Annotated in this window: 50 protein-coding genes, 1 tRNA gene and 1 pseudogene (1 of these 52 cut by a window edge); 30 read left to right on the forward strand and 22 right to left on the reverse strand. The window is 65.5% G+C overall.

Annotation, left to right across the window (positions count from 1 at the left end):
- The 3 genes and pseudogenes from VEA80_RS14740 to VEA80_RS14750 form a co-directional block, all read right to left on the reverse strand.
- Positions 1-208, reverse strand: a pseudogene (locus tag VEA80_RS14740) (hypothetical protein); the annotation flags it as partial.
- 211 nt (positions 209-419) lie between these two features.
- Positions 420-1,037 carry a VUT family protein gene (locus VEA80_RS14745; RefSeq protein ID WP_325061524.1) on the reverse strand — a complete coding sequence of 206 codons (618 nt, stop codon included), beginning with the start codon at positions 1,035-1,037 and terminating at the stop codon, positions 420-422.
- Positions 1,038-1,311: 274 nt separating this feature from the next.
- Positions 1,312-2,139: a 23S rRNA (adenine(2030)-N(6))-methyltransferase RlmJ gene (locus VEA80_RS14750; protein WP_325061525.1), complete on the reverse strand. Its 828-nt coding sequence runs from the start codon at positions 2,137-2,139 to the stop codon at positions 1,312-1,314.
- 44 nt (positions 2,140-2,183) lie between these two features.
- Between VEA80_RS14750 and VEA80_RS14755 the strand changes: the two genes are divergently transcribed.
- Positions 2,184-2,456, forward strand: coding sequence for a GNAT family N-acetyltransferase (locus VEA80_RS14755; RefSeq protein WP_325061526.1), 273 nt, complete (start codon positions 2,184-2,186; stop codon positions 2,454-2,456).
- A 13-nt stretch (positions 2,457-2,469) separates the two neighbouring features.
- Here the strand turns inward: VEA80_RS14755 and VEA80_RS14760 are convergent, their stop codons facing one another.
- Together VEA80_RS14760 and VEA80_RS14765 are read right to left on the reverse strand one after the other, a co-directional pair.
- Positions 2,470-3,501: an MBL fold metallo-hydrolase gene (locus tag VEA80_RS14760; RefSeq protein ID WP_325061527.1), complete on the reverse strand. Its 1,032-nt coding sequence runs from the start codon at positions 3,499-3,501 to the stop codon at positions 2,470-2,472.
- A gap of 119 nt (positions 3,502-3,620) precedes the next feature.
- Positions 3,621-4,283 carry a peroxiredoxin gene (locus VEA80_RS14765; RefSeq protein ID WP_325061528.1) on the reverse strand — a complete coding sequence of 221 codons (663 nt, stop codon included), beginning with the start codon at positions 4,281-4,283 and terminating at the stop codon, positions 3,621-3,623.
- A gap of 124 nt (positions 4,284-4,407) precedes the next feature.
- On the opposite strand from VEA80_RS14765, the gene VEA80_RS14770 reads away from it, so the two are divergent.
- Positions 4,408-5,259 carry a DUF4105 domain-containing protein gene (locus VEA80_RS14770; protein WP_325061529.1) on the forward strand — a complete coding sequence of 284 codons (852 nt, stop codon included), beginning with the start codon at positions 4,408-4,410 and terminating at the stop codon, positions 5,257-5,259.
- Here the strand turns inward: VEA80_RS14770 and VEA80_RS14775 are convergent, their stop codons facing one another.
- From VEA80_RS14775 to VEA80_RS14785, 3 genes are read right to left on the reverse strand one after another with little or no spacing between them, the layout of a single operon-like run.
- Positions 5,260-6,018, reverse strand: coding sequence for a pseudouridine synthase (locus VEA80_RS14775; RefSeq protein WP_325061530.1), 759 nt, complete (start codon positions 6,016-6,018; stop codon positions 5,260-5,262).
- Between the two features lie 32 nt (positions 6,019-6,050).
- Positions 6,051-6,620, reverse strand: coding sequence for a superoxide dismutase [Cu-Zn] SodC (gene sodC / locus VEA80_RS14780; RefSeq protein ID WP_325061531.1), 570 nt, complete (start codon positions 6,618-6,620; stop codon positions 6,051-6,053).
- Positions 6,621-6,676: 56 nt separating this feature from the next.
- On the reverse strand, positions 6,677-8,104 hold the full coding sequence (locus tag VEA80_RS14785) for a tetratricopeptide repeat protein (protein ID WP_325061532.1): 1,428 nt from the start codon (positions 8,102-8,104) through the stop codon (positions 6,677-6,679).
- 175 nt (positions 8,105-8,279) lie between these two features.
- On the opposite strand from VEA80_RS14785, the gene VEA80_RS14790 reads away from it, so the two are divergent.
- The 6 genes from VEA80_RS14790 to VEA80_RS14815 all read left to right on the forward strand — a co-directional run bounded on the left by VEA80_RS14790 (position 8,280) and on the right by VEA80_RS14815 (position 14,744).
- Complete coding sequence (locus tag VEA80_RS14790; RefSeq protein ID WP_349257265.1) at positions 8,280-8,651, forward strand: YciI family protein; 372 nt, start codon at positions 8,280-8,282, stop codon at positions 8,649-8,651.
- A gap of 3 nt (positions 8,652-8,654) precedes the next feature.
- Complete coding sequence (locus tag VEA80_RS14795; protein ID WP_325061534.1) at positions 8,655-9,905, forward strand: RNA polymerase sigma factor; 1,251 nt, start codon at positions 8,655-8,657, stop codon at positions 9,903-9,905.
- Positions 9,906-9,977: 72 nt separating this feature from the next.
- The gene (locus VEA80_RS14800) at positions 9,978-10,445 is read left to right on the forward strand and encodes an SRPBCC family protein (protein WP_325061535.1); all 468 of its coding nucleotides are present in this window, start codon (positions 9,978-9,980) and stop codon (positions 10,443-10,445) included.
- A 149-nt stretch (positions 10,446-10,594) separates the two neighbouring features.
- Entirely contained in the window at positions 10,595-12,466 is a 1,872-nt protein-coding gene (locus tag VEA80_RS14805; RefSeq protein WP_325061536.1) for a sulfotransferase, read from the forward strand.
- Positions 12,467-12,523: 57 nt separating this feature from the next.
- Positions 12,524-14,467, forward strand: coding sequence for a tetratricopeptide repeat-containing sulfotransferase family protein (locus VEA80_RS14810; RefSeq protein WP_325061537.1), 1,944 nt, complete (start codon positions 12,524-12,526; stop codon positions 14,465-14,467).
- Between the two features lie 64 nt (positions 14,468-14,531).
- Positions 14,532-14,744: a hypothetical protein gene (locus VEA80_RS14815; RefSeq protein WP_325061538.1), complete on the forward strand. Its 213-nt coding sequence runs from the start codon at positions 14,532-14,534 to the stop codon at positions 14,742-14,744.
- Positions 14,745-15,551: 807 nt separating this feature from the next.
- On the opposite strand, the gene VEA80_RS14820 is transcribed toward VEA80_RS14815, so the two are convergent.
- Positions 15,552-16,121: a carboxymuconolactone decarboxylase family protein gene (locus tag VEA80_RS14820; protein ID WP_325061539.1), complete on the reverse strand. Its 570-nt coding sequence runs from the start codon at positions 16,119-16,121 to the stop codon at positions 15,552-15,554.
- 261 nt (positions 16,122-16,382) lie between these two features.
- On the opposite strand from VEA80_RS14820, the gene VEA80_RS14825 reads away from it, so the two are divergent.
- Complete coding sequence (locus VEA80_RS14825; protein ID WP_325061540.1) at positions 16,383-16,661, forward strand: type II toxin-antitoxin system ParD family antitoxin; 279 nt, start codon at positions 16,383-16,385, stop codon at positions 16,659-16,661.
- Positions 16,658-16,879 (forward strand): type II toxin-antitoxin system RelE/ParE family toxin, encoded by a 222-nt coding sequence (locus VEA80_RS14830; RefSeq protein WP_325061541.1) that lies wholly within the window; start codon positions 16,658-16,660, stop codon positions 16,877-16,879. Before VEA80_RS14825 ends, VEA80_RS14830 begins: the two co-directional genes overlap by 4 nt.
- Before the next feature lie 130 nt (positions 16,880-17,009).
- Here the strand turns inward: VEA80_RS14830 and VEA80_RS14835 are convergent, their stop codons facing one another.
- The 4 genes from VEA80_RS14835 to uvrB form a co-directional block, all read right to left on the reverse strand.
- Positions 17,010-17,564 carry a demethoxyubiquinone hydroxylase family protein gene (locus VEA80_RS14835; protein WP_325061542.1) on the reverse strand — a complete coding sequence of 185 codons (555 nt, stop codon included), beginning with the start codon at positions 17,562-17,564 and terminating at the stop codon, positions 17,010-17,012.
- A gap of 44 nt (positions 17,565-17,608) precedes the next feature.
- Positions 17,609-18,112, reverse strand: coding sequence for a hypothetical protein (locus VEA80_RS14840; RefSeq protein ID WP_325061543.1), 504 nt, complete (start codon positions 18,110-18,112; stop codon positions 17,609-17,611).
- 171 nt (positions 18,113-18,283) lie between these two features.
- Positions 18,284-19,876 carry a hypothetical protein gene (locus VEA80_RS14845; protein ID WP_325061544.1) on the reverse strand — a complete coding sequence of 531 codons (1,593 nt, stop codon included), beginning with the start codon at positions 19,874-19,876 and terminating at the stop codon, positions 18,284-18,286.
- Between the two features lie 84 nt (positions 19,877-19,960).
- Complete coding sequence (gene uvrB / locus VEA80_RS14850; protein ID WP_349257264.1) at positions 19,961-22,270, reverse strand: excinuclease ABC subunit UvrB; 2,310 nt, start codon at positions 22,268-22,270, stop codon at positions 19,961-19,963.
- Between the two features lie 178 nt (positions 22,271-22,448).
- Between uvrB and VEA80_RS14855 the strand changes: the two genes are divergently transcribed.
- The 9 genes from VEA80_RS14855 to VEA80_RS14895 all read left to right on the forward strand — a co-directional run bounded on the left by VEA80_RS14855 (position 22,449) and on the right by VEA80_RS14895 (position 36,087).
- Positions 22,449-25,472, forward strand: coding sequence for a TonB-dependent receptor plug domain-containing protein (locus VEA80_RS14855; protein WP_325061545.1), 3,024 nt, complete (start codon positions 22,449-22,451; stop codon positions 25,470-25,472).
- 609 nt (positions 25,473-26,081) lie between these two features.
- Entirely contained in the window at positions 26,082-29,099 is a 3,018-nt protein-coding gene (locus VEA80_RS14860) for a TonB-dependent receptor domain-containing protein (RefSeq protein WP_325061546.1), read from the forward strand.
- Positions 29,100-29,280: 181 nt separating this feature from the next.
- Positions 29,281-29,958: a 2OG-Fe(II) oxygenase gene (locus tag VEA80_RS14865; protein ID WP_325061547.1), complete on the forward strand. Its 678-nt coding sequence runs from the start codon at positions 29,281-29,283 to the stop codon at positions 29,956-29,958.
- A 299-nt stretch (positions 29,959-30,257) separates the two neighbouring features.
- A complete protein-coding gene (gene rpsL, locus VEA80_RS14870; protein WP_325061548.1) occupies positions 30,258-30,629 on the forward strand; it encodes a 30S ribosomal protein S12 in 372 nt (123 codons plus the stop codon).
- A 12-nt stretch (positions 30,630-30,641) separates the two neighbouring features.
- On the forward strand, positions 30,642-31,112 hold the full coding sequence (gene rpsG, locus VEA80_RS14875; RefSeq protein ID WP_325061549.1) for a 30S ribosomal protein S7: 471 nt from the start codon (positions 30,642-30,644) through the stop codon (positions 31,110-31,112).
- Positions 31,113-31,199: 87 nt separating this feature from the next.
- A complete protein-coding gene (gene fusA / locus VEA80_RS14880; RefSeq protein WP_325061550.1) occupies positions 31,200-33,281 on the forward strand; it encodes an elongation factor G in 2,082 nt (693 codons plus the stop codon).
- 140 nt (positions 33,282-33,421) lie between these two features.
- Positions 33,422-33,643 carry a hypothetical protein gene (locus tag VEA80_RS14885; RefSeq protein ID WP_325061551.1) on the forward strand — a complete coding sequence of 74 codons (222 nt, stop codon included), beginning with the start codon at positions 33,422-33,424 and terminating at the stop codon, positions 33,641-33,643.
- A 16-nt stretch (positions 33,644-33,659) separates the two neighbouring features.
- On the forward strand, positions 33,660-35,003 hold the full coding sequence (locus tag VEA80_RS14890) for a tetratricopeptide repeat-containing sulfotransferase family protein (RefSeq protein WP_325061552.1): 1,344 nt from the start codon (positions 33,660-33,662) through the stop codon (positions 35,001-35,003).
- A 58-nt stretch (positions 35,004-35,061) separates the two neighbouring features.
- Complete coding sequence (locus tag VEA80_RS14895; protein ID WP_325061553.1) at positions 35,062-36,087, forward strand: GIN domain-containing protein; 1,026 nt, start codon at positions 35,062-35,064, stop codon at positions 36,085-36,087.
- 74 nt (positions 36,088-36,161) lie between these two features.
- Here the strand turns inward: VEA80_RS14895 and VEA80_RS14900 are convergent, their stop codons facing one another.
- From VEA80_RS14900 to VEA80_RS14915, 4 genes are all read right to left on the reverse strand, one after another.
- On the reverse strand, positions 36,162-36,905 hold the full coding sequence (locus tag VEA80_RS14900; RefSeq protein WP_325061554.1) for a hypothetical protein: 744 nt from the start codon (positions 36,903-36,905) through the stop codon (positions 36,162-36,164).
- A gap of 193 nt (positions 36,906-37,098) precedes the next feature.
- A complete protein-coding gene (locus VEA80_RS14905) occupies positions 37,099-37,842 on the reverse strand; it encodes a hypothetical protein (RefSeq protein ID WP_325061555.1) in 744 nt (247 codons plus the stop codon).
- Positions 37,843-38,083: 241 nt separating this feature from the next.
- Positions 38,084-38,848 (reverse strand): hypothetical protein, encoded by a 765-nt coding sequence (locus VEA80_RS14910; protein ID WP_325061556.1) that lies wholly within the window; start codon positions 38,846-38,848, stop codon positions 38,084-38,086.
- A gap of 233 nt (positions 38,849-39,081) precedes the next feature.
- A complete protein-coding gene (locus VEA80_RS14915; protein ID WP_325061557.1) occupies positions 39,082-39,813 on the reverse strand; it encodes a DUF481 domain-containing protein in 732 nt (243 codons plus the stop codon).
- A 374-nt stretch (positions 39,814-40,187) separates the two neighbouring features.
- Between VEA80_RS14915 and VEA80_RS14920 the strand changes: the two genes are divergently transcribed.
- Both VEA80_RS14920 and VEA80_RS14925 read left to right on the forward strand, forming a co-directional pair.
- The gene (locus tag VEA80_RS14920) at positions 40,188-40,577 is read left to right on the forward strand and encodes a VOC family protein (protein ID WP_325061558.1); all 390 of its coding nucleotides are present in this window, start codon (positions 40,188-40,190) and stop codon (positions 40,575-40,577) included.
- 96 nt (positions 40,578-40,673) lie between these two features.
- Positions 40,674-41,597: a hypothetical protein gene (locus VEA80_RS14925; protein WP_325061559.1), complete on the forward strand. Its 924-nt coding sequence runs from the start codon at positions 40,674-40,676 to the stop codon at positions 41,595-41,597.
- Positions 41,598-41,611: 14 nt separating this feature from the next.
- Here VEA80_RS14925 and VEA80_RS14930 read toward each other — a convergent pair whose 3' ends face one another.
- The 3 genes from VEA80_RS14930 to VEA80_RS14940 all read right to left on the reverse strand — a co-directional run bounded on the left by VEA80_RS14930 (position 41,612) and on the right by VEA80_RS14940 (position 45,232).
- The gene (locus VEA80_RS14930) at positions 41,612-42,988 is read right to left on the reverse strand and encodes an FAD-binding oxidoreductase (protein WP_325061560.1); all 1,377 of its coding nucleotides are present in this window, start codon (positions 42,986-42,988) and stop codon (positions 41,612-41,614) included.
- On the reverse strand, positions 42,985-44,523 hold the full coding sequence (locus VEA80_RS14935) for an acetolactate synthase large subunit (RefSeq protein ID WP_325061561.1): 1,539 nt from the start codon (positions 44,521-44,523) through the stop codon (positions 42,985-42,987). Before VEA80_RS14935 ends, VEA80_RS14930 begins: the two co-directional genes overlap by 4 nt.
- Before the next feature lie 202 nt (positions 44,524-44,725).
- Complete coding sequence (locus VEA80_RS14940) at positions 44,726-45,232, reverse strand: hypothetical protein (protein WP_325061562.1); 507 nt, start codon at positions 45,230-45,232, stop codon at positions 44,726-44,728.
- Positions 45,233-45,611: 379 nt separating this feature from the next.
- Between VEA80_RS14940 and VEA80_RS14945 the strand changes: the two genes are divergently transcribed.
- From VEA80_RS14945 to nusG, 3 genes are all read left to right on the forward strand, one after another.
- Positions 45,612-45,687, forward strand: a tRNA-Trp gene (locus VEA80_RS14945).
- A 64-nt stretch (positions 45,688-45,751) separates the two neighbouring features.
- Complete coding sequence (gene secE, locus VEA80_RS14950; RefSeq protein ID WP_325061563.1) at positions 45,752-45,985, forward strand: preprotein translocase subunit SecE; 234 nt, start codon at positions 45,752-45,754, stop codon at positions 45,983-45,985.
- Between the two features lie 5 nt (positions 45,986-45,990).
- Positions 45,991-46,575 (forward strand): transcription termination/antitermination protein NusG, encoded by a 585-nt coding sequence (gene nusG / locus VEA80_RS14955; RefSeq protein ID WP_325061564.1) that lies wholly within the window; start codon positions 45,991-45,993, stop codon positions 46,573-46,575.
- A gap of 60 nt (positions 46,576-46,635) precedes the next feature.
- Here the strand turns inward: nusG and VEA80_RS14960 are convergent, their stop codons facing one another.
- A complete protein-coding gene (locus tag VEA80_RS14960) occupies positions 46,636-47,214 on the reverse strand; it encodes a TetR/AcrR family transcriptional regulator (protein ID WP_325061565.1) in 579 nt (192 codons plus the stop codon).
- A gap of 188 nt (positions 47,215-47,402) precedes the next feature.
- Between VEA80_RS14960 and VEA80_RS14965 the strand changes: the two genes are divergently transcribed.
- The 5 genes from VEA80_RS14965 (at position 47,403) to VEA80_RS14985 (ending at position 56,028) form a co-directional block, all read left to right on the forward strand.
- On the forward strand, positions 47,403-49,712 hold the full coding sequence (locus tag VEA80_RS14965) for a TonB-dependent receptor (protein ID WP_325061566.1): 2,310 nt from the start codon (positions 47,403-47,405) through the stop codon (positions 49,710-49,712).
- A gap of 171 nt (positions 49,713-49,883) precedes the next feature.
- A complete protein-coding gene (locus VEA80_RS14970; protein WP_325061567.1) occupies positions 49,884-52,040 on the forward strand; it encodes a TonB-dependent receptor in 2,157 nt (718 codons plus the stop codon).
- 23 nt (positions 52,041-52,063) lie between these two features.
- Positions 52,064-52,471 carry a DUF1810 domain-containing protein gene (locus VEA80_RS14975; RefSeq protein ID WP_325061568.1) on the forward strand — a complete coding sequence of 136 codons (408 nt, stop codon included), beginning with the start codon at positions 52,064-52,066 and terminating at the stop codon, positions 52,469-52,471.
- A gap of 267 nt (positions 52,472-52,738) precedes the next feature.
- Positions 52,739-55,018 carry a TonB-dependent receptor gene (locus VEA80_RS14980; RefSeq protein ID WP_325061569.1) on the forward strand — a complete coding sequence of 760 codons (2,280 nt, stop codon included), beginning with the start codon at positions 52,739-52,741 and terminating at the stop codon, positions 55,016-55,018.
- 113 nt (positions 55,019-55,131) lie between these two features.
- A complete protein-coding gene (locus VEA80_RS14985; RefSeq protein ID WP_414731515.1) occupies positions 55,132-56,028 on the forward strand; it encodes an EamA family transporter in 897 nt (298 codons plus the stop codon).
- A 27-nt stretch (positions 56,029-56,055) separates the two neighbouring features.
- Here VEA80_RS14985 and VEA80_RS14990 read toward each other — a convergent pair whose 3' ends face one another.
- Positions 56,056-56,583 carry a hypothetical protein gene (locus VEA80_RS14990; protein WP_325061571.1) on the reverse strand — a complete coding sequence of 176 codons (528 nt, stop codon included), beginning with the start codon at positions 56,581-56,583 and terminating at the stop codon, positions 56,056-56,058.
- Positions 56,584-56,898: 315 nt separating this feature from the next.
- On the opposite strand from VEA80_RS14990, the gene rplK reads away from it, so the two are divergent.
- Positions 56,899-56,995, forward strand: partial view of a 50S ribosomal protein L11 gene (gene rplK / locus VEA80_RS14995; RefSeq protein ID WP_325061572.1) — the 5' end (the start) only. 350 nt of this gene lie beyond the right edge of the window; 97 of the gene's 447 nt are visible here — the first part of the coding sequence; the start codon lies at positions 56,899-56,901; its stop codon lies beyond the right edge, outside the window.

A 56,995-nucleotide genomic window follows, 5' to 3' on the forward strand; every position in this document is an offset into this window, starting at 1 on the left:
TGCCGCCCCCGCCGCCGCGATCACCGCCGCCGCCCCGATAGCCGCCGCCTCCGCCGCCGCCATAACCGCCGCCGCCGCCGCCGAAGCCGCCGCCGCTCTCACCGCCAAATTCAGGGGCGGCATTGTCTCTTTCCCGGCCGCGTCCGCCGCGCTTTTCTTTCTTCCGATCGTTGTCGTTGTCGTCGCCGAAATCGTCGTCGAAGCTCATTTCCACTTTTCCTGCTTGAGGCCGAGGCGCACGCCATCGGCCGCGCATACGCAAAGGCGTACGCACGTCACCGCGAATTCCTGCTTTGTTGGGGAAAGAAAACTCTGCCGCACTCTGCGGAACTTCGCACCTTCACCGGCCGCCACGGCCGGCGCTACACAACCGAGTTATGGGGGAGAGGGTTCCGCTGCGCAAGCGCCAAAGGGCTGCTTTACGCGGGATTCATCTCGTTTGCTTGCGCCCGCTTCTCCTGCGCCGCCACGATTTGGGACACCACGAGCGCGCCCGCCAGCTTCGAGGCGATGCCGGTCACAATTGTGCCCCAAGCGAAGATGCCGGGCACGACCAGCGATGCAAGGCCGATGAAGACGACTTGGTCGAGCGGCGCCGAAGCGAGGCTCGAGATCATGATGCGCTGCGAAAGCGGGCGTTTGGTGAAGGTGTAGACGGCCCAGTCCACCGTCTCGCTGATCAGGAACGCCAACCCGCTTGCGATCACGACCTGGATCCACGAGGTGAGGGTCGAGAGCGCAAGCCCCGTGATCATCGCCGCCCAAACCCAGTGTTTCATCTCGCGCTGGGCGAAGTCGCGGACGACGAGTACGAGGCCTGTCACGATCGCCAGCGGCTGAAACTGCCCACCGCCCAGCCAGTCGGGGATCGGCGTCGTCGGAACGGCCGCGAACGACCAATTGATGAACGGCATCAGCCCCACATAAAGCGCGGCCCAGCGATGCCCGGCGAAGAAGAACGCAGCCATCACCGCCAGCACGATCGGCAGCGCGACCTGCCATTGCTGCAGGAATGCGAAAACTTGTTCGAAGGTCATGCCTCTCCCCGCCCGCATCGTCGGCCCGTTCGCGCGGCGTGACAAGCGTCACAGCATCCCTGGCCGCCAGTGAGTAGCTTCCTCTCATCGCACTGACGCGATTGACAGCCACTCCAGCCAGGGAGCACGACATGACCAAGTTTTATTGCCTGATCGCCGCAGCCGCCGTGTTCTTCCCGCTGGCGATGGCGACTTTGAACCAAGCCGCGATGATCGTCGCCTGAGTTGCGACACTCGTGGCGAGGGGGAAGGGCGCGGAGCAATCCGCGCCCTTTTAGCTGGGCGCGAGCCGCCAGCCGCTTTGGCCCTTCGTCAATGCGTCCGCCAGGAACGGCAGCGCTTCGAGCAATTCGTCTGCGAGCCCGAACGGCGGGTTGATGAGAAACACGCTCGAGCCGACGAGCCGCCCTTCGGGCGAAGGCGCCGCCGTCCAGAGATCGGCGCGCAGCGTTTCCTTTGCGCCCTGCGCGCGCGCTTCGGCGTCGGCCGCCGCGAGCGCGCTTTCGCTCTTCAGCGGCCGCCACCATAGATAGCTGCCGTGCCCGAACCGCCTCAGGGCGCCGCCGATCGCACGTGCGGAAAGCGTGAGTTCGTCCGGCGCTTCATATGGCGGATCGATCAGCACCAGCCCGCGCCGTTGCGGCGGCGGCAACAGCGCGCCTAGCGCCTCCCAGCCGTCGCGCGCATGCACCTGCACGTTCGGCTGGCGTGGCAGCGAGCGCCGCAGCGCGGCGTGTTCTTCCGGGTGCAGCTCGCAGGCCATCAGCACGTCGTCCAGCCGCAATTGGGTCGTCGCCAGAGCCGGGGAGCCGGGATAGACGCGCAAGTTTCCGTCCTGGTTGAAGCCGCGGACCGCCTCGAGATAGCGCGCCACCAGCGGCGGCGGTTCAGGCCAGCTCCACAGCCGGCCGACCCCGTCGCGCCACTCCGGGCTGCGTTCCGCTTCCTCCCCCGCCAGGTCGTAAAGCCCGCGTCCCGCATGCGTATCAAGCACCGCGAAGGGCGCCGGTTTGCGCTTCAGCGCGTTAAGGCAGAACAGAAGCACGGCGTGCTTGAGAACGTCGGCATGATTGCCCACGTGGAAGGCGTGGCGATAGTTCACGGGTTGGACGTAGCTTCTGGCCCGAGCTCAGGAAAGAGGCGCTGATGGAAGGCTTCCGCGATAATCTGTCCGCTCACCGCTATGAACTGGATGCGCCCGAGGGGATGTCGTTCGCGAACTATCGCGACATTGCCAACACCCGCGTGATCCTGCACGTGGAGACGCCGGTGGAGGCGCGCGGCCGCGGCTATGCGCAGAAGCTGATGGATGCGATCGTGGCCGAAGCGCGCGAGCGCGGCCATCTGCTTCGGGCGAGCTGCTCTTACGCCGTCGCCTATTTCCGCCGTCACCCCGCCACGCAGGACGTGCAGGCCTAGGCAAGAGCGTTCCTTAAGACGGCTCGACCGGAAAGCCTTTCTCGCGCCACGCCTTCATGCCGCCGTCGAGCGCCACCGCGCGCGTGAAGCCCAGTTTGCGCAAGGTCGCCGCCGCGAGCGTCGAGATTTTGCCGTACTCGCAATAGGTGACGATGCGCGCCGTCGGATCGGGCAGCGCTTCGTTGACCTTGAGCTCCAGCACGCCGCGCGGCAGATGCCTGGCGTTCGGGATATGGCCCGCCTCGAACGCATCCTTCTCGCGCACGTCGAGGACGATGAGATCGTTGGCGCCGGCTTCGGCGCGCGCCTTCACTTCGTCCATCGACATGAACGGCACTTCGGCCGCCGCCTCGCTTAGCATTTGCGCCACGCTGACGGCGCCGCTCATGTTTACACGGAGCGCTTCGGTCAAGTGTTCCGGCATCGACAGCGAGAGTGTGCGCATCATTTCGACGAACTCGGCGCGGTCGGTCTTCTGCAGCCGCGGGTTCGACCGCCGCTCTTCCTCGATCGTCGAGCAGCTGTGGCCCTTGTAGACGTGTGCGGGATAGATTTTCATCTGCGGATCGAGCTTCAACAGCTTGTTGAACAAGCTGTCGTAGAGCTGTTCCGGATCGCCCGTCGGCAGATCGGTGCGGCCGGTCGCGCCGATCAGCAGCGTGTCGCCGGTGAAGACACGGTCGCTCGCGACGAGGCACATCGCATCGCGCGTATGACCTGGCGTGTGCAGCACGGCGAGACGAATGTTGCCGACCTTGATCACATCGCCTTCGTCCACGCGCAAATCCGGATAGGGCGCGGGCGAGAGTCGGTGCGCCACCGCGGGCGCGCCGAGTTGCTCACTCAATTGTTTGGCGGCGCTGAAATGGTCCGCGTGCGTGTGCGTGTCGATGACGTAGCGGATGCGCACGCCATGATGCGCCGCCAGCGCTTTGTAGCGCTCGATCTGGCGCACCTCCGGATCGATCACAGCGGCGGCGCAAGTGTCGCTGCAGCCGATCAGGTACGATTGGCAGCCGCCGGTCGCGACCTGTTCGAAAATCATGGATCTCTCCTTCGGCTGGAGAGTCCTACGTCCCGCGCCCGACCGCAAGAGATGCGGCGCCCGTCCTTTCGGATCGGGCAATTGGCCGAGCTACCACGATAGCTGCGTGTGAGGCCGGGTCAGCCCCGCGGCTGGGGCACGACGCGGAGGTAGGGCTTCACCGTGGTCCAGCCGCTCGGAAAGCGCGTCTTCGCCTCGTCATCGGAAACCGACGGCACGATGATCACGTCCTCACCGTGCTTCCAGTTCACCGGCGTCGCCACTTTGTGGCTGGCGGTGAGTTGGATCGAGTCGACGAGACGCAGCACTTCATCGAAGTTGCGGCCGGACGACATCGGATAGATCAGCATCGCTTTGATCAGCTTGTCCGGGCCGATGATGTAAACGGTGCGCACGGTTGCGTTCGTCGCCGCGGTGCGGCCCTCGGACGTGCCCGCCGTCTCCGCCGGCAGCATCTCGTAGAGCTTCGCGACGTGGAGATCGTGGTCGCCGATCATCGGGAACTGAACGTCGCCGCCGGTGACTTCGCGGATGTCGGCGCGCCAGCGTTCGTGCGCGTCCACCGGATCGACTGAGAGCCCCATGACCCTTACGTTGCGCCGCTTGAACTCGGGCTCCAGCTTGGCGAGGTAGCCGAGTTCGGTGGTGCAGACGGGCGTGAAGTCTTTCGGGTGCGAAAACAGGATGCCGTAGCCGTCGCCCAGCCAATCGTGGAATCTGATCCGGCCATGCGTAGTCTCGGCTTCGAAGTCGGGGGCTTTATCGCCAATGCGCAGCGCCATGCGAGAACTCCTTCCATGCCTATCGCCCGATAGCACGGCGCACGGATCGCCGCCAGAAAAAGGGATTCAGTAACGAGCGTTTCCGCAAAATGGCGCCGATCGGCGCGGAAGGAGGGAGCAAGAGGTGAAGCGAGTGTTAGCTTGGTTCGGCGCGCACCCGCTGCGGCCGGCGCTTGCCAGCATTGCGGCCATCCTTGCGCTCGGCGCGGCCGCCAAGATCAGCGGTCCGCCGCAATTGGCGCGCGATTGGTATCCGTATCTCGGACGCACGGCGCGCGTGAACATGGTCGGCGACGGTTTCGCCGTCTCGCCCGTGACCGACTGGAGCTATTCGCGCGAAGGCGTGACGAACGAGCGCTACATCGAAGCGTCGTACAATCTCGCGGAACTACGGAACGTGTGGTTCATGCTGGAGCCCCAGCCCGGCTCGCAGCTCGCCGCACACACGTTGCTCTTGTTCGAATTCGAAGGCGATCGCCTGCTTGGACTCACGATCGAAGCCCGTCGCGAGGCGAGCGAGGACTATTCCGCGCTCAACGGCGTCTTCAACGCGTTCGAACTCGCCTATGTCTGGGGCACGGCGCGTGATCTTCTAGTCCGCCGCGCGGTGATGCTGGATCACGAGGTGTTCCTTTATCCCGTCAGCATCACCGACGATCAGAAGCGCACGTTACTGTCGCGCCTCCTGCACCGCACCGATGCGCTGGAAACGCGTGCGCGGTACTACAATACGATCACGTCGAACTGCACCAACGAATTGGCCAAAGCGGCCGGCTTCCACTGGGCGCCGGCCTACGTTCTCACCGGACGCTCGGACGAATACCTGTTCGAGCGCGGCATCATCCCGGGCGAAACCTTCGCGGCGGCGCACGCGCGGTCCGATATCACCGCGTTCGTGCGAGCGCTGAACCAGGCGCCGCCGGCGTCGTTCGACGGCGAGCTGCTGCGGGAGCTCCGCCGGCGCCACGGCCGCTGATCACTTGCTGGCGGCGATGAGAGTCTCCCGCTCGTCCATGGACAGGGCCCGCCATTTGCCTTCGGGCAGATCGCCAACCTCCAGCGGGCCGATGCGGATCCGAAAAAGGTCGGTCACGTCGAGATCGACCAGCTCGCACATGCGCCGGATTTGCCGGTTGCGGCCTTCCGTCAGCACGAAGCGCAGCCGCTGGGGCTCGACCAGCTCTATTTTGGCGGGCCTCAGCTGGCGCCCATCGAGCGAGAGCCCATGCCGGAGCAGGGCGAGCTTCTTGCCCGTGACCTGGCCGGCGACACGCACGAGATATTCCTTGTCGAGCTTTGACTCCGGCCCGATGACCGCTTTCGCCAGCACGCCGTCTTCGCTGAGCAGAAGCAGCCCGCGCGAGTCCTGGTCGAGTCGGCCGAGCGGGGCGAGGCGCGTGCGCTTGTTCGGCAGGTTGCGCGGCGGGCCGATCAGGTTTGCGCGCGTGAGCAGCCGCGCCGCCGGAATCTGATCCCCCTCCGGCTGCGCCGAGACAACGCCCACCGGCTTGTTCAGCGCCACGCTGATCTGCGGCCTCCCGCCGGCTTCGCCGAGTTCGAGGCTTTGGCCGGGCAGGATCTTGCGGCCGGGGTCGTCGACGCGTTCGCCGTCGATGCGCACCAATCCCTTCGCGATCAGCTCTTCCGCTTCTCGGCGCGAGCACACGCCTTCGCTAGCCAACCATTTGTTGACACGTTGCGGCTCGGCGCCCTCGTAGCGCTTGTTCCATGGCATGGCGCTTCTCTACGCCATGCCGCGGCGCTGCGTCAGTCTATCACGCCGCACGCGATGCGGTCGCCGCCACCGCCGAGCGGCGCCGGCTCGTCGCTGTAATTGTCGCCGCCCGAGTGGATCATCAGCGCATGACCGCGCAACTGGGTGATGTCGTCGATCCGCGGCGCGGTGACGGAGAGCATGGCGCGGCCATCCTGGCCGACTTCGATGCGCGGCAGATCGCCGAGGTGGCCGTCGCCGGTGGGGCCGGCGTGGCGGCCGGTGTTTCCGGGATCCCAATGCCCGCCTGCGGCGCCGGCCGGCGTGATCCTGCCGCTCTCGGGCGCGGGGCCGCAGTCCGCGTTCGCGTGCACATGGAAGCCATGCGTGCCAGGCGGTAGTCCGGTCAGGTTCAAATCGAATACGGCGCCTTCGCCGCCGCCCCGGATTTGCACCGTGCCGACGCTAGCTCCCGGTCCAGTTTCGGTCGCTTGCATCAGCTCGACACTCAGAGTCTCGGCTTCCGGTTGCGCCTCCGAGACGGGAGCCGGCGCTTCTGTGGTAGTTTGTTGATTGCAGGCGGCGAGCAGGGCGAGGCTTACGGTGATGCTGAGCAATCTCATGCGAACTCCTTCTGCACGGCAGAACTAGATCGCCTCGCCACGGCGGCGAGCCCGCTTCACTGGCAGAGCGCTGGCTCCCCCATCGCCCGCAGCCGGCGCTGCGCCATCGGCTGGATCTGTTGCTCGTCGCGCAGGCAAACCAGAGCCTTGTAGAGCTGGATTGCGCGCGCCCGATCCTGCGCTGAGCCGCCGCGCAGCATGTCGGCGAGATTGAACATCGAGGGCGGATAGTTCTGCCGCGCCGCGCGGTCGTACAAAGCCCGCGCCCGCGCCAGATCGCGGGCGACGCCGCGTCCATCGCGGTAGAGCGTCGCCAGCAGGTGCAGCGCATCGACCTGATCGGATCGCGCCGCGCGCTCGAGAAACGGCAGCGCCGCCGCCGGATCGCGCGGACCGGCCGGGCTGTCGCGCAGCCAGCGTGCGTAATGGAATTGCCCGCGCGGCTCGCCGCGCTCGGCCGCGGCAAGCCAGAAACGGCCGGCCTCCGCTTGCGCCTCCATCGAGCGCCGCTCGGAAAGCATTTCGGCGTATTCGATCTGCGCCGGCAGCCAACCGAGCCGCGCCGCCTGCGCCAGCCGCTCGCGCGCCGTGATTGCGTCGATCCCGGCATGCGGCGCCGAGCGCTGCAGAACCCAGGAGAGATAAAGCCCGGCCGCCTCGTTCTGATCGGCGCTGAGATCGCAATACTCCCGCGCCGCCGTGGGGCTGGGTAGGAAACCGTCGGCGCCGGCCAAGTGCCCTAAGCACGCCAGCGCCTGCGCCCGCGCGTCGCCGGCGATCGCCCGCCGCTTGATCCGGTCGCCGTCTTGCAGTTGCCGGGCCGCCTCGCGCCAGTCCTTCCGCTCGAGATCTTGCCAGCTGATCGGCAGGGCAGGCGCATCGAGCGGAGCCGACGTCGGCGCAGCGTCGGCTTGCGTTGTCGTCGCCAGCATTTCGCCGGAACGCACCGCCTGCACTACGCGCCCAGCGCCGAAGCCGACTGCGAAAAGCGCGGCGACGCCCGCGGTCATCAACATCGCCGTGGATACGATCCGCCGCCGCGGCGAGGGCGGGCGCGCCAGCAGCGCGGCGCGCGCCTTGATCAACGCGTCCGGCAGGACCGCCGCCTTGCCTTCGGTGGGGGCCAGCTTGTTGATCGCGGCCACGAGCGCCGTGAAGCTCGCTTTGAAGGCGGTGCGGTCGCGCGGCTTCAGGCTGATTGCGGGCGCGGCGCGGAACGGGGCCGGAGCAGCCGTCGCCCGCGTGCTGGCGCAGATCAGCTTGCCCTGCTGCAGCGCCATCGCCGCCAGCACCGCCATCCAGGTCGGCGGCTCCGCGCCGGACCAGAGCGCGACGACGGCTTTCGCCTTCTCCAGCAGCGGCCCGATCTCGGCGTCGGTCGGCGTCGCGGCCGCAGCCTCGAAGCCGAGCGCTGTCAGCGCCTCCGCCAATCCGCGCGCCTGCGCCTGCTCTCCCGCGGGCGCGGCTATGAAGACCTCCGCCATGCTCTCCCTCGCCTCCTATTTTGAACCGAAGGCGGCGCGGGCGCGTCAAGCGCAGCCGAACAACATGGACGCGTCTTAAGGCCAGCGGCTTTGATGACCGCGATGTGAGGAAATTCTCGACGCGATGTCGGCGAAGGCCGTAAGCGTTCGTCCTTAACTCATGAGGCCGTACCCGATGCTCTACACCGTGCTTTGCTACAACGACGAAGCTGCCGTCTTCTCCTGGACCAAGGAGGAGGACGATGCGGTGATGGCCCGGCTCGACGTTGTGCATAAGAAGTGGGAGGGGCAGGGCAAGCTGAAGCCGGCGATCCGCCTGTTGCCGACCTCCGCCGCGACGACGCTGCGGAAGAAGGACAACGAAGTGCTCGACGGCCCCTACGCCGAGACCAAGGAGCAATTGCTCGGCTTCTACGTGATCGAGGTGGATAATCTCGAGGAAGGGCTGCAGTTCGCCCGCGAACTCGCCGTCGCCAATCCGGGCGGCGCCTATGAGCTGCGCCCGATCATGATCTATCAGCCCGGCGCGCCGGTGGAGCCGCGCTGAGCCATGACCGGACTCGCCTGGATAGATGCGGCGCTGGTCTCCGCGCGCCCCCAGGCTGTGGCGGCGCTGCTGCGCTATTTCCGTGACCTCGACTTAGCCGAGGAGGCGTATCAGGACGCCTGCCTGCGCGCGCTCAAGAATTGGCCGACCAACGGTCCGCCACGCGATCCGGCCGCGTGGCTGATCATGGTCGGCCGCAACGCGGCTATCGACGTGACGCGCCGCCGCGCCAAGCAGACCGCCTTGCCGGATGAGGAGCACCTCTCCGATCTGAGCGATGTCGAAGCCGACGCCGTGCAGCGCTTGGACGAAGCCGACTATCGCGACGACGTGCTGCGGCTCTTGTTCATCTGCTGCCATCCCGATTTGCCGGCGACGCAGCAGGTCGCGCTCGCTCTGCGCATCGTCTCCGGCCTCACCGTGCCGCAGATCGCGCGCGCGTTTCTGGTGGGCGAAAGCGCCATGGAGCAGCGCATCACGCGCGCGAAGGCGAAAGTCGCTGGCGCCGGCGTGCCGTTCGAAGCGCCGGACGCGGTGGAGCGGTCGCAGCGTTTGGACTCGGTTGCGGCGATGATCTATCTCGTCTTCAACGAGGGCTATTCGGCCGCCGATCCGGCGAGCGACCGCGCCTCGCTGTGCGACGAAGCCATCCGACTCGCGCGGCTCTTGCTGCGCATGTATCCGTCCGAGCCGGAGATCATGGGTTTGCTAGCGCTGATGCTGCTGCAGCATTCGCGCATCGCCGCGCGCTTCGGCGCGGACGGCGGCGCGATCTTGCTCGAGGATCAGGACCGCACCAAGTGGAAGGCGCCGCTGATCCAGGAAGGGCTCGCGCTGATCGAGAAAGCGATGCGCAGCCGCAAGCCCGGTCCCTACCAGATTCAGGCCGCCATCGCCGGCCTGCACGCGCGCGCCGAAACGCCGGATGAAACCGACTGGGCCGAGATCGATGCGCTCTACCAAGCACTCGAACGCCACACGCCATCGCCCGTGGTGACGCTCAATCGCGCCGTTGCAGTGGCGAAGCTCAACGGCCCGCAGGCTGCGCTCGATCTGATCGCGCCGCTGGGCGATCGTCTCGACGGCTATTTCTATTTCCACGGCGTACGCGGCGCGTACTTGAAGCAGCTCGGCCGCAACAAAGACGCGCGCGAAGCCTTCAATCGCGCCATCGCGCTGGCGAACACGCCAGCCGAAGCGGCGCACATCCGCCAGCATCTCGACAGCCTCGAAGCGGAAGCTGTGAAAAAATAGAAGGCGGTGTAGGGACACGTCGCCGCCGTTCGTCCTAGCAGCAGCAACCACGCAGACCGAAGGACTACGAAAATGACCGACCAAGCCAAACACGAACTGGTGCTCGATCTCGTGCTCGATGCGCCGGCGGAAAAGCTGTTCCGCTGCTATTCCGATCCCAAGCTGTTGCAGCAATGGTTCGCGCCGAAGCCGTGGACGATCAAGAGCACCGACATCGACTTCCGCCCCGGCGGTCGCATGGCGTTCGTGATGGCCTCGCCCGAAGGCGAGGAATATCCGAACGCCGGCATCTATATCGACATCGTGCCGAACAAGAAGATCGTCACCACCGACGCGATCACGCCGGACACGTTCGAGCCGTCGGGCCCGTTCATGATCGCGGAGATCACGTTCGAAGACCTCGGCAACGGCAAGACCAAGTACCGCGCCGTCGCCCGTCACTGGACCGAAGAAACCAAGCAGCAGCACGAGCAGATGGGCTTCCACGAAGGCTGGGGCCAAACCGCCCGCCAGCTCGAAGCGCTCGCCAAGACGATCTGAGCCAAGCCCAACCGCGGCGAAGCGCGCTCTCGCGAAAGGCGAGGGCGCGCTTTCCATTCTGGCGCGCCCTGCGTCAGTACGGCTCCCAACAGGCATTCGACCTTGCGGCTCCAAACCGCCGCAGGGTAATCCGGGGCCTGAGGATTTCGATGAAACTGAACGCCCGCTTCATTCAGCTGCCGGTAGCCTACGACGTTGAACGGCTGCGCGAGGAGATCGCGGCGCTGGGCGTGGAGGCATGGCGCCCGCATCCTGAGGGCTTTCAGGGCAACGACTTCATTCCGCTGATCGCGGCCAATGGCGAGCCGGCCGACGAGAGTTTCGAAGGGCCGATGCGGCCAACCGAGCATTTGAAGGCGTGCCCGTACCTCATCGATGTGCTGGCCAGCCTCGGCGCCGCCTGGGGACGCACGCGGCTGATGCGGCTTGGGCCCCACGCTGACGTCAATCCCCACGTCGATGTGAACTATTATTGGCGTGACCGCATGCGCGTGCATGTGCCGATCGTGACCCAGCCGACGGTGCGCTTTTACTGCGGCGACCAGGACATCCATATGGCCGCCGGCGAATGCTGGATCTTCGACACCTGGAGTCTGCACCGGGTCGAAAACAACGACGAGCGCTTCCGCATCCATCTGGTTGCCGACACTGTCGGCGGCGAAGGCTTCTGGGACTTGGCCGCGCGCGGGCGCGCTGTCGGCTTCCCGTCGCCGCCGAACTGGACGCCGGAGAAGATCGAGCCGCGCGATACTCCGGTCGGGGCGCTCGATCTGGAGAGCGTCAACGCGCCATCGGTGATGAGCCCCTGGGAAGCCGCCGATCACATCAACTTCCTGCTCGGCGAAGCGCAGCCGCACCAGCCTGCGATCCCCGGAGTTCGGCAAGTAGTCGTTCACTTCCTGCACAAGTGGCGCGCGTTGTGGTCGATCTATGGTGAGTCGCGCGAAGGCTGGCCGCGCTATCGCGCTGCGCTCAACGCCTTCACCGAGGATCTCAAAACGGCGCAGGCGCACACCATCCGCTTGCGCAACCGCGCTTCGTTCATGACGGCGCTGTCCTATCTCGTGCTGTCGCCCGGCCTCGCAGACACATCGCGCAATTTCGCCATCGGCGAAGTGCGTGAGAACCCCGATGCAGCGCCGCAGGCGCAGCGCGCGCCATCCGTTTCGCGCCTGCCTACCGAGCCCGATCCGGAATTCGATCGGCCGATCTTCATCGTCAACCCGCCGCGCTCGGGCTCGTCGCTGTTGTTCGAGACATTGGCCCAGGCGCCCGGCCTCTACACGATCGGCGGCGAAAGCCACAATTTGATCGAGGGCATCCCGGCGTTCAATCTCGCCTCGCAGAAATTCGAGTCCAACCGGCTCGGGCGCGAACACGCTTTGCCGGGGCCGGTGCACACGCTGCGCCAACGCTTCTTGCAGTCGCTGAAGAACCGCGAAGGCCATGCGCCGGAAGGCGACCGTGTGCGCATGCTGGAGAAGACGCCGAAGAATGCGCTGCGCATCCCGCTGCTGCACGCAGCGTTTCCGGAAGCGCGCTTCATTTATCTCTATCGCGATCCGCGCGAGGTGCTGGCCTCGATGATGGAGGCCTGGGAGAGCGGCCGCTTCCGCACCTATCCGACGCTCCCCGGTTGGACCGGCAAGCGCGCCTGGTCGCTGCTGCTGACGCCGGGCTGGCGCGATCTCGGGCCGCTGCCGCTGAACGAAGTGGTCGCCGGCCAGTGGGCGGCGGCGACACAGGTGCTGCTCGACGATCTGGACGAGATCGCGTCCGATCGGGTCGCCGTGGCGCGTTACGATGCGCTGATCGCGGACCCGGACGCCGAAGTGCGCCGGCTCTGCGCGGCGGTCGATCTGGACTGGGACCGCAAGCTCGAAGGCGGCTTACCGCTCGCGCGCCACACGGTGTCCAAACCGGAGGACGGCAAGTGGCGGGCGCGCGAGGCGGACATCATGGCGGTTCTGCCTCGGCTCGAGCCGCTGATGCAGCGCGCCGCCGCATTCGCGCAGCGATGAAGCGTTGACCCTATGAGCACGGCCGCGCACGCGCTTGTGTCGCAAGCATTGAAGGTTATGAACGCCAGTCCGGCGCAGGCCGAGGCGCTGCTGCGGGCGGCGCTCGACGCAGAGCCGAACAACAACGACGCGCAGCTGCTGCTGAGCGAAGCGTTGCGGCGTAAGGGCGATCTCGCCGGCGCGCTGCACTTTGCGCAGATGCAGGCCCGCGCGCGGCCGCAATGGTTCGGCGCGCAGCGCCAGCTCGGCGTCGTGCTGGCAGGGCAAGGCGAGCCGCTGCCGGCCGCGCTGGCGTTCAAGCGGGCGGCTGAACTCAATCCCGCGCATCCGACGATCTGGCGCGAGCTGGCCGAGCAGAGCGCGCTCGCCGGCGACGGGCAAACGGCACGCGCGGCCTATGCGCGTCATGGAGCGATGCCGCCGGAGCCGGCGCTCAAGCCCGTCGCCGAAGCGCTGGCGGCGAACGACGCCGCAGCGGCGGAGGCAAGGCTTGCCGAACACCTGCGTCGCTTGCCGGACGATGTCGCGGCCTTGCGCATGCTCTCCGAAGCGCAGGCGCGCGCCGGCAGGACCGACGACGCCGAAGCGACGCTGCGGCGCATTTTGGAGCTCGCGCCGGACTTCATGTTCGCGCGCCACAGCCTGGGGCAGTTGCTGATGGGGCTCGGTCGGCTCGAAGCGGCCGATGCCGAGGCCAATTATTTGCTGCGACTCGACCCCGACAATGAAGGCAGCCGGCGTCTCAAGGCGGCGATCCTGAATGCGCTCGGCGAGTTCGACGCTGCGCTCGCGGTTTACGAAAAGCTCTTGAAGGACACGCCGAAGCACGCCGGCACGTGGATGAGCTACGGCCACGTTTTGAAGACGGTGGGCCGCACCGGGGAGGGGATCGAGGCGTATCGCAAGAGCATCGCGCTCGAGCCCCGGATGGGCGTTTCCTACTTCAGCCTCGCCAACCTGAAGACGTTCAGGTTCACCGGCCCCGAACTCAAGCAGATGGAGGCGCAGCTCGAGCGCGCGGACCTGACCACCAACGATCGCGTGCATCTGCTCTATGCGCTCGGCAAGGCGCATGAGGATGCGAAAGAGATCGAGCCGGCGTTCCGGCGCTACGCCGAAGGGGCGAAGCTCTATCGCAGTACGATCGACTACGATCCGGCCCGGCTCACCGCCCTGGTCGAGGCGAGCGAGCGGATGTTCACGCCGGAGTTTTTCGCCGAGCGGGCGGGCGGGTGCGAGGCGCGGGACGCCATCTTTATCGTCGGCCTGCCGCGGGCGGGATCGACGCTGCTGGAGCAGATCCTGGCGTCGCACTCGATGGTTGAGGGCACCATGGAGCTGGGCGATTTGAACGCGATCGCGTTCGAGCTGGGCGGCGGCGGCGCGGAGGCGGTTTACATCGACAAGCTGCCGGGGCTCACGCAGGCCGAGCGCAAAGAGCTAGGCGAAACCTATCTGCGGACGACGCGAATCCAGCGCAAGGAAGGCAAGCCGCTCTTCATCAACAAGATGCCGAACGACTTCCGCCATGTCGGCCTGATCCAGCTGATCTTGCCGAACGCGAAGATCATCGACGCGCGCCGGCACCCGATGGCGTGCGGCTGGTCGTGCTTCAAGCAGCACTTCGCGATGGGCCAGCACTACACCTACGATCTCGCCGAATTGGGCCGCTATTATCGCGACTACGTTCGGCTGATGGCGCATTACGACGCGGTGCTGCCCGGACGCGTGCATCGGGTGATCCACGAGGCGCTGGTCGCCGATCCCGAACCGCACATTCGCGAGCTGCTCGACTATTGCGGGCTGCCGTTCGAGGAGGCGTGCCTCAAGCCGCACGAGACCGAGCGGGCGGTGCGGACGGCGAGTTCCGAACAGGTGCGCCAGCCGATCAGCGCCAGGGGGCTCGACTCCTGGCGCGCGTTCGAGCCGTACCTTGACGAGCTGAAAGCGGCGCTCGGCGACGTTCTGGCCGCGTACCCGGCCGTTCCGCGAGGGAACTAAGGCGCGCGGCCGGCGTTGATGCGCCGTGCAACGGCTCCGCACCCCGATTTTTCAAGGATAGTCCATGACGACGGCGACGAAATTCAGCGCCGGCGAACGCGTGTCCATCACCCGCATCACCGCGTTCACGGCTCCGAGCGGGATCTACGAGGTGATCGGCGCCCTGCCGCGCGACTCCGGCCCGCAACGCTACCGCGTGCGCAATCCCAGCGAGAACTTCGACCGCATCATGGACGAAGCGCGGCTGGAAGCGCTGGGACAGCCGCAAGAGCATTGAGAGCGCGCGCTGCGCGCGCGAGGCAGTGGGCAGTCGGCAGTCGGCAATAGGCAATAGGCGCGTTGATGCGCCGGCGGACGCCGGTGCGCGAATTTCTACTGCCTACTGCCAACTGCCTACTGCCTCGCCTCCCGCAGGGAGGCCGGGGCGCGTCGGACGCGCAGGGGTAGTTCCTGGTTTGCGCTGATCATCGCTGAGCAGCGCCGCGCGTCGAACGCGCCCCGTGATCGGCCGTTATTCCCGGATTGGCGAGCCAGGAGTTTTTGACTCATCTGCATGGTTTCGCACCCAGAGGTCTTAGCTCCTTATGACCATGAGCCGGTTCAACGCGTCGGCAGCTCCCGAAAGCTGCCGGACCCTTCGGTTTCATGCCCCGAAGGCAATGCAGGCGCCGTTCGCTTCGCCCAATGGACACGACTCTCTGCCGAGCCTTCGAGTCCGCGGACTTTCTCAACGATGTTGGAGTCGTTCGTTCGCACGTTCTTCTCCTTCATCGAAGCGACGCCTGCCGCGCCGGTCGACGCCCTGACATTTCAAAGGTTCGGTGCACTTCGAAATCCTCCCGTGTCAGAGCAAGCGCATTGTACACCCGTTCGGGCGCGGTCGGATTGATTTCCGCGCCGGTGTTGATCGCGCTCGCTTTTCTCCTCCAAAAAGCGGGGATAGCGGCGCGCTCTATCCTCGTTTTCGCGCGTTAAGATTCGTGACAAGTTGTTCAAGCGCGAGCGTGCAGCTAGGCTGAGCCGAGGGGCAAGGACCGAGGAGCTTTGCCATGCCGTTCGAAGGCGATCCCGCACGTTTTCGTCTTTAGCCGCGCGCGTCCAGATCCGGGTCGAGCGCCTTGCCGTCCTCCAGCTGCACGCCGAACGTGTTCAGCATCATCGACACTTGCGTGTACTGGCCGGCGGTGAAGACGACGTCCATGCATTGGCGCTCGTTGAAGTGGGCTTTGAGCGCGGCCCAGTTGTCGGCGGCGACAAATTGGCGGGCGTGGAGATCGTCGCAGGCGCGCAGGAGCGCGGCGTCGGCGGGCGACCAGACGGGCGCGTCGGCGCCGGTTTTGATGGCGTCGATCTCGGCTTCGCTCATGCCGCGGCGGGCGATGGCGACATGCTGCGTCCATTCATAGCCGGCGCGGCAGAGATATCCGATGCGCAGAATGACGATCTCGCGCTCGCGCGGCGGCAGCGAATTGTTGCGCAGGATGTAGAGGCCCCAGGCGAGGAAGGCGCTGAGCGCCTCGGGCGCGCGCGCGAGCGTTCGGAAAATGTTGAGCGGCGGCGTGTTGGCGTAGGACGCGGGCGCCAGCGCTTCGCGTTGGGCGGGGGTGAGTTGCTCGTCGGTGAGCGGCGGGATGCGGGGTTCATCTAGATGCATTGCGCACCGCTACACCCTCTCCCCCGAGAGGGGGAGGGGGCAGGGAGGGGGTGGCGCTGTGCGTTGCGCCCAGTCGCGCCGCTTGCGCTTCGCGTGCAGGCGTTCGCGCTCCACCCTCACTCTGCCGTTCGGCGCTGCGATTGCAGTGCAATCGCTCCCTTCGCGGGACCACGCCGAACCCCTTCCAAAGGAGGGAGAGGGTTCATAGTGCGCATTGATTTTCGCCGTTGATAGGATTAAATCCTACTGCGAGGATTTGCCATGCGCTCCACCAAACAACTCAGCGTGACTTTGCCCAACGAGATGGCCGCCGAGGTCGAGGCGCGGGTGGCGTCGGGCGAGTACGCCAGCGAGAGCGAAGTGATCCGCGACGGTTTGCGCGCGCTCAAGGCGCGCGACAAGGCCATCGAAAGCTGGCTGCGCCAGGATGTGGTCGCCGCCTACGATGCGATGAAGGCCAAGCCCGCGCGCGCCCGCTCGCCAGCTCAGGTGCGCGGCGCGCTGACGGCCGCGCACAAAAAGGCGAGCCGGAAAAAGTGAGCGCGCGCTACGGCGTCGTATTCGCGCCGGAAGCCGAAGCGCAGCTTGTGGCGATCTACGAGCGGATCGCGGCGGCGGCCTCGCCGGCGATCGCGCTGCGTTTCACCGAAGCGATCGTGGCGCGCTGCGAAAGCCTCGACCGCATGCCGTGTCGCGGCAAGCCACGCGACGACCTGCGGCCCGGGCTGCGCACGCTGTCGTTCGGCGGCGCGTGGTGATTGCGAATGCGGCGGCGGAGAAGACGGTGACGATCCTGGGCGTGTTCTACGGCGGCCTGGATTGGGAGGCGGTGGTGGCGGAGGAGTGAAGGGATTGAGCGCGTGTCACGCTTCTAGGGAGGGAGAGGGCTTAGGTGCGAGCCATCGCGCGGCGGAGCTGCAGGTTGTCGCCGCGTGTCGAGAGGAAGATCAGGGTTTCGGTGGCGGCGGAGACGAGGGCGCTGAGGGCGCGGGCGAAGGCGCCGCGTGTGTTGTGGTGCGCTTCGGCGTAGGCGAGGTGGGCGTCTTCTTCGGTGAGAATGTCGCGCACGATGTGCGCGAGCGCGGGATCGGCGCGCTCGAGGAAGGCGATCTGTTCGACGAGATGGCGATGCACTGTGCGTTCGACGGCGGCGGTGCAGACACAAATGCCGGTGCGTCCGCCGAGCGCGGTGAGGGCGCCGAGCGCCGCGCCGCCGACCGACCACACGAACATCATCCGGCACGGCTTCGCCGCGCGGGCGGGCATGGCTTCGCGAAAGCGGGTGCGGTGCTTCTGTTCGTGCGCGAGCGTTTCTTCAAGCCAGGGGATGAGGTCGGGATAAGCGCGGCGCGCGCGGGCGAGCTGGGCTGAATAGATGGCGACCGCGCCATGCTCGCCGGCGTGGTTCACGCGCAGGATGCGGGGGATGAGGCGGGGTGGCATTGGGCGAGGCTATTCGACAGCATACGCGCTTTCGCCGCGCCTTGTCAGCGCGCGTTCGCGTACCAGCGCGCAAAAACCCGCCATGCAACGGCGCCAATCAATGTCGTAAGGGCCATGGCCAAATTGGCAATGCTGCCGAAATAGAACGCCACTTGCGCCGTCGATACGAGAAGCGCCGGGCCGTAAGATGCGTCCAGGTCGATACTAAAGTAGTGAATCGGCGTGACCAGGAATAAGGTCCACGCGGCAAGGATCGCAAGCGCCGGTCCAAGCATAAACCAGTGCGCTCGCGGACTTGCGCTTCTCAAGGCGATGCGCGCTGCGGAGAATGCAATGAAGGCGCTGGGAATCGTGAGCAGGAACGCGAAGTAGCCAAGGGTCAGCGGCACGGCCAGTGTCACGCCGACATAGGGGCTGCTGCACCAAAGCCAGTCATCGCAAGGCGGTGGCGCACGCAACGGCTTGAGAAACGCGAATGGCGTCGCGAGCGCGGTGAGCGAAAGCGACCAAGCCAGCGCTAGTCGCGCGAAGGGCCAAAACGTGCGCATGGGCCATCAATGCCATATCCGCGTGCAAGTTTAGCGGCGCTGGCGTGCAGGACATCAGCATCTTGTGTGAGGCGCGAGTGGGCGAACTACGCGAAGTTGATGGAGATAGGCCATGGTCGCCGGCGTGATTAACACGCAGCAAACGGGAGAAGGTCGGTATGGTCGGTCTTATCAGTTCAAACCGTGATCGCCCTCGCAATAGATGAGCTGTGGCTGCCCGAGTTGAACGTTCAGATCACGGTCCGTGAAGTTGACTATGCGAAAGTTCTTTCTCTGACGTGGTCCAGTGTACTGACTCATGTCGAGCATGAACGCGTCGTATACGCGCGCCGCGCGAGAAGGGACGGACACACTCTTCTTTACGATGTGTAAGAATTTCAGATCGACGAGTTGGTTCAAATGATCCCGTCGCCGGCCGCGAAACTCGCGTTCGATCAATAGCACGTTTGTCGCGCAGGTGGGCGAGAAGCAAAAGTCTTTTACCCGAGCAAACTCGGTTAGGAGCCCATCGGAAGAGTTCGGATCGACGTCCCGACCCAAATCTTCCTGCTTGAGCTCGTCGAGATCGGCAATCGTTTTGCTTACATCCTCTACGGTGACAGAATCCATCCTAACCGGCGCACGGCCTTGGATCCGCGAAACTGCTTGAGCTGAGGCCTTGCGCCAAATGTTAATCATGTCACGAGCGACACCGCCGCTGCCGAGGAGAAGTCGATCGAACGCTTCGTTTGTTATTATGCGACTTAGTTCAAAGCCACGGCTCTGCGCCAGCTTTGAGGCGACGCTATGCAAGAACAATCGTGCAGCGTCATAATCTTCAAGCGTTACGTCGAGATCGATTTCGCTTGCGTCGTCGCCTATCTTCATCCCCACTGGCTGCGTACCCGGTAGGTACCAAGACGAGCGGCTTCTTACCGTTCCAATTTTGATGCAGGCGTTCTTGCCCTTTACGAGACTGTGTAGAAATCCCACCAAATGCGGTTGGTCACTACGGTGTACGTGGTATAGGTCATCCAACAAGATATAGATGGGCCGGGCTACCGCACCTGTTAGGCGTTCAATTAGCCCTCGATACACCTTCAGCTGCCTGCTTAGCAGCTCTCGCTTACCCATTCGAAAAGTTTCTTTTGTTTCGTTGGCGCTGTGCGCATTGCTCTCGCCGCCGATCTCCGCCGCAGCCTCAGCGCCGTGGCTCGCTAGTTTGCCGGAGGTCTTGGCGTGGACTGAGTTGCTCCAACCTTGTTGACGCATGCGTTCGACATCAACCTCGTCGGGTTCGACGAGCAGTTGCTCTAGTCTGGATTGTTCAGCGGCCACGTCGCTTAGCAACTGCCTGATAATTTTCTTACTCAGGCGTTCTCGCGGTCGATCCGAATCACGCTCTTGGCGCGACCATGACGGCCTGGAGGAGGATGCAGTGCTTAGCCACTGTTCAATCTGCGAAAGCAGGTCGATGAGAATCAGGATGAGGACGTTAGGGTAGGTGTTGTCTTTATGCGGTTCACAGTCGATGAAAAAGCCTATCGCGATGCGTTCTTGGCCGAGATCTCGCCTGGTCTTTTCGAGTAGGCTGGACTTTCCTGATCCTCGCCTTCCGAAGATGATTTGATTTCGCTTGCTCTTAGCTCTGCCGAGGACGCCCGAGGCCGGTTCAATGAAATACTCAGCGCCCGCCTGACGTGACCTTTCGACTTCCTCCAGAAAATTGAGGAATGTCGCAAACTTGGGCGACGACAATACCCAGTCGTTAGGCTTCTGAGCCATCCGTGGCCCCTCCCAACTCTAGGCTGCACTATTTTTCCAGATTGTCACGAAGGTTGTCTGGTTCGTCGGATGAGCTACTACGCCCTAAGGCCCTTTCCTCCGACGCCCGCGATACGGCGGCTTTCCCTTTCGCACCGTTGCGCGGCCGTCGCTGCTGCGCGCGGCGCGGACGGCTTCGTCGGCCGCTTGGGAGACGGCGGCTTGTCGGGCGAGCGGGTCGTCGGCGATTAGGAGCTCCGTTTCCTGCAGGCGTTTGATTTCGTCGCGGAGCCTTGCCGCCGTTTCGAATTCCAAGTCGGCCGCCGCGTCTTTCATCTGCCGTTCTAGGTCGGCGATGTAGCTCTTGATGTTGTGGCCGATGAAGGGGACGCCGTCTTCGGCTACGCCGCGGCCTTTTTCCTTTAGCCCCGCGCCGCGCTTGAAGCTCATCGGGTCGCGCGGGTCGATGGTGAGGGAGTCTTTTTCGTAGACGCTGTCGAGGATGTCTTTGATGTGGCTCTTGATGCTTTGCGGGGTGATGCCGTGTTCGAGGTTGAACGCGGCTTGCTTCTCGCGGCGGCGCGCGGTTTCGGCCATGGCGCGCTCCATCGAGCCGGTGACGCGGTCGGCGTAGAGGATGACTTTGCCGTCCACGTTGCGGGCGGCGCGGCCGATGGTTTGCACGAGCGAGGTTTCGCTGCGGAGGAAGCCTTCCTTGTCGGCGTCGAGGATGGCGACGAGGCCGCATTCGGGAATGTCGAGGCCTTCGCGCAGCAGGTTGATGCCGACGAGCACGTCGAAGGCGCCGAGGCGTAGGTCGCGGATGATTTCGATGCGTTCGACGGTGTCGATGTCGGAGTGCATGTAGCGCACGCGCACGCCTTGCTCGTGCATGTATTCGGTGAGGTCCTCGGCCATGCGCTTGGTGAGCACGGTGACGAGGCTGCGATAGCCGTTCTTGGCGACTTCTTTGACTTCGGCGATGACGTCGTCGACTTGGCTATGGCCGTGCGCTTGCACCGGGCGCACTTCGACCGGCGGATCGATCAGGCCGGTGGGGCGGATGACTTGCTCGGCGAAGACGCCGCCGGTGCGCTCGAGCTCCCACGGGCCCGGCGTGGCGGAGACGTGGATGGTCTCCGGGCGCATGCGGTCCCATTCTTCGAATTTGAGCGGACGGTTGTCCATGCAGGAGGGCAGGCGGAAGCCGTATTCGCTGAGCGTCGATTTGCGGTTGAAGTCGCCGCGATACATGGCGCCGATCTGCGGGATGGTGACGTGGCTTTCGTCGGTGAAGACGAGGGCGTTGTCGGGCAGATACTCGAACATGGTCGGCGGCGGCTCGCCCGGTTTGCGGCCGGTGAGATAACGGCTGTAATTCTCGATGCCGGCGCAGGAGCCGGTGGCGAGCATCATCTCCATGTCGAAATTGACGCGCTGTTCGAGCCGCTGGGCTTCGAGCAATTTGCCTTCGGCCTTGAACCAGGCGAGGCGGTCGTCGAGCTCGAGTTTGATCTGCTCGACGGCCTGCTGCAGCGTCATCTTCGGCGTGACGTAGTGCGAGTTGGCGTAGATCTTCACCGCCGGCATCGAGGCGACTTTGCGGCCGGTGAGCGGATCGAACTCGTCGATGCTTTCGACTTCGTCGCCGAAGAAGGAAAAGCGCCAGGCGCGGTCTTCCAAGTGCGCCGGCCAGAGTTCGATGGTGTCGCCGCGGACGCGGAAGGCGCCGCGGGCGAAGGCGGCGTCGTTGCGCTTGTAATGGGTGGCGACGAGGTTGCGGTTGAGTTCGGTGGCGCCGAATTCGTCGCCGACCTTCACGGTGAAGGTCATGCTCGTATAGGTTTCGACGCTGCCGATGCCGTAGATGCAGCTGACGGAGGCGACGATGATGACGTCGTCGCGTTCGAGGATCGCGCGCGTAGCGGCGTGGCGCATGCGGTCGATCTGTTCGTTGATGTTGGATTCTTTTTCGATGTAGGTGTCGGTGCGCGGGACGTAGGCTTCCGGCTGGTAATAGTCGTAATAGCTGACGAAATACTCGACCGAATTGTCCGGGAAGAATTGCTTGAACTCGCCGTAGAGCTGGGCGGCGAGGGTCTTGTTCGGCGCGAGGATGAGGGCGGGGCGCTGGGTCTGCTCGATCACCTGCGCCATGGTGAAGGTCTTGCCCGAGCCGGTGACGCCGAGCAGCACCTGGTCCTGCTCGCCTTTCTTGATGCCGTTGACGAGTTCGGCGATCGCCGTCGGCTGGTCGCCGGCGGGCTGGTAGTCGCTGACGAGCTTGAAGCGGCGGCCGCCTTCGAGCTTTTCCCATGCGCGCACCGGACGATGCGGCGTCCAGGCGGCGGCGGTCATGTCGAAGCGGGCCGGCGCCTCGGCGACGCCGGGCGGTTGGGAGCGAGATCGCGGCATGGCGCTGAAGGTAGGCGCTCGGCCAGTTCCGCGCTAGGCGCGCGGCGCGCGATCACAAGGCGGTGTGTGCGACGAGTGACCGGAACTGGGGCGAAAGCTTGACGCTTTGTCTCTCGTCCCGCGAAGGCGCGGGGAAACGCGCGGACCGGCAGGGAGGTCCATCTGACAGGCTGAGAAAATGCATACGTTCGTGGGCGCGCGCCCGGCGGCGCGGCGCAAGTTGCTGATGCAATGCACGTCCGCTCTTTTCAGTGCGGCGATGCTGGCGTTCGTGTTCGCGCCGGCGCCGGCGCTGGCGCAGGACCCGGCGGAGGAAGAGGAGACCATCGTCGTCACCGGCACGCGGATTGCGCGGCCGGATTACGAGTTCGCCAATCCGGTCACCTCGGTGACGGGCGAAACGCTGCAATATTCCGGCGTCACCAACGTGACCGAGTTCCTGCAGGACGTGCCGGCCTTGATCGGCTCGGCCGATACGGCGGCCAATTCGGGCGACCAGGGCTTCATCGGCTCGACCGGCCTCAACCTGCTCAACCTGCGCAATCTCGGTTCGCAGCGGACGTTGGTGCTGCAGAACGGGCGCCGGCACGTGCCGGCGGTGCCGGCCTCGGGCGATGTGGACGTCAATACGATCCCGACCGATCTGATCGAGCGGGTGGACGTGCTGACCGGCGGGGCGTCGGCGATCTACGGCGCCGACGGGGTGAGCGGCGTCGTCAACTTCATCATGCGCGACGATTTCGAAGGCTTCCGCGTGCGCGGCCAGTATGGCGAGCCGCAGGAGGGCGGGGCCGAGAACGCGTTCATCAGCCTGACCGGCGGCATGAATTTCGCCAATGCGCGCGGCAACATCGCCGTCTCGCTGGAGGCGAGCCACGAAGGCGCGCTGGAGTCGCTGGAGCGCGAACACACCGCGCGCGGGGCGCGGCTGGTGCGCAATCCGGCCGACTTCATCGGCGGCGTCGACGATCCGGCGCTGCCGGACCGGGTGCCGTTCGCGGATCTGCGCTGGTTCGAGTCGGGCACGGGCGGGGCGGTCGACGTCGACGCCGATTTCGGCGCCGATTTCGACGCCAACACCGATGCGCCGTGGGACATCGGCTTGATCCCGGGCGGGATTCAGGGCGGGACGTATCAGCTCGGCGGCAGCGGCACGCCGGTCGCCGGCTATGGCCGCGACCTGCTCGGCGAGACCGACCGCGTCGCGCTCAACCTGTTCGGCCATTACGACATCACCGAGCGGATGCGCTTCTTCACCGAGCAGAAGTTCGTGGTGACGCAGGCGCGCTCGTTCGGGCAGCCGACGTTCGATCTGTTCCTGGCGATCAATCCCGACAATCCGTTCATTCCGCCGAACATCGCCGCGGCGGCGGCGGGCAATGCGGCGGCCGATCTCGGGCTGCCGACCGGCACGGTGCTGGTGACGCGCGACAATTTCGATCTCGGCGTGCGCGGCGAGGACATCACCCGCAACACCTATCGCGGCGTCTGGGGCCTCGAAGGCGAGTTCAACGATTGGCTGAGCTACAACGCCTCGTACGTCTATGGCATCGTCGACAGCGAGAACGTCGCGCTCAACAACCGCTTCAACGATCGCTTCGCGGCGGCGCTCGACGTGGTGATCGATCCGGCGACCGGGCAGCCGACTTGCCGCTCGAACCTCGATCCGACGGCGCTCGGGCTCAATGTCGGCTGGCAAGGTTTTGCGGCGCCGGGGTCGTTCACGCCGGGGCCGGGTTCGGGCTGCGTGCCGATCAACATTTTCGGCGACGGCGCGCCCTCGCGCGAAGCTATCGACTGGATCATGACCGACTCCAGCCGCGACGACGAGAATACGCAGCAGGTGGCGACGGCTTATGTCAGCGGCCGCATGCCGTGGTTCGAACTGCCGGGCGGACGCATCGCCTTCGTGCTCGGTGGCGAATGGCGGCGTGAGACCAGCGAGTCTATTCCGGCGATCGAGGATCAGCTGGGGCTGACGTTCAACAACGTGATCGCGCCGTCCGAAGGCGCGTACGAAGTGCGCGAGGCGTTCGGCGAGATCGAAGTGCCCATTCTGGTCGAGCAGCCGTTCGCGGACGAGCTGACGTTCAACGCCGCGGCGCGGCTTTCGGATTACAGCGTGTTCGGGGAGACCGAGACCTGGAATTACGGTCTGGTGTGGTCGCCGATCGACCAGATCACGTTCCGCGGCACCCAAGCGCGGGCGGTGCGGGTGCCGAACATCGGCGAATTGTTCTCGCCGGCGAGCCAGACCTTCGCCTTCATCGACGATCCGTGCGATCAGGCGAGGCTCGGCGAGGGGACGGCGTTCCGCGAGGCGAACTGCGCGGCGCTGCTCAGCGGCCTCGGCGTCGCCGATCCGGCGACGTTCACCGATCCGAATATCGGCATCACCGTTGCGGGCAGCCAAAGCGGCAATGTCGATCTCGAGCCGGAGACGGCGGATACGCTCACTTATGGCGTGATCTTCCGGCCGAGCATGGTCGAAGGGCTGACGATCTCGATCGACCATTACGAGATTGAGCTCGAGAACGCGATCAATACGCTCGACCCGCAGGACATCGCCAATCAGTGCGTCGACCTGCCGGATCTGACCAACCAGTTCTGCGCCCTGATCTTCCGCCAGAGCGGCGGGCCGGACGCGGGCGGCATCGTCGACTTCGTCACCCAGCCGGTGAACGTCGCCGCGTTCTCGACCAAGGGCATCGACTTTTCGGTGCGCTATCTGCTCGATCCATCGCGCTTCGGCGTCGAGCGCGACATCGGCACGTTCCAGATCAGCCTGGTCGGCAACCATCTGGACGAACTGGAGTTCGTGAACTTGCCGGGCGCCGATCCCGATCCGGTGGCGGGCGAGCAGGGCGCGCCGGAATGGCAGACCAATCTCGACATCACTTGGCAGTACGGGCCGCTGCTGCTGAACTACGGTTACAACTATTTCAGCGAGACCTTCCGCTTCGACAATGTGCTGCGCGAGCAGCCGGACCTGGTCGAGCCGCAATATGCCGAATTCGATGCGCGCTCGACGCACGACCTGCAGGCGCGCTGGGAGTTCAACGACCGCTTCACGCTCTATGGCGGCGTCAACAACATCTTCGACCAGCAGCCGGATCAGTTCAGCGAGTCCTACCCGGTGAGCCCGGTCGGCCGCTTCTTCTATGTCGGCTTCACGACGACAATCGACAGCCTGACGGATTGAAGCGACAGGCCGTCCGAGGGCCGCCGCCCGCACCCCTGGCGGCGGCCCGTTTTTGCCCAGATCGGCCGCGCCGCCGGTAAGAATTATGGCGCCCTCCGGCAGGGCTTCATGGGGGCGGATCGTCTGTCGTTTCGTGATCACAGAAGGCGGTGAGGGACGTCTGGCGCAGCTGCGCCCGGTGTCGGCGCGCCGACCGGGCGCGGTTCCGGAGTGAGTCGCCGCCGGTTACGGTTGAGAGCGTTTAACTATTTGTACCTATTGAAGATTTCGTCGGGAGCTTGTAGCTGGGCCGGGCTGCGTCGCAGAAACGCGGCGCGGTCAAATCCGATCATCAGGTAACCGCGAAAGCATGACTGGCGCAAAAGGGACACACCAAGCCCAGCCCCGCACTTCGGGGGCGAGTTTTCGGCGATCGGAAATTGACCTTGGTTAAATTGTGTCGTTAGCGTTGCCGCAGCATGGCGGGAGTCGACGCCGGGCTTAAGGCACGGTCGTCCCTGGGGGGACGAGCAGACAAACGCAGGCGAATTCGGGCGATGGTCGCCCGGAAGAGAAAGTGGGCTTGCCGCCATACCGGCGTTGGCCTGGCGCTCTTAGGGGGTTCAACTTATGTCGAATAAAAAGACGCAGAATGGACAGCGTAAGTCTCTGCTGACGGGCGCCTCGGTGCTTGCAGCGGCGGCCGCCGCGCTGACCAGCACGCCTGCTCTCGCGCAGGACGCTGCTGAGGAAGAAGAAGAAGCTATTGTCGTCACCGGCACGCGTCTCGCGCGCCAAGACTTCGAAGCGATCAGCCCGATCACCACCGTCGGCGCCGAACAGCTCGAACTCACCGCCACGCTGACGACCGATTCGCTGCTGAACGAACTGCCGCAGATCGTTCCGGGCAACACCCGCACGTCGAACAACGCCGGCGGCGAAGACTTCGCCACGGTCGACCTGCGCGGCCTCGGCCCGCAACGCACCCTGGTGCTGATCAACGGCGAACGCGTTCCGGCCTCGTCCACCACGGGCGTCGTCGACTTGAACACGATCCCGGCCTCGCTGATCTCGCGGATCGAAGTCGTGACCGGCGGCGCGTCCGCGGTGTACGGCTCGGACGCTATGGCGGGCGTCGTCAACTTCGTGCTGAAGGATGACTACGAAGGCGCGGAAGTCACGATGACGTACGGCGCTGAGCTCGAAACCGGCAACGCCGCCGAATTCGAAATCAACGGTCTCGTCGGCGGCAACTTCGCCAACGGCCGCGGCAACCTGACCGCGTACGCTTCGTACTACGATCGCGACAAGGTTCTGCAAGACGCGTACGACTATTCGCGCGTTTCCGGCGCCATCTGCTATGACGCGGTTCCGGGCGGCTACACGTACTCGATCTGCGACAGCGTCGCGGCGGCTCAATCGCACGGCGGCATCATCTCCAACTCGGGTGGTTCGGCCACGCCGGCTTGGGGCTCGATCAGCAACAACGCCTCGAACCCATTCCAGAACCTCAGCGCGCTGCTGCCGGGCACCTTCGGCGCCGGCAACACCGACACCAACTGCGATGGCGTCGGCGGCGGCGCCGTGAACGGCGGCACGCTCTCGTTCGACGCCAACGGCAACCTGACGCCGTTCAACGGCGCGGGCTTCTGCGCGATTCCGCTGCGTGACATCGGCCTGCAAGGCTCGTCGCGTTACAACTTCGCGCCGGACAACTTCCTGATCCTGCCGGCCGAACGCGTCTCGCTGACGACCACGGGTCACTATGACTTCGAGAACGACGTCCGCCTGAACCTGTTGATCAACTACACCAACAGCCGGACGCAAGTTCAGCTGGCGCCGACGCCTGCGACGAGCCTCACGGTTCGTCTGACGGACAACATGCGCACCATGATCCAGAACGACCACCCGGATCTGTGGACCGCGCTGATGAGCCGTCCGACGCCGTACGCGCCGTTCACGGCCAACCGCCGCACGAACGAAGTCGGCACCCGGAACGCGTTCTACGAGAACAACGCGTTCTTCTTCCTGACGAGCCTCGAAGGCTCGCTGGGCGAGAACTGGGACTGGAACCTCGCCGCTTCGTACGGTCAGGTGAACTTCGGCAACCGCGCGCTCAACTCGGTCAACCGCACGGCCTTCAACCAAGGTCTGTCGGGCTGCCAAGCGCTGACGCCTGGACCGGACGCCGTCCTCGGCACGATCGACGACGTCTCCACGAACCTCGGCTCTGCGGCTCTTCCGGGCTGCTTGACGCTCGACATCTTCGGCGAAGGCACGCTGACTGACGCGATGGCGTCGTTCCTCCGCGTGACGACGTTCGAAGAGAACATCATCGAGGAAAACCGGGTGACCGGCTTCGTCCGCGGTGACCTGTTCGAGCTGCCGGCTGGTCCGATCGCTGCGGTGTTCGGCTTCGAGTATCGCGACTCGTACGCCGGCAAGTTCATCGACGACCAACAGCGTACGGGCAACATCTACGGCTTCAACGCGATCCAAGACGCGGAAGGCTCGGTCGACGTGTACGAACTGTACACGGAAATGTCCGTGCCGCTGGTCTCGGAAGCGCCGTTCGCCCACTACCTGGGCATCGAAGCCGGTTATCGCCGTTCGAACTACTCGTCGGTCGGCAACATCGACTCGTTCAAGTTGGGCGGCGAATGGGCGCCGACCGAGTGGCTCCGCTTCCGCGTCATGCAGAACGAAGCGACTCGTGCGCCGAGCGTCATCGAACTGTTCCAGTCGGGCGACCAAGGCTTCCCGGCCTACACCGATCCTTGCCGCGACGCGAACAGCGACGGCAACCCGGACGTGGGCGGCGTGACGCAGGCGTTCTGCGTGGGTCAGGGCGTTCCGATCGCGAACTACCCGGGCTTCACGGCGAACAACTCGCAGGTCGAAGCCTTCGCGTTCGGCAACCCGAACCTGCAACCGGAAACGGCTGAATCGCTCACCTACGGTGTCGTGTTCACGCCGGATTGGTTCCCGGTCGGCGATCTCCGCGCCTCGATCGACTACTACGACATCGAGATCACGGACGTTATCGCCGCGTTCGGCGCGCAGTTCTTCATCAACGACTGCTACGTCAACGGCAACCTGGCCTCTTGCGCCAACGTCGTCCGCGACACCGGCACCGGTCAGATCGACTTCGTCAACACGAGCCTGGGCAACCAAGGCGCGCTGGCGACCGAAGGCTATGACATCCAGCTCGAGTGGTCGCTGCCGCTCGGCCCGGGCCAGCTGACCATCAACGAACTGTACTCGCTCCTCGAATCCTACACGATCAACGGAAACGAGTTCGCGGGCGGTTCGTCGGCCGGCATCGGCGGCGCTCTGCCGGACTACAAGTCGGTGCTGTCGGTTTCGTACAACGTCGGCGATTGGACGCTGTTCGGCCGCTGGACCTACTATCCGGAAACCTACAGCTTCAACTGGGCCAACACGACGAACCCGGAATCGAGCTACCTCGATCTCACGGCGCGTTGGGCGATGACCGACAACTTCACGTTGACGGCCAACGTCGACAACGTGTTCGACGAGTACCCGCCGCAAACGGCGGACGGCTTGTTCGGCCAAGCCAACACGGACGTGCAAAACTACCGTGTTCTCGGCCGCGTGCTGTCGGTCTCGGGCCGCTACCGCTTCTAGTCGGTACGCCGAAATCGAAAGAACTACCGGCGGCGGGCCTCACGGCCCGCCGCTTTTCTTTTTGCGGTGATGTTCTCGGATTGCCGCCTTTACGGATAAGCTCAGTTCCGTGCTACCCCAACCTCCCATGACTGCCGTCAGAGCCGCCTTCCAAGGGCAATGGGATGAAGCGCTTCGCCTGTTGCGCGAAAGTGGCGATGGGCAATTAGAAGTACTCGCAGGCCGCCATCCTGCCGAACTGGTAACGCCGCCCGCGCCGCGGCGAGTGCACGAACGGTCCCTTGTCTTCGCGTGCGACGACTTCATGCCGGAGGGCTTTGCGGACTGGTTCATCGCCAGCGCCCGCGAAGGGCTCAAGCCTGCGCTCGTGAACAACGCGCACGGCCAGGGCGTCCCTGATCCTATGCGCACGGCCACCATGTTTCAGTTTGGACCTGAGCGCATCGACGTGCTTGGCGTCATCATGCAGCACCGGGCCGCGCACCTGTTCGGCCTCTCGCCGCTGCAATTCGAACCGCCGAACGTGCTCAGCTACGAGCCGGGGCAGAGTTTCGATTACCACTGCGACTTCGTTGATCCGGCGGTTCCGCTGTTCGCGCGCGAGCTCCAAACCTTCGGTCAGCGCGTGGCAACTGTTGTGACCTACCTGAACGCGGACTTCACTGAGGGCGAAACCGATTTTCCGGATCTCGGAATTCGGTTTCGCGGCGCGCCGGGTGATGCGGTGGCGTTCTCCAACGTGATGTCGAACGGTGAGCCGGACCGGCTGACAAAACACGCCGGCCTGCCGCCGACGTCCGGCCGAAAGTTCGCGCTGTCGCAATGGGCGAGGAGCAAGTTGCTGGGCTGGCTACGGTAGTAAACAGGGTCGGCGATGTGGACCTTGCGCCGGCCGGCTAAACCGGCTCAAAGCGGGAGCGAGGCGACGAGCCCCACAGAACTTGGTCAGGCGGCGGAAAAAGCGCGTTACCGTCGCACCGGCGCGGCTTGACCTTATGACCTTGCGCCCGTATTTGTCCGCCCTCATTCGGAACGGCTGCGGCCTTGCTTTATGCGCCGCCCCGCCGATTGGCACTGATTTTGGCGCGCCATTTGGCGGTTCCGGAAGGGCCGCTTGGCGCGCTGTTCGAGTTTGAAAGACCAGGACGGAAGAGGCGAATGCCGACGATCAACCAGCTGATCCGCAAGCCGCGGCACCCCAAGCCGGTGCGGAACAAGTCGCCGGCCCTGAAGGCCAGCCCGCAGCGCCGCGGCGTCTGCACCCGCGTCTATACGACGACGCCGAAGAAGCCGAACTCGGCGCTGCGGAAGGTCGCCAAGGTCCGTCTCACCACCGGCATCGAAGCCGTGTGCTACATTCCGGGCGAAGGCCATAACCTGCAGGAGCACTCGGTGGTGCTGATCCGCGGCGGCCGGGTGAAGGACTTGCCGGGCGTTCGCTACCACATCCTGCGCGGCGTGCTCGACACCCAAGGCGTCAAAGACCGTAAGAAGCGCCGCTCGCTCTATGGCGCCAAGCGTCCGAAGTAAGGAAGAGAACGAATGTCCCGCCGTCACCGCGCCGAGCCGCGCCAAGTTCTGCCCGATCCCGTTTATGGCGATCTCGTTCTGACGAAGTTCATGAACTACGTCATGTACGAAGGTAAGAAGTCCGCCGCCGAGCAGATCGTCTACGGCGCGCTCGAGACCGTCGAAAAGAAGATGAAGCGCCCGTCGATCGAGGCGTTCCACGATGCGCTCGCGAACGTCGCGCCGGCGATCGAAGTGCGCTCGCGCCGCGTTGGCGGCGCCACCTATCAGGTGCCGGTCGAAGTCCGCCCCGAGCGCCGCCAAGCGCTGGCGATCCGCTGGCTCGTCGGCGCGGCCCGCGCGCGCAACGAGAACACGATGCAGGAACGCCTGGCCGGCGAACTCATTGACGCGTCGAACAACCGCGGCAACGCGGTGAAGAAGCGCGAAGACACGCACCGGATGGCCGAAGCCAACCGCGCGTTCTCCCACTACCGCTGGTAATCCAAACGGATCGCCGGCGCTTTTGGGGCCGGCTTCGCACCGGCTCTGCAAAGGGCCGGGCGGTCCAAACACACGGACAGAATTGTCATGCCTCGTCAGTACAAAATCGAAGACTACCGCAACTTCGGCATCATGGCCCACATCGACGCGGGCAAGACCACGACGACGGAGCGGATTCTGTTCTTCAGCGGCAAGAGCCACAAGATCGGCGAAGTCCACGACGGCGCCGCCACGATGGACTGGATGGAGCAGGAGCAGGAGCGCGGCATCACCATCACGTCGGCGGCGACGACGACGTTCTGGAAGGACAAGCGCCTCAACATCATCGACACGCCCGGCCACGTCGACTTCACCATTGAAGTCGAGCGCTCTCTGCGCGTGCTCGACGGCGCCGTCGTCGTGCTCGACGGCAACCAGGGCGTCGAGCCGCAGACCGAGACCGTTTGGCGCCAGGGCGACAAGTACAAGGTGCCGCGCATCATCTTCGCCAACAAGATGGATAAGACCGGCGCCGACTTCTACATGTGCGTCGACGACATCAAGAAGCGCCTGGGCGCGCGCCCGGTGCCGATGCAGCTGCCGATCGGTCAGGAATCCACCTTCCGCGGCATGGTCGACCTGGTCGAGATGAAGGCGATCGTCTGGAAGGACGATCCCTCGGGCATGAAGTTCGACATCGTCGAGATTCCGGACGATCTGAAGGACAAGGCCGCCGAGTATCGCTCGGGCCTGATCGAAGCCGCCGTCGAACTCGACGACGCGGTGATGGAAAAGTATCTCGAAGGCGAAGAGCCGGACACACCGACGCTGAAGCGCCTGATCCGCGCGGCGGTGCTGAAGGGCGCCTGGTATCCGATGTTCTGCGGCTCGGCGTTCAAGAACAAGGGCGTGCAACCGCTGCTCGACGCCGTCGTCGACTATCTGCCGGCGCCGACCGATCGCCCCGCGATCAAGGGCGTCGACATGGACGACCCGGAGAAGGAATTGATCCGTGAATCGTCGGACAACGCGCCGATGTCGCTGCTCGCCTTCAAGATCATGGACGACCCGTTCGTCGGCACGATTACGTTCTGCCGCATCTATTCGGGAATCCTGAACGCCGGCGACGGCCTGCTGAACTCGACGCGCGACAAGAAAGAGCGCGCCGGCCGCATGCTGCTGATGCACGCGAACAATCGTGAGGACATCAAGGAAGCCTATGCGGGCGACATCGTCGCGCTCGCGGGCCTCAAGGAAGTCCGCACCGGCGACACGCTCTGCGATCCGAACAAGCCGGTGATCCTCGAGCGGATGGAATTCCCCGAGCCGGTCATCGAAGTGGCGATCGAGCCGAAGTCGAAGGCCGATCAGGAAAAACTGGGCGTCGCGCTGTCGAAGCTGGCGAACGAGGATCCCTCGTTCCGGGTGTCCACGGATCAGGAAAGCGGCCAGACCATCCTGAAGGGGATGGGCGAGTTGCACCTCGACATCAAGATCGACATCCTGAAGCGCACCTACAAGGTCGAAGCCAATGTCGGCGCGCCGCAGGTGGCGTACCGCGAGAAGCTCGGCCGCGCGGCGACGATCGACTACACGCACAAGAAGCAGACCGGCGGCTCGGGCCAGTTCGCGCGCGTGAAGATCGAGTTCGAGCCGGGCGAGCCCGGCACCGGCTTCGTGTTCGAGAACAAGATCGTCGGCGGCGCGGTGCCGAAGGAATACATCCCCGGCGTCGAAAAAGGCCTCAACATGGCCAAGGAAAACGGCTTGCTCGCCGGCTTCCCGGTCATCGACGTGGTCGCCCGCCTGGTCGACGGGGCCTATCACGACGTCGACTCCAACGTGCTGACGTTCCAGATCGCGTCGCAAGCCGCGTTCCGCGAACTCAAGGAAAAGGGCGACGCGCGCCTGCTCGAGCCGATCATGAAGGTCGAGGTCACGAGCCCGGAAGAGTATGTCGGCTCGGTTATCGGCGACTTGAACTCGCGCCGGGGCATGATCCAGGGCCAAGACATGCGCGGCAACGCGACGATCATCAACGCGATGGTCCCGCTCGCCAACATGTTCGGCTACGTGAACCAGCTGCGCTCGTTCTCCCAGGGCCGCGCCTCCTACGTGATGGAGTTCAGCCATTACGAAGAAGTGCCGCGCGCCGTGGCGACCGAAGTGCTGACCAAGCTCCGCGCCTAAGCGAAGCGATAGACGGAATAGGAAGGGCCGCTCCTCGGGAGCGGCCCTTTTCGTTTGCGGCGCGAGCTGGGCTCGCCAACCGCATGCAGTGGGTGCGCGGACGGTTTTGGTCGGCTAAACTCAGGCCAGGGAGTTCATTCATGGCCAGACCAGTCGTCGGGAAGTCCTATCTGTGGGTCGCTTGCAAGTCGTGCAGCAAGCATTTCCGTGTGGTCGACGATCCGTTGTTCGAGGGCAAACAGATCGAAGTGAAGGGGCCGCAGACGCTGAGCTGCCGCAGCTGCGGCGCCAGCGCCGAGTACCAGACCGCGGACATGCAGATCGCTTCGATCGAGATGCGCAAGAAGAAGAAGACGGGCTGAGCCGCCCATATCCCGAATGCCGAACGAGAACGAGCTGACGCAAATCGTGCAGCGCTTCGGCGCGATGCGCGCGCTGGCCGGACGCGCCAAGGCGGAGAACCCGAACGATCCGCGCGCGTTGTTCGGCGCGGGCGTCGCCTATCGGCTGCTCGGCGACTACGCCGCGGCGGCGGAGGCGTTCGCGCGCGTCAGCGTGCTGCAGCCGAACAACGCGCCCGTGCTGTTCGAGCTTGGCTTGGCGCAGGAATATTCCGGCAAGTTCGAGGCGGCCATCAAGGCCTACGAACGCGCGCTGGGCGCCGCGCCGGACTACTTCAAGGCCCGCGAGGCGCTGGTGCGGCTGCAGAAGCAGACGCCCGAGCGCAACAGCATCGCGCTGATGGAAGCACAGTTCGCCGGGCCCGACGAAGACGGCTGGCGCACCGCGCATCTGGGGCACGCGCTCGCGAAGACTTACGAGGATTTCGGCGATGTCGAAAAATCGTTCGCCTGGCTGAAGCGCGGCAAGGCGAAACGAAAAGCGCTGAGCCCCTATGATGCGGCCAAGGAAGAGGCGCTGGCGCGAGCGGCAATCGACGCCGGACCGCCGGCGACGGCAGGCTTCGACAGCAATGAGCCGATTTTCGTTTCCGGTCTGCCGCGCTCCGGCACCACGCTGGTCGATCGCATCCTCTCCAGTCATCCCGACGTGATTTCGATCGGCGAGATCGGCAATTTCGCGCTGCTCAACAAGAAGCTGTCGGACTCGCCGACGCGGCCGACGCTCGATGCAGACACGCTCGCGCGCGCGAATGCGGTCGATTATGCGCGGCTCGGCAAACTCTACATCGACAGCACGCGGCCGCTTTCCGGCGCGACGCCGCGCTTCGTCGACAAGGCGCCGAGCAATTATCTGCTGGCCGGCGCGATTGTGCGGGCGCTGCCGAATGCGCGCGTCATCGCCGTGCGCCGCCATCCGCTCGACAGCGTCGTCTCCAACTACAAGCAGCTCTTCCCGCTCGACGACCGCTTCTACGACTACGTCTACGACATTGAGTTCGCGGCGCATAAGTTCGTGCAGTTCGACCGCGTGCTGCGCCACTGGCAGGCGACGCTGCCGGCGGACCGTTTCATGCCGCTCCAATACGAGGACTTGATCGCCGGCCAGGAGGAGATGACGCGCCGCGTGGTCGCGTTCTGCGGGCTCGATTGGAACGATCGCTGCCTGGCCTTCCATCGCAACGCCGCGGGGGTGGGCACGCCGAGCGCCGCCCAGGTCCGCGTGCCGCTCTACAACACCGCGATAGGGCGCTGGAAGAGGTACGGCGCGTTGCTCGATCCGGCCAAGCGCGTGTTCGAACGAGCCGGCGTCGAAATCTAACGCATCCAAACGGCCGGCCGCCCGCATCCCTGCTGCAGAGGGAATAGGGAGGATAGACGTGCGCCTATTATTTGCGGCGACCGCCGCTTGCCTTTGCGTGCTCGCCAGCCCGGCTGCGGCGGAGACCTACCGCGCCACCGCGCTCGAGATCACCAGCGCGGCGGCCGAAGTGAGGATCATTCCGGAAGATCGCGCCGACATCGACGTGCAGATCGGCCCGACCGGGCGCCTGCCGACGCTCACCACGCGCGTCAGCGACGGCCGGTTGCTGATCGACGGCGGCTTGCGCAACCGCATTCGCGGCTGCTCGAGTTGGACCGGCTCGGGCGACAACGTGCGCATCGCCGGGATCGGCACGGTGCGGCGCGGAGATCTGCCGCGGATCACCGTGCGCGTGCCGCGCTCGCTGGCGTACGAGGCAGGCGGGGCGATCTATTCGAGCATCGGCGCTTCGAACGGCGGCAGCGTCACGCTGAACGGCTGCGGCGACACCTCGCTTGGCGCCGCGAACGGGCCGCTCGATGTCGATCTCAACGGCTCGGGCGGGGTGCGCGCCGAACGCGTGAGCGGAATGCTGGCGGCCACCCTGAACGGGTCCGGTGCGCTTCACGTCGTCCGCGCCGACAACGACGCGGCGCTGCGGCTGAACGGTTCTGGCAATCTGGAGGTCGGCGATGTGGCCGGCCGCGTCGACGCGCGCCTCAGCGGATCGGGCTCGCTCGAACTCGGCGCCGCAGGCGGCGAGGCGCGCCTCGTCCTGAATGGCTCGGGGAACCTGCGCGCCGGCGCGATCGACGGCTCGCTCGACGCCGATCTCAACGGCTCTGGCAATCTGCGCGTCGCGGCGGTGAGCGGACAGAACGCGGTGCTCGACCTCTCCGGCTCAGGCAATCTTAGCGTCGATGGCGGACGGGTGGAGCGTTTGACGGCGCGCAATTCCGCTTCCGGCAGCGTGCGCTTCGGCGGCGTCGCCCAATACACGCGCGCCTCGCTGTCGGCTTCGGGCGACATCTCCATCGCCGACGCGGGCCGCGTCGAACAACTGGTCGACAGCGGCTCCGGCAGCGTCAATCTCGGCCGCTGAGACACGCCTTGCGCAAAATAAAAGAGCCCCGGCGGTGAGGCCGGGGCTCTTCATGTGTGCAGCCGATGCGCCGTTTACGGCGTGATCGAGTGCAGATTGCCGTGCAGGGCGGCCGCGCCGTTCAAACCGGGGCCCGAGCTGGCGCGGTCGCGCAGCGTGCCCGTGCCCAGGTCGAAGTTGAGGCCGAGCGACCAGGTATCGGCATCGCCGCCGTCGAAGTCGGTGTTGCGATAGCCGAAAGTGAGGCTGGTCGGACCGCCGCCGAAGCGCCATTCGCCGCCGACGCCGAACGAGGTCCAATCCGCGTCGAGCGTGTCGTCGCCTTCGCTGTAGCTCGCCAGCGCATTGATGGCGAAGTTCGGCGTGACGTAGTAGGCGCCGTCGACTTGGGTAGAGACGACGGTCGCCTCGAGGTCGCTGAAGTCGGCGAAGCCCAGCGAGCCGTTCAGGACGAAGTTCGAGAAGAACATCTGGCCTTCAACGCCGGCGCCGATGGCGGAGAAGCCAAAGAAGTCGTCGAGCATCGCAAAACCGCCGAAGCTGTGGCTGTCGTTGCGCATAGCGTAGTGCATGGCGCCGTAGCCGCCGCTGACGCAGCAACCGCCGGCGTCAACCCGCGTATAGTCGCCGTCGAACTGCAGGACGCCGCCGCTGTCGAGATCATGGCTGAACGCGCCGCTGAAGCCGTAGGAATCGAAATCCGCGACGTCGAGATCGGTGTTGCCGTAGTGAATGCCGACGACGGCGTTGGTGTCCGCCGCAGCCGGAGTGGCGATAGCGATCGCGGCCGCAGCGCCGAGGAGCAGTCTCTTAATCATCGTTGCCTCATTGGAATGAGTTGTCCCAACACCCGCACGAGCGCTGTGCTGGGATTCGAATCGCTGCGACAGCAGGCGTGAGATGTGGCGGTAAGTTTCGCGCGCGTGCGTGGTGTCGGCGCCACGCACCGCCGCAACGAAAAAGAGCCCCGGCTTTCGCCGAGGCTCTTCGTCTTTCGACTGGACGTTCTGCTTAGAGGATGCCGCCCAGACGGCCGAAGCCGCCATTGCGCGACAGGCTGGCGCCGGAACGATCGCGATCGAACAGCGAGCCGCCGAAATTGTAGCGCACGCCGAGCGTCAACGCGTCGACTTCGAAACCGTCAAAGTCGGTAGTGTTCCAGCCGCCATAGAGGCTGACGGGGAAGCTGGCGAACTGATATTCGCCGCCGAGGCCATAGGCGATGAAATCGCTGCCGGCGTCGAATTCGCCAAAGCCGAGATTGCCGCCGATCGAGAAGTTATCGGTGACGAAGTGGGTCAAGCCGAGGTCGAGCGCGGTGACCGAGTTGTCGAGATCTTCGGAATCCGACCAGCTCAGCACGCCGCTCAGCGTGGTGCGGGACATATAGACCGCGCCTTCGGCGCCGAGCGTATAGTAATCGTACTCGGAGCCGCCGCCGAAATCGGTGTTGCCGAAGTTCACGAAGCCGCCGATCAGGTGGCCTTCATTGCGCACGAAGGCGTGAGCGCCGAGATTGTAGGTGTCGACATCGCCGCCGGTGAATTCGTGCTGGCCGAGGACGCCATCAATCTGGAAGCCGACAGTGCCGTCGCCGCCCCACGAGTAAGCGCCGCCCAGCGCTGTCGTGTCGGCGTCACCGCTGCCGAAGTCGGTGTTGGTGTAACTGAGATCGGCGTAGCCAGAGTTCGCCGAAGCCACGCCAGGCGCAGCAAGAGCCAGCGCCGCAGCAGCGCCGAGCAGATACTTCTTCATGCAGTGGTCCCCTTCAAGGAGTCAGCCGAGACGGCTGCTGCTACTTGATCGCGCCCGCGCGCATGCAAAAGAGGCGTTCTGCAGAAGGTTGCTTCGCCGCGATCAACGTGTGTCGACGCGGACACGGAAAGATGAACGAGGCGCCAATGTTCACTGCGAAACGCGCTCGCGGTTGTGGAAAACAACAAGCGCCCGTGCGTGTGCACGAGCGCTTGCCGTTACGTAGGCGAGACGATCGCGCTTACCAGCGCATCATCGATTCACTGAGGTCGGACGCGCCGCTCCAGCTTGCGCCGTTGTTGGTGACGTTCTGCAGATCGCCGCCATTGATGTTGAAGCGCACGCCGAGACGGAAGCTGTCCACTTCCCAGTCGCCGAACGCGCCGTCGCCATCGGTGTTGACGTATTCGCCGGTGAGGGCGATGCCGTTGGTCAGCTGATAGGCCGCGCCGAGCGACAGATCGAGCGCGTCGGAGTCGAAGAACGCGTCCCACTCGGTGACGCCGACGCCGCCGGTGAGAGCGAAGTTCGGATTGAAGAAGTAGGCGCCGTTCACGCGCAGATCCAACGCATTGTAGTCGTTGGCGCCATTCTCGAAATCGGCGTAGCCGAGCGAGCCGTTGACCGAGACGTTGCCGAACGCGGTGCGCGTCTCGACGCCGATCATCTTGCCGCCGTCATCGTAGTAGTTGATCAGGCCGACATAGCCGGCGAAGTCCCACGAGCCCGTGTTGGTGTAGGCATGCACCGCGGCGTAGCCGTGCGTATCGTCGCTCGAGCTGCCGTCCCATTCTTGGTTCACGGCGCGCGCATCGGCTTGCACGCCCCAGCCCGACGAGAGGTCGTGCGCGATCGCGCCGCCGAGGTGCAGCGCGTCGAACTCGCCGCCGCCGTCATATTCCGTCGCTTCGTAGCCGGCGTCGATGTAGCCGCTGGTGTCCGCGAACGCGGCGCTCGGTGTGGCGATGGCCACCGCGGCCGCGGCGCCCAGCATCAGCTTCTTCATGCAATGTCCCCTTTGGTCTCCGCCGCAGCGGCGGTGTTGTCACTGCCGCGAAATGACATCGCAGCCGTCGGGGCACCATTGGCGCGGCGATGGTTGACGAGTGGTTACTGCGCAGGCGCAACGAAGGAACGTCGGCCCCGCGTGGCGCGGAAGTCACAGTTGTGTTGCGCCGACGAAAAAGCGCTCCGGCCGAAGCCGGAGCGCTGCAGTCGTTTGCGTACGAAGGCCTGTTCTTAGAACAGGAAGCCCGCGCCGGTGATGTCGGCTTGGCTGGCGCCGTTGCGATCGCGATCGCGCAGCGTCGTGCCGCCGAAATTGTAGCGGATCACGCCAACGAGCGAGTCGGCTTCGGCGTCGAAGTCGTCGAGTTCGGCATGATTCCAGCTCGCGCCGATCGAGATCGGAGCCGCGGTGAATTGATACTCGGCGCCGACGCCGTAGATGAACGCATCGGTGTCGCCGCCGGCGAAGTCAGCTTGCGCCCAGCCCAGGTTTCCCTGGAGGCGGAAGTTGTCGTGCACGAAGAAGCGGCCCTGGACGTTCACGCCATAGCCGTCGGCGTCGAAGTCGTCGTTGTTGGCGTAGAAGAGCGCGCCGGCGAGCGTCCAGTTCGTGTAGAACTTGCTGGCTTCGAGACCGGCCGTCCAGGTTTCGCTGTCGTCGGTGCCGCCGATGCCGACGAAGCCGCCGAACAGGCCCTGGTCGCTGCGGCCATAGACGTGGCCGGTGATGCCATAGCCGGTGTCGAGATCGTCACTGTCAGTGACCGAAGCGTCGATTTCGAACACGATCGAGCCCGAGCCCGCGAACGCAACAGCGCCCTCGACGCCGTAGAAATCGGCGTCATCGCCCGGATCCGTTTCGGCATTGCCGATGGCGGCGCCGACATAGCCCGTTTGGGCCGCGGCCACGCCCGGTACGGCCACGGCCAGGATGGCCGCCGCACCGATAATCCAATTACGCATTGGTATTTACCCCTGTAGTGATCACCCGTTCTGGGGAGGCCACAGGTGCGCTGGGTGCGTGGAACCCGCAACTCCACACCCCTTGTTCATTAATCATTAATCTTTGGCGATGCGCCGGCGCCACAACATGTGTCCTGAAAAGCCCCGGCGAATTCTCCTGTAAGGGGAACTACGCGTCACTGGCGCATTCCGCGTCGACCATAGGTCAGCGGGCAGAGCGCAGACTCCAGAACGCGCGCGCAACCCGATGTCGAACGTCGTCGCGTTGCCTCTGCGCGTCTTCGCGCTGGGCGCTGCCGTCGGCCTTGTAAGCCCCGGCAAATCGATTCACTGCTCGCTTCAGAAGACGCGTGTGGCGTCACATGGAGGGTAGGATGCCTGTAGCGATTTCTTGCGTCACCTTGCCGGTGGATGACCTGCAGAAGTCGATGGCGTTCTATCAGAACGTGATGGGCTTCAGCGCCGACGAGCAGGACGAAGACCATGCCGCGTTCGATGTCGACGGCGTCTATCTCGTGCTGCTGAACCGCAGCGATTTCGGCGTCTATGTCGAAAGCGTCGGCCATCGCCCGGCCGCGCGCGGCAATTCGGAGTCGATCCTGAGCTACTTCACGGATACGCGCGAGGAAGTGGACGCGCTGATCGCCAAGGCGAAGGCCGCGGGCGCCACGGCGTCGGACGCCGAGGATGACGACGGCGTCTATTCCGGCTGCTTCACCGATCCGGACGGGCACGTCTGGGAAGTGTTGCACGACGCGGCCTGAGTTCCGCCGTTCAACCGAATGTGTCCTGAATGTGACTTGTGGCCCGGCGCAAGCCGGGCTTAGGCTCCCTGCGTGTCGTTGCAGGGAGGAAATGCAGTGGCCAAGCTTCTCACATTCGCGGCCGTGGCGACGTGCTTGGCGTTCGCTTCGGCGGCTTCGGCGCAAGACGTGCGCGAGCGTGCTTCGGCGTTCGCAACCGAGGTGGCGCTCACCTCGTCGGACGACCTCTACGCGCGTTGGAACGACGGGCTGTGCCCTAGCGTCGCCGGCTTGCCTGCCGCGGAAGCGCAGACGCTCATCGATCATATCGCGCTGCGTGCGCGCGCCGTCGGACTCGACGTCGCCGGACCCGGATGCACGCGAAATCTCGTCATCATCTTCGCGCCCGACGCGCGCGTGGTGGCGCGCGAACTCGTCGACACGAGGCGAGACCTGCTCGGTTTCGAGAATGGTGAGACCATCTCCACAACTGGGCGGGAGAATCTCGAGGCGTTCGCCGCGAGCGACCGGCCGGTGCGCTGGTGGCACATCGCCTACACGGTAGGCGCCGATGGGCGCCGAGTCGACGACACCGATACGCGCGCTGGGCGCAGCACGCGCGATGCGCTCGGCGCGGCGACCGGCGGCGGCTCCGATGCGGTGCTGTCCGGCGGCGGGTTGTCCGGGGTCGAGGCGGTGCGATCCGATGGGACCCGGTTCCGCGGCGCGACGCGGCAGGACATCGGCTTTGCGCTGGTGCTGGTGAATGCGCCGCAGGTGGAAAGCCTGCCGCCGGCGGCGGTTGCCGACTACGTGGCGATGGCGGCCCTGGTGCAGCTCGATCCGGCGCTGGACGTCAGCGCTTATCCGAGCATCCTCAATCTTTTCCGCGGCGCGGAAGGGCAGCGGCCCGAACAGATGACGGCTTGGGATCTCGGCTACCTGGAAGGGCTCTATCGCGCGCAACGCGCGGCCGCGTCTTCGCGCCAGCAAAGGGCGGAGATTGCGCGCCGCATCGAGCGCTCGGTTTCGCGCGAGTAGGCCGGGCGGCGCCCTCAAGCGGCGAAGATCTTCTCGGGGTTCATGAGACCGCGCGGATCGAGGGCGCGTTTGATGGCGCGCATGAGATCGACGCTTGCGCCCAATTCGGCCACGAGCGCCTCGCGCTTGCCGAGACCGACGCCGTGCTCGCCGGTGCAGGTCCCGTCCATCGCGATCGCGCGTGCGACCAGCGCGTCATTGAATTGCTCGGCGGCGGCGAGCTCTTCACGTGAGCTTGGATTCAGCATCAGCACGACGTGAAAATTGCCGTCGCCGACGTGACCGAGCACCGCGGCTGGGAAGGGCGCGGACGCCAAGTCTTTCTTGGTTTCGACGATGCACTCAGCCAAGCGGCTGATCGGAACGCAGACGTCTGTCGACCAGGGCCGCGCGCCCGGGCGCGAGGCGGCGACGGCGAACCCGGCGTGGTGGCGCGCGCGCCAAAGCGCGGTCCGCTCTTCCTCCTCGATCGCCCATTTGAACTCGCCGCCGCCATTGTCGAGCGCGATCGCCTTGAAGCGTTCGGACGCGCGGGCGACTTCCTCCGGCGCGCCGTGGAATTCGACGAACAGCGTGTCCGCCAAGGCATGATTGGTTTTGAACGCGTTGTTGACGGCTGCGATCGTCGCCGCGTCGAGATACTCCGCGCGCGCGAGCGGCAAGCCGAGTTGGACAGCTTCGATGACGGACGTCGTCGCTGCGGCGGCGGACGGAAACGAACCGACGGCGGCGCTGGCGGCTTCGGGCGCGCCGTAGAGGCGCAACGTCACTTCGGCAATGACGCCCAAGGTGCCTTCGGCGCCGACGAACAAGTGCGTGAGATCATAGCCCGCCGCGCTCTTGCGCGCGCGCCGCGACGTGCGGACGACTTCGCCCGCCGGCGTCACGACGGTGAGGCCGAGCACGTTTTCGCGCATGCCGCCGTACCGCACGGTGGTGGTGCCGGAGGCGCGTGTCGAGGCCATGCCGCCGATCGTGGCGTCGGCGCCCGGGTCGACGGGGAAGAAGAGGCCGGTGCGGCGGAGGTGCTCGTTGAGCGCGCTGCGCGTCACGCCCGCTTCGACGGTGCAATCCTGATCTTCCAAGTTCACGAGCAGGACGCGGTTCATGCCGCTCAGATTCAGCGACACGCCCCCGCGCGCGGCGCCCACATGACATTCGAGCGAGGTGCCGGCGCCGAATGGAATGAGTGGAACGCCGAACGCGTCGCAGGCGCGAACGACAGCGACGATGTCGTCGATGCTTTCGGCCATCGCCACCGCCTGCGGCGGCAGCGGGCGCAAATGCATGCCGCCGCCGGCATGCTGACCGCATATCGCTTTCGAGGTGATGAAGCGCTCGCCCAGATGTGCGCGCAGGCGCTCGGCGAAAGCGGCGGGAAGTTCGCTCATTTGAACACTGCCTCGATCAGCGAAGGTCCCGACGTTGCGACGCTGCGCCGGAGTGCGGCGGCGAGTTCGTCCGTCGTCGTCACACGCTGCGCCGGAACGCCGAAGCCGCTTGCTATGCGTGTGAAGTCGATGCCGGGGCGCTGCAGATCGAAGAGTTCGGCCGCCGCTTCGGTTTGCGCGTTGATGCCGGCGCGCATCATCTCGAGCTTCAGAATGGCGTAGGCGCCGTTATTGAGGATGATGTTGGTGACGTCGAGCCCTTCGCGCGCCTGGGTCCAGAGCGCTTGAATCGTGTAGAGCGCGCTGCCGTCCGCTTGCAGGGCGACGACACGGCGGCCGCGGCAAGCGACGGCCGCGCCGGTGGCGAGCGGCAGACCTTGGCCGATCGATCCGCCCGTCAGCGTGAGCCAATCGTGCGGCGCTGCGCCCGCCGCGGCGTCGAATGCGTAGAGCCCGAGCGTGTTCGACTCGTCCGAGACGATCGCATGCTCCGGCAGGTGCGCGGCGACGATCTGCGCGAAGCCGCCTGGATCGAGGCGCGCGCCGGATGGGGCGGCGGGCGGCGGCTCGGCGGTGGCGGTGTGCGGCATGTTCGCGCCGACGGCTTCAGCGAGCGCTTCGAGCGCATCCGTGGGATCGCCGAACGGCGGGAAGAAATCGACAATCGAGGCGCCTGCCGGTGCAAGCTCTGTCGCCCGGCCAGGCAGGGCGAAGAAGGCGATCGGCTTTGCCGCGCCGGCGAGAACGATGTGCTCGGCGGCGGCGAGCAGGCCGACCGACATTTCGGTGAGATAGGGCAGGCGTTTCAGCGGCGGCGTATTGCGGCCACGCGCGATGCGGGTGGGGAAGGTCTCGACATAGACCTGGGCGCCAGTTTTCTCCGCGATGCGCTGGGCGGCGGCGCAGGCGCGTGCGCTGAGATAGCGGCCGCCCAGCAGCATCACCGCGCGCGCGTTCAGCGCACGTGCGGTGCGGTCCACGCGCTCGCCCCAGTCGGCGGCCTGCGGCGCCGGCGGCGCTTGCGGCGGCGCGTCCGGCTCGACGTCGGACCAGGCGACATCGGCGGGCAGGATCAGTGCGGCCGGGCCGTGCGCTTTCGCGGCTTGCAAAGCTGCGGCGGCGTCGGCGAGCAGGTCCTGCGGCCGTTCCACTGTCTTCAGCCAAGCCGAGACGGGGCGTGCGATCGAGGCGATGTCGCTGGCGAGCGGGGGATCGTTGGCGCGGTGGTAGGTTGCGTGTTCGCCGATCAGCGACAGGATCGGCGTGCGGGCCCGATAGGCGTTGTGCAGGTTGGCGAGCCCGTTGCCGAGGCCGGGGCCGAGATGAAGCAGCGTCAGAGCCGGAGCTTGCGCCATGCGGCCGAAGCCGTCGGCGGCGCCAGTGGCGACGCCTTCGAACAGACACAGGATCGGCCGGATCTGCGGCGTCGCGTCGAGCGCGGCGACCAGGTGCATCTCCGAAGTGCCAGGATTGGCGAAGCAGGCGGTGACGCCTTCTTTGGCGGCCAGTTCGAGCAGGCGCTGCGCAGCTTTCAAATGCGGTCTCCGAAGATTGCGGAGGTTAGCGCGCCGGCGGCGCCGGGGGATTGATGGAGGTCAATTGATGAAGGGGCAGTCGGCAGTAGGCAGTCGGCAAATCGGCAATAGGGGTTAATTGGCGCGCGCAAACGCGCCGCGTTCGCTTGGCGCCGCGGATGGCCGTCTTCAATTGTCCCGTTGCCGACTTGCCTATTGCCCATCATGAGGAGTCGACCGCCGCCGGCGCGTAGACGGCGAGCACGCGCACGCTTTGGGCCGGCGGACGCACCGCGACGATGGCGCAGAAGTGTGCGCGCGGTTTGCGGCGGCGCCAGGCGACAAAGGCGGCGAGGCCGCGCACGCAGCGCAGCGCTTCGATGAGATGCAGAGCTTGGGCGATCATCGAGCCGCGTACTTTGAGCTTGCGGCGCAGCCAGCCGCCGGCGACGCGGCGCAGATTGGAGCCGCTGAGGCGCGCGCGGCGAAAGCCGGGCGCGACATGTCCCGGACGATAGGTGCGAAGCGGCTCGGGTCTGTGCGCGCGCAAGGCCGCGGCGCGGATCAGGACGATGTTGCGGACGGCGTGGATCAGCTTGGTGCGGGTGTAATGGCCGTAGCTGCTCTTATGGCGCCGATGCGCCCGCGTGCGGAGCGGGGCGCCGAGCGCGAACCAAGCGAGCACGGCCGCCAGCCAGATCGTGAATCTGGCGAGGCGGTGCTCGGTCATGGGTTGGGTTCGCGCTGGTTTCATGCGCGGCATTGTACGCCCGCTGCGGCGCGGTCGGATTGATTTTGGCGCGGCGATTGATTGCGCTCGGATTTTGTAGCGAAAGTGGGGGATAGACGGCGGCGCTATCCCCGGCCCAACAGTGTTTAGGGGCGCCGCAGACCTGAGGGCTCGAGGCGCTCTGTGCCGGCAGGAGGGCCGGCGCTTCTGGGGGCGGCGAGGTTCGCGAGGCGCTGGCGCTCCTCGGCGCCAGCGCCCTTGCCCGCGCGGGGGGCTTAGGGCATAAGCGCGCCCTTGATTGCCGGCGCGCGCGAAGAACGTCCGCGCGGCCGCCTCCCTCATGCCTTGCCCGCAAGCCATGAAGGCGGCGGGGCGGTATAGGAGTTTAGCTCAGCTGGTAGAGCGACGGTCTCCAAAACCGTAGGTCGTGGGTTCGAGTCCCTCAACTCCTGCCATCCCGCCTTGCGGGAGCGGCCGGCCGGCCCGATGTGAAGCGCGCAAAGGACGTATTAGAACCGGATGTCGATGGATACCGCCGATCAAGAAACAGAACCGCGGCGCAAGGGCGGACCATTCCGCTTTTTCGGCGAAGTGCGCGCCGAGGCCCGCAAGGTCACCTGGGCGACGCGTCAGGAAGTGACGGTCTCGACCATCATGGTGGTGATCTTCGGCCTGCTCGCGGCGATCTTCTTCTTCCTCGTGGACACCGTATTGCGCATCGGCATCCAGTTCATTCTGAATTCTATCGGTTGATGGTCATGGTCGAAGCGCAAGAAACCGAACAAGCCGCCCCGCGCCCCAGCTCGGGCCGCGCGCGCTGGTACATCGTTCACGCCTATTCGAACTTCGAGCAGAAGGTCGCCGAAGCGATCCGCGATCAGGCGCAGCGCCAAGGTCTGGAAGCGCAATTCGAAGACATCCAGGTGCCGACCGAGGAAGTCACCGAAGTCGTGCGCGGCTCGAAGAAGGTGCGCCAGCATCGCCACTTCCCCGGCTACGTGCTGGTGAAGATGGAGATGACGGACGAGGCGTATCACCTCGTCAAGAACACCCCGAAAGTGACGGGCTTCCTCGGCACGCAGAACAAGCCGCAGGCCGTGTCCGACAAGGAAGTCGAGCGCATCCTCGGCCGCGTGGCGGAAGTCGGCGCGCAGAAGCCGCGTCAGCTGGTGCATTTCGAAGTGGGCGAGCGGGTCAAGGTGTCGGACGGGCCGTTCCAGAGCTTCGAAGGCATGGTCTCGGAAGTGGACGAAGAGCGCGGCCGCCTCAAGGTCGCGGTGATGATCTTCGGCCGCGAAACGCCGGTCGATCTGGAATACGGGCAGGTCGAGAAGCTCCGCTAGCTCGGGTCAACGGTTATCGGTGTCGGTTATCGGAAATCCCGATCACCGATACCCGCACCGCTAATCATCCAGCAGCATGTCGGCGAGGTCGCCGCTCACGTCGGTGTCCGCATCGGTGACGATGAACGCTTGCGCCATCAAGGCCGCATAGAACATGAACGCGCGCTTTCGCGCCTCCGCGCGCGGCAAGCCCATCTCGCCGTAGAGTTTGGCGTAATAGGTCATCCGCACGCGATCGATGTGGCGGACGGCCTTGGCCGCCTCCGCATCGCGCCGCGCCCAAAGCCGAATGGCGAGTTCGATCGCGGCGGCGCGTTTGGCGCGCGGCGATGAATTGGGCAGCGCCAGCGTTTGCTTCAGCCGCTCGTATGGCGCGGAGGTTTGGCTCTCGATGCGCGAGCCGATCCGGTAGCTCTGGCGCTTGCGCCATTCCTTGAGCATGGCCGTGTGCAGCGCGGCGCGGTCGGCGAAGTGCCAGTAGAAGCTGCCGCGGGTGACTCCGAGACGCTTCGCCAACGGGTCGACGCGCACGGCGTCGACGCCGCCTTCGGCGAGCGCGTCGAAGGCCGCATCGATCCAGGCGGCGGCGTCGAGTGTCGTGGCTGCGCTTTCGGCGCGGCGGGGGCGGGCGGTTGTCATGCGCTGTTTGTGTAGCGGCGATTACTTCGCCCGCAAATTGATGCATCTCCGACACACCGTCGCGGGCCCTGTGAAGAAAGCGCCAGTTTCACCTTTGTCAAAATCGTGGCGGCGTGCTCAACATACACTTGTGTATGGCGGCGAAAAAGACCGCCGGCACGGATGCGAAGCATTTTTCGCGGGAGGGAATGATGAAGAAGATGGGCGGGGACGCGCGCAGCGCGTCTGGCTTGCGGCTGACCACGGCGCTGTCGCTGGTGTTGGGCGCGGCGGCGTTCGCGACGCCGGCGTTGGCGCAGGATGCGACCGATGCGGCGTCAGAAGAAATCGTCGTCACGGCGCTGAAGCATGGCGAACGCAACGTGCAGGACGTGCCGGTGGCGATCACCGCATTCGGCGCCGAGCAGCTCGACGCGCTGAACTTCAACGACCTCCAGAGCCTGACCTACACGATCCCGAACGTGCAGCTGGAAGATATCGGCACCAGCCCAGGTGTTGCGAACTTCGGCATCCGCGGCCTCGGCATCAACAGCTCGATCCCGTCCGTCGACCCGACCGTCGGCGTGTTCATCGACGGAATGTATATTGGCATCAATTCGGGCGTGCTGACGGACAATTTCGATCTCGCCGGCATCGAAGTGCTGCGCGGGCCGCAAGGCGTGCTGTTCGGCCGCAACGTGACGGGCGGCGCGATCGTCATGCGCACGCGCGCCCCGACGGACGAACTCGAAGTGCACGGCCGCGTCGCCGTGGAAACCGGGCTCAACTATTTTGCCGATCTCTCCGTCTCCGGCCCGATCGCGCCCGGCATCCTGAGCGGCAAGATCGCCGCTTACTGGAACGAGGACGAAGGCTGGTTCGAGAACGACTTCGATGGTTCGCAACATGGCGCCAGCGAGCAGAACATTCTGCGCGGGGCGCTGCGCCTCACGCCGTCGAACAATTTCGAGATGATCCTGCGCGCCGAGCAGGGCGAAGCCAACGGCGACGGCCCGGCGGCGCAGAACCACGCGCTGTTCTCGCGCGACTCGTTCGACTTTGCGATCAACAATCGCGGCTTCTTCGACGGCTCGTGGGAGCAGGCGATCCTGGAGACGAACTGGGACGTCGGCTTCGGCGACGGCACCATCACCAACATTTACGGCTGGCGCGATTATGAAGGCCGCTCCGGCGGCGACATCGACGCCTTCACCATCAGCGCCTTCCACTCGCGCGCGCTGATCGAGCAGGATCAGTGGAGCAACGAGCTGCGCTACGCCGGCACGTTCGGCCCGGTCGACCTCGTCGCCGGCCACTACATGTTCGAGCAGAACCTGCTCTATATCGAAGAACGGGCGCTGCCGGCGCTCGGCCTGCCGGCGCCCCGTGTCGGCGGCGGCGACGGCGAGTTCTCGACGTGGGGCGTGTTCGCCAACGCCGACTGGCATCTCACCGACGAACTGACGCTGAACCTGGGCGTGCGCTACACGCACGAAGAGAAGGAAGCGCGGGTTTCGCGCATCCGCGCCTTCTTCGACAATCTCGACGGCGCTGTCGTGGTGCCGGGCGAATTCCAGACGGGCGGCAGCATCGACGCCGGCACGCTGGTTTTCTCGGATACGCCGTTCGATCTCTCCTGGAACGACACCTCGCCGCGCGTCGGCCTGCAATGGCAGCCGACGCCGGACACGAACATCTATGCGTTCGCGGCGCGCGGCTTCCGCTCCGGCGGCGTCAACTTCCGCGTCACGACGTTCGGCATTCCGCCGTGCCCAGCGGTGCCGGTCTGCAGCCCCGGCGGCACGCCGCAGCCCCCGACCGCGTTCGATTCCGAACAACAGACCTCGTACGAAATCGGCTGGAAGCAGGACTTCATGAACGGCCGCGGCCGCTTGAACCTGGCGATCTTCCACAACGAGATCGACGACATGCAGCGCGAGACGAACCTGCCGGGCCCCTCGGGCGTGCAGCAGGTGATCGTCAACGCTGGCGATGCGACGATCCAAGGCGCGGAAATGGAGTTCCGGTTCAACTTCACCGACAACTTCCTGATGCAGCTGCAAGCCGGCTACACTGACGGCGAATACGACCGCCTGATTGCCGACATTTCCGGCGACACGTTTGTCACCGCGGCCGACTACGCGCTGGAGATCCCACGCCTTGCGCCGTGGACGTACGGCGTCAGCTTCCTGCACGACCTGGAGATGGGCTTCGGCACGCTCTCCAGCCGCGTCAGCTACAATCACCGCGACGCCAACTTCTACACCGACAACAACCGCGGTGTGCTGAACGAGGCGGACATCTTCGACGCGAACTTCACGTTCCGTCCGAACGAGGGCCCGTGGTCGCTGTCGCTTTACGGCAACAACCTGACCGACGAGGCGACTTTCGGCGGCGACACCCAGCTGCCGGACATTCCGCAGTTCGGCGGCGACGGCGCTGGCCCGCGGCCGACGCCGACGTTCTCGCCGCTCAACAAGGGCCGCGTCATCGGCGTGGAGCTCTCTTTCGACTTCTGATCCCTCCAAGAACGTCATCTCGAACGGCCGCAACTTCGGTTGCGGCCGTTTTCTTGTGAGCAGAAGCTGCGTCTCAGGCGAAAGCCATTCCGTAGCGGCAGCGCCGGGGCTAAAGCCGCTCGCGAATAGCGAGGGGTCCCGCATTTGCGCCGGTTTGGTTTGAGTCTTGTGTTGGCGCTGTGCGCGTCGCCGGCCTGGGCGCAGAGCGCCGAGGAGATCGTCGTCACAGCCGATAAACGCAGCGAGGCGCGGGCGCAGGATCTGCCGATCACAATGAATGCGTACGGCGCGGAGGGCCTGCGCGCGCGCAATGTCGAGGACCTGCAGAGCCTCTCCTATGCGATCCCGAACGTACAGTTCGAGGATATCGGCACGGCGCGCGGGGTGGCGAACTATTCGATCCGCGGCGTCGGCGTGAATTCCTCGATCGCCTCGGTCGATCCGGCGGTCGGGCTGTTCGTCGACGGCATGTATGTGGGCGTGAACGCCGGCGCGTTGACCGATCTGTTCGACGTTGAAGCGGTCGAAGTGCTGCGCGGACCGCAGGGTGCGCTCTATGGGCGCAACGTGACGGGCGGAGCGGTGCTGGTGCGCACGCGTGCGCCGACGGATGCGTTCGAAGCGCGCGGACGCATCGCGGTGGAGACGGGGACGAACCTGATCACGGAAGCGGCGGTGTCGGGGCCGCTTGCGGAGGACGTGCTCTCGGGACGGCTCGCGCTCTATCGCGCCGACGATGACGGCTGGCTGGAGAACGATTTCGACGGCTCGAGCTTCGGCCGGAACGAGACCAGCATCTATCGCGCGGCGCTGCGCTTCACGCCGGCGCACGTGTTCGAGGCGATTCTGCGCCTGGAGCAAGGCGCCGTGGACGGCGATGGGCCGGCGGGGCAGAACCACGCTATCCACGCGCGCGACAGCTTCGACTTCGCCATCGACAATCGCGGCTATGCGGCGACGGATTGGGAGCAGGCGATCCTGGAGATGAACTGGCGCGTGCCGTTCGGCGACGGCGTCGTCACCAGCATCAGCGGCTGGCGCAGCGTCGAGGTGCCGTGGGCGGCGGACATCGACTCGACGACGAACTTCGTGTTTCACACGCGCGTGCTGAACGCGCACGAACAGCTGAGCCAGGAGCTGCGTTATGCGGGCAGCTTCGGCGCGTTCGATCTGACCAGCGGCGTCTATTATCTCGATCAGGACCTGCTCTATATCGACGAGCGCAATTTCTCGCCGACATTCCGGCGCACAGGCGGCGGAGAGGGCGAGTTCAGCGCCTGGGCGGCGTTCGCCAACGTCGATTGGCGCGCGAGCGAGACGCTGACGCTGAGCGCGGGGCTGCGCTACACCCACGAGGAAAAGGATTCGCGCATCTCGCGCGTGCGGCGCGCGGTCGACGATCTCGACGGCCCGGGTGTGCTCGTGCCGGGCGAAGGCGTCGACGGCGGCAGCATCGACGATCGCTCGCTGAACTTCTCCGATGCGCCGTTCCAGCAGGATTGGGACGATCTTTCGCCGCGCCTCGGCGTGCAATGGCGGCCGAACGGCGACACCAATCTGTACGCCAGCTGGTCGCAGGCGTTCCGCGGCGGCGGCGCCAATTTCCGCACCGCCTCGCTCGGGCTCGCCCCGCGCGCCTACGATCCGGAGGAGCAATCGACGTTCGAGATCGGCTTGAAGCACGATCTGGCTGAGGGCCGCGCCCGCGTGAACGCGGCGCTGTTCCACAACACGATCGAAAACATGCAGCGCGAGACCAATCAGGCGGACCCGATCTCGGGCGTGCAGCAGATCGTGCTGAACGCCGGCGACGCGATCATCTGGGGCGGCGAGATCGAGGCTTGGGTCGAGGTGAGCGAACGGCTGACGCTCGCAGCGCACGCCGGCTATGTCGAAGGGGAGTACGACAGCATCACCGAGGATCTCAACGGCGATCTGCTGATCACCGCAGCCGATTACGCGCTCGAGATTCCGCGGCTTGCGCCTTGGACCTACGGCGCCAGTATCGACTATGCGGCGCCGTTGGCCGGCGGCGAAGTGAGCGCGCGGCTTAGCTACAATCATCGCGACGCGGCGTTCTACAACGACAACAATCTGGGCCGCCTCGCCGAAGCCGACATGATCGATGCGAACTTGAGCTTCGCCCCGGCCTCGGCGCGCTGGCGCGTCTCGCTCTATGGCGAGAACCTGCTCGACGAGGCGACCTGGGGCGGCGACACGGTGCTGCCCTCGACCGCGGCGTTCGGGTTTACCGGCGGCGAGCGGCCGACCTTCTCGCCGCTGAACAAGGGCCGCGTGCTCGGGATCGAACTGCGCGCGCAGTACTGACCGCGTGTGCTAGGCTCACGCCTGTGTTCGAGCATTTCATCGCCGCGCAGGAGAGTGTCTATCCGCAAGTGCTGGCGGAGCTGCGCGCTGGCGCGAAGCGCAGCCACTGGATGTGGTTCATCTTCCCGCAATTGCGCGAACTCGGCCGCAGCGAAACGGCGCGGCGGTTCGGGCTGGGCGGCTTGGGCGAAGCCAAGGCGTACGCCGCGCATGAGATTCTCGGCGCCCGGCTGCGCGAATGCGTGCGGCTCGCCAACGCGGCGGAGGGCAAGTCGGCGACGGCGCTGTTCGGCGCGCCGGATGATCTCAAGTACCGTTCCTGCGCCACTCTGTTTCTAGCGGCGACCGGCGAGGCGCTGTTTCAAGCGGCGCTCGACCGCTTCTACGACGGCGAAGGCGATCCGCTGACGCTGGCGGCGCTGCGGCGCTAAGCCTTTCGGCATAGGCGGAGCGGCGGCGCGCCGCAGGTCCCCTCGCGTCGCCCGATGCAGTTCCGCCACAGCCGGCCGATGTCCGCAGCAACGGTTGATCTCGGTCATTCGTCTCGTAGCGTAAGCTCCATTACATGCGCCCGGTTACATGTGTGCGGGGCGAAGGCGGCTCTCCTCCACACAACTTCCTCCCAAGACGCCGCCCGAGGGGAGCTAGCGATGAACAATGCGGGTGCAGCCGTGCGGAAATGGCGCGCGGGCACTGCCATGAAACTGGTCCTGGGCGTCGGCGGCGCGCTGGCGTTCGCGCCGTCCGCTTTCGCGCAAGGGGCAGTGGATGCGGTCGAAGAAGAAATCGTCGTCACCGCCACCAAGCGCGGCGAAGCGTTGGCGCAGGACGTGCCGCTGGCGGTCACGGCCTATAGCGCCGAGCAGCTGCAGGCGCTGAACTTCCAGGATCTGCAGAGCCTCACCTACACGATGCCGAACGTGCAGCTGGAGGACGTCGGCACCGCGCGCGGCGTCGCCAACTTCTCGATCCGCGGCATCGGCATCAACAGCTCGATCCCGTCTGTCGATCCCGCAGTCGGCGTGTTCGTCGACGGCGTCTATATGGGCATCAATTCGGGCATCCTCGCCGACAATTTCGACCTCGAAGCGGTCGAAGTCCTGCGCGGCCCGCAAGGCACGCTCTACGGCCGCAACGTGACCGGCGGCGCCGTGCTGGTGCGCACCGCGCTGCCCAGCGACGAGTTCGAAGTCACCGGCCGCGTCGCGGTGGAGACCGGGCTTCAGTACATCGGCGATTTCTCGGTGTCGGGCCCGATCGTCGAAGACGTGCTGACGGCGAAGTTCGCGACCTACTACACGCGCGACGAAGGCTGGTTCGAAAACGACTATGACGGATCGCAATTCGGCGAAGGCGAAATGCAGATCTATCGCGGCGCGCTGCGCTTCACGCCGACGAGGGATTTCGAAGCGATCCTGCGTCTCGAGCAAGGCTTCAGCGACGGCGACGGCCCGGCGGCGCAGAACCACAGCCTGTTCGCGCGTGACAGCTTCGACTTCGCCATCAACGAGCCGGGCTTCAGCTCGGGCGATTGGGAGCAGGCGATCCTCGAAACCAATTGGGACGTCGGCTTCGGCGACGGCACCATCACCAACATCGCCGGCTGGCGCTCGTACAACAGCCTGACCGGTGGCGACATCGACTCGACGCCGAACACCGCGTTCCACTCCCGCTCGGTCGTCGAGCAGGAGCAGTTCTCGAACGAGCTGCGTTACGCCGGCACGTTCGGTCCGGTCGAAGTGACGAGCGGCCTCTACTATTTCGATCAGAGCCTGCTCTACATCGAAGAGCGCCTGCTTTTCTCCGGCGTCATCCTGCCTTCGCCGCCGTTCCCGGCCGGCACGCCGCTCAACCTGACCCGCGTCGGCGGCGGCTATGGCGAGTTCTCAACCTTCGGCGCGTTCGCCAACGCCGACTGGCACTTGAACGAGCAACTGACGCTGAACCTCGGCTTGCGTTACACGCACGAAGAGAAGGACGCCTGGATCTCGCGCATCCGCAGCGGCCCGATCCCGGGCATCTTCCCGGGCGACAATCTTGACGGCGCGGCGGTGGTGCCGGGCGAAGGCGTCACCGGCGGCAGCATCGACGGCCGTTCGCTGGTCTATTCGGACACGCCGTTCCAGCTCTCCTGGAACGACACCTCGCCGCGCATCGGCATCCAATGGGAGCCGACGCCGGACACAAACCTTTACGCCTTCTGGGCGCAGGGCTTCCGTTCGGGCGGGGTGAACTTCCGCGTCACAACGCTGACCCCGGTCGGCGGCGGCTCGGGCGCGCCGACGGCGTTCGACGCCGAAGAGCAGAGCTCGTTCGAAATCGGCCTCAAGCAGGACTTCCTCGATGGCCGCGGCCGCGTGAACGTCGCCGTGTTCCACAACACGATCGACGACATGCAGCGTGAGACCAACGTGCCTGACGTCGGCAGCGGCGTGCAGCAGGTGATCGTCAATGCCGGCGAAGCCGTGATCCAAGGCGCCGAACTGGAAGCGCGTTATCGCGTGACCGACGCCTTCATGGTGAGCGCGCAAGTCGGCTATACCGAAGGCGAGTACGACACCGTCACCGCCGACCTGAACGGCGATGGCGCCATCACCGCCGCCGATGCGAACCTGGACATCCCGCGCCTCGCGCCGTGGACCTACGGGGTCAACTTCATCTACGACCTCGATCTGTTCAGCGGCGTGCTGTCGAGCCGGCTCGGCTACAACCACCGTGATGCCGCGTTCTACAACGACGCCAACACGGGCAAGTTGGCCGAAGCCGATATCGTCGACCTGAACTTCACGTTCACGCCGGGCGAAGGCGACTGGAGCTTCGCGGTCTACGGCAACAACCTGACCAACGACGTGACATGGGGCGGCGACACCGTGTTGCCGAACCTGCCTTGGTTCGGCGGCGTCGGCGCGCCGACCAACACGTTCTCGCCGTTGAACGAAGGCCGTGTCATCGGCGCGGAATTCCGCTTCCGTTACTGAGGGCGTTCTCCTCCCAACTCCCCTCGACGGCCGCACCTCCGGGTGCGGCCGTTTTCTTTTGGGCGCATCTCTGGACAATCGGCCAAGCGGTACGCACATGAGCAACGCCTTCGCTGGAGCGCTTCGCTTTGCCTCTGCCGCACTTGCTGCTTGCGATCGCCGTGATGGCGGTGTGGGGCACGAACTTCGTCGTCATCGCCTTTGCGCTGGAGCATTTGCCGCCGCTCTTGCTGGCGGTTTTGCGCTTCGCGCTCGTGTTCATGCCGATGGCGCTCTTCGTGAAGCGGCCGAACGTGCCGCTTTCAAACCTTGCTGCATACGGCGTGCTGATCGGCGCCGGGCAATTCGGATTGCTCTTCTTCGCCATGAAGAACGACATCACGCCAGGGCTCGCTTCGCTCGTGGTGCAGTCGCAGATCTTCTTCACCATCGGGCTTTCGATGCGCACCAGCGGCGAGCGCGTGCGGGCGTTTCAGTGGGCGGCGCTGGCGTTGGCGACCTCCGGCATCGCCCTCATCTTCATCAACACCGAAGGCGGCACAACGCCGCTTGGCCTTGCCCTGACGCTCGGCGCGGCGCTCTGCTGGGCGCTGGGCAACATCACCGCGCGCAAGGCGGGCGGGGCGCCGATGCTGCCTTACATCGTCTGGTCCAGCATTTTCGCGGTGCCGCCGCTTGTGCTGTTCGCTTTCCTCTTCGAAGGCTGGCCGGCGATCGTGCAGGGGCTGCGCACGGCCGACGCCGGCGCCTGGGCGGCGGTGCTCTGGCAGTCCGTCGGCAACACCATGTTCGGCTACACGGCTTGGCAATGGCTGCTGACCAAGCACCCGGCCGCGGTAGTGACGCCGATGGCGCTGTTGGTGCCGATCTTCGGCATGAGCGCTTCGGCGATCGTGCTGAGCGAGCCGATGCCCGGCTGGAAACTGCTAGCGGCAGGGCTGGTGCTGGCGGGACTGGCGCTCAACCTGATGTGGCCGCTGACGCAAGCGCGGCTGCAGGCGCGCATTTAGGTAGCGTGCTCTTCGCGAGAGCGCGAACTATCGCGCTACGTGTCCCAGTTGCAGGGGCTCGAACAGCACTTCGCCGGTCGAGCCCGTTATTCGAACCGTCGTTGGCGCTTGACCGAGATTTACCTGCCGCCGCTCGTACCCGTTCACCGCCTGTGCAGCGCGCGAGAATACGGTGAAAGTCACGAGCCCCTCTTCGGTCCAATCGACATGAATATCGAACGGCTCCTGAAACGCAGGCGTCAACAGAAACGTCTCTTCCGCGCTCGGCTCGCCGCCGCGCCATAGCGCCGCCTCAACCATAAGCGGACCGCTGCGCGGCGCCGCCGTGAAACTAATGCTTGCGTCAGCCCCTTCGCTTCCTACGGAGATGGCGAAGGACGGCGCCCATTGGCGATGCTGCCCCTTACGCACGAACGTCGCACGTGCTCGAAGAGCGTTGATCCCGGTAAGGTCGGTGGCGCGCCAGAGAGAGAAGTTTCCGTCCTCGCTGTCGAAGTCGAGCACAAAGCTCGCGTTGGGCGCGGCCGAGAAGGACTGAGCGGCAGCCGGCGTCATTGCGATGATCGCGAAAACGCAAGAGGCTGCGAGACCCGCCCGAAGCAGCCCGGGCGCGATCGACTTCGCTCGCCTCACATTCCAGTGGACCATAACGCGCCCTCCCGCTGAGCCTCTGGGCACTGTCGCAACGCCGGGCTAGGCCGACAAGGGCGTGGCGACGGCCAGGGCGATCGCCAAGCCGCCTCGACAACCCGTTCCGCTTCCGCTATAGGCCCGCGCTTCCTGCGTGGAAGGGGTTTAGCCGCCCGGACCACGCTCCCCCTCAGGCGGGGCGATCGAAAGACCGTCCGGCGGTAAGCGAGAGGATACAATATGGCTAAGAAGGTACTGGGGCAGATCAAGCTCCAGGTGCCGGCTGGCGCTGCCAACCCGTCACCACCCATCGGTCCCGCACTCGGTCAGCGCGGCC

This window comes from Vitreimonas sp. (genome assembly GCF_035627415.1).
Lineage (GTDB): Bacteria > Pseudomonadota > Alphaproteobacteria > Caulobacterales > Aquidulcibacteraceae > Vitreimonas.

Coding starts and splice junctions, on each gene's coding strand:
- VEA80_RS14745 (WP_325061524.1), bottom strand. CDS start 1,037: ATGACCTTCGAACAAGTTTTCGCATTCCTGCAGCAATGGCAGGTCGCG.
- VEA80_RS14755 (WP_325061526.1), top strand. CDS start 2,184: ATGGAAGGCTTCCGCGATAATCTGTCCGCTCACCGCTATGAACTGGAT.
- VEA80_RS14760 (WP_325061527.1), bottom strand. CDS start 3,501: ATGATTTTCGAACAGGTCGCGACCGGCGGCTGCCAATCGTACCTGATC.
- VEA80_RS14765 (WP_325061528.1), bottom strand. CDS start 4,283: ATGGCGCTGCGCATTGGCGATAAAGCCCCCGACTTCGAAGCCGAGACT.
- VEA80_RS14775 (WP_325061530.1), bottom strand. CDS start 6,018: ATGCCATGGAACAAGCGCTACGAGGGCGCCGAGCCGCAACGTGTCAAC.
- sodC (WP_325061531.1), bottom strand. CDS start 6,620: ATGAGATTGCTCAGCATCACCGTAAGCCTCGCCCTGCTCGCCGCCTGC.
- VEA80_RS14785 (WP_325061532.1), bottom strand. CDS start 8,104: ATGGCGGAGGTCTTCATAGCCGCGCCCGCGGGAGAGCAGGCGCAGGCG.
- VEA80_RS14790 (WP_349257265.1), top strand. CDS start 8,280: ATGCTCTACACCGTGCTTTGCTACAACGACGAAGCTGCCGTCTTCTCC.
- VEA80_RS14795 (WP_325061534.1), top strand. CDS start 8,655: ATGACCGGACTCGCCTGGATAGATGCGGCGCTGGTCTCCGCGCGCCCC.
- VEA80_RS14800 (WP_325061535.1), top strand. CDS start 9,978: ATGACCGACCAAGCCAAACACGAACTGGTGCTCGATCTCGTGCTCGAT.
- VEA80_RS14805 (WP_325061536.1), top strand. CDS start 10,595: ATGAAACTGAACGCCCGCTTCATTCAGCTGCCGGTAGCCTACGACGTT.
- VEA80_RS14810 (WP_325061537.1), top strand. CDS start 12,524: ATGAACGCCAGTCCGGCGCAGGCCGAGGCGCTGCTGCGGGCGGCGCTC.
- VEA80_RS14815 (WP_325061538.1), top strand. CDS start 14,532: ATGACGACGGCGACGAAATTCAGCGCCGGCGAACGCGTGTCCATCACC.
- VEA80_RS14820 (WP_325061539.1), bottom strand. CDS start 16,121: ATGCATCTAGATGAACCCCGCATCCCGCCGCTCACCGACGAGCAACTC.
- VEA80_RS14825 (WP_325061540.1), top strand. CDS start 16,383: ATGCGCTCCACCAAACAACTCAGCGTGACTTTGCCCAACGAGATGGCC.
- VEA80_RS14835 (WP_325061542.1), bottom strand. CDS start 17,564: ATGCCACCCCGCCTCATCCCCCGCATCCTGCGCGTGAACCACGCCGGC.
- VEA80_RS14840 (WP_325061543.1), bottom strand. CDS start 18,112: ATGCGCACGTTTTGGCCCTTCGCGCGACTAGCGCTGGCTTGGTCGCTT.
- VEA80_RS14845 (WP_325061544.1), bottom strand. CDS start 19,876: ATGGCTCAGAAGCCTAACGACTGGGTATTGTCGTCGCCCAAGTTTGCG.
- uvrB (WP_349257264.1), bottom strand. CDS start 22,270: ATGCCGCGATCTCGCTCCCAACCGCCCGGCGTCGCCGAGGCGCCGGCC.
- VEA80_RS14855 (WP_325061545.1), top strand. CDS start 22,449: ATGCATACGTTCGTGGGCGCGCGCCCGGCGGCGCGGCGCAAGTTGCTG.
- VEA80_RS14860 (WP_325061546.1), top strand. CDS start 26,082: ATGTCGAATAAAAAGACGCAGAATGGACAGCGTAAGTCTCTGCTGACG.
- rpsL (WP_325061548.1), top strand. CDS start 30,258: ATGCCGACGATCAACCAGCTGATCCGCAAGCCGCGGCACCCCAAGCCG.
- rpsG (WP_325061549.1), top strand. CDS start 30,642: ATGTCCCGCCGTCACCGCGCCGAGCCGCGCCAAGTTCTGCCCGATCCC.
- fusA (WP_325061550.1), top strand. CDS start 31,200: ATGCCTCGTCAGTACAAAATCGAAGACTACCGCAACTTCGGCATCATG.
- VEA80_RS14885 (WP_325061551.1), top strand. CDS start 33,422: ATGGCCAGACCAGTCGTCGGGAAGTCCTATCTGTGGGTCGCTTGCAAG.
- VEA80_RS14890 (WP_325061552.1), top strand. CDS start 33,660: ATGCCGAACGAGAACGAGCTGACGCAAATCGTGCAGCGCTTCGGCGCG.
- VEA80_RS14900 (WP_325061554.1), bottom strand. CDS start 36,905: ATGATTAAGAGACTGCTCCTCGGCGCTGCGGCCGCGATCGCTATCGCC.
- VEA80_RS14905 (WP_325061555.1), bottom strand. CDS start 37,842: ATGAAGAAGTATCTGCTCGGCGCTGCTGCGGCGCTGGCTCTTGCTGCG.
- VEA80_RS14910 (WP_325061556.1), bottom strand. CDS start 38,848: ATGAAGAAGCTGATGCTGGGCGCCGCGGCCGCGGTGGCCATCGCCACA.
- VEA80_RS14915 (WP_325061557.1), bottom strand. CDS start 39,813: ATGCGTAATTGGATTATCGGTGCGGCGGCCATCCTGGCCGTGGCCGTA.
- VEA80_RS14920 (WP_325061558.1), top strand. CDS start 40,188: ATGCCTGTAGCGATTTCTTGCGTCACCTTGCCGGTGGATGACCTGCAG.
- VEA80_RS14930 (WP_325061560.1), bottom strand. CDS start 42,988: ATGAGCGAACTTCCCGCCGCTTTCGCCGAGCGCCTGCGCGCACATCTG.
- VEA80_RS14940 (WP_325061562.1), bottom strand. CDS start 45,232: ATGACCGAGCACCGCCTCGCCAGATTCACGATCTGGCTGGCGGCCGTG.
- secE (WP_325061563.1), top strand. CDS start 45,752: ATGTCGATGGATACCGCCGATCAAGAAACAGAACCGCGGCGCAAGGGC.
- nusG (WP_325061564.1), top strand. CDS start 45,991: ATGGTCGAAGCGCAAGAAACCGAACAAGCCGCCCCGCGCCCCAGCTCG.
- VEA80_RS14960 (WP_325061565.1), bottom strand. CDS start 47,214: ATGACAACCGCCCGCCCCCGCCGCGCCGAAAGCGCAGCCACGACACTC.
- VEA80_RS14965 (WP_325061566.1), top strand. CDS start 47,403: ATGATGAAGAAGATGGGCGGGGACGCGCGCAGCGCGTCTGGCTTGCGG.
- VEA80_RS14980 (WP_325061569.1), top strand. CDS start 52,739: ATGAAACTGGTCCTGGGCGTCGGCGGCGCGCTGGCGTTCGCGCCGTCC.
- VEA80_RS14990 (WP_325061571.1), bottom strand. CDS start 56,583: ATGACGCCGGCTGCCGCTCAGTCCTTCTCGGCCGCGCCCAACGCGAGC.